Origin of the sequence: Paenibacillus plantiphilus (assembly GCF_927798095.1) — a bacterium.
GTDB lineage: Bacteria > Bacillota > Bacilli > Paenibacillales > Paenibacillaceae > Paenibacillus_Z > Paenibacillus_Z plantiphilus.
This window is the reverse complement of the sequence record NZ_CAKMMF010000039.1, coordinates 1-45,086: the sequence shown is the minus strand read 5'-3', so window position 1 is coordinate 45,086 and position 45,086 is coordinate 1. Positions and strand designations below refer to the sequence as shown.

The following is a 45,086-nucleotide window of genomic DNA, read 5'->3' as shown; positions in this document are numbered from 1 at the left end:
CAAAATCCCCTTCAGCTATTGCCGTAAGACGGAAATATCGTGTTACAGCACGGAAAAGTGCCGCGAGTCGCGCTGGAAGACTGAAAAACCCGCTTACAGCTGACAAGATGTCGCAGAATCCCCTTCAGCTATTGCCGTAAGATGGAAATGTCGTGTTACAGCAAGGAAAAGTGCCGCGAGTCGCGCTGGAAGACTGAAAAACCCGCTTACAGCTGACAAGATGTCGCAAAATCCCCTTCAGCTATTGCCGTAAGACGGAAATATCGTGTTACAGCACGGAAAAGTGCCGCGAGTCGCGCTGGAAGACTGAAAAACCCGCTTACAGCTGACAAGATGTCGCAGAATCCTCTTCAGCTATTGCCGTAAGTCGGAAATATCGTGTTACAGCACTGAAAAGTGCCGCGAGTCGCGCAGGGTATTCGAATATATGCCTATACGACGAAATATCCTGCGCCGTTCTCTGGACGCTTCTTCTCCACAATAGCAGCAGATTTCACTACAGGCATCTTAACAAAGTGACGCGCTACATGGCTTTCTACTACGGAAAATGCTTTTTCATCCGTGTCTGCCAGAATAATAAGGTGCGCAGTTTGCTCTTCCAGCTCGATTTCAATTTTATACAAGAACATGGTTGTTCTCTCCCCTCAGATTCCCGAGTCTTCCAAGATGAAAGCCTTATGCCGATAAGTGCACCTAACTCACACCCGTCAACATAAGGCTCCACATTGCATATTTGTTGAGATTTCTATTGCCTCTTTGTAGATACATGACTGCTTATTCATTGAAATTTCACTGTTGCTTATTCATTTCACTGTTGCTTATTCAACCGCATATTCGCTGTGACCTGCCTCATTACTTATTGCGATATCCGCATATTCGCAGTGACCTGCCTCACTACCTATTGCGATAAGCGCAGCGCCAGGTTATAGAGATCCATATTGAATGGTTTCTTCGTGCTGACGACTTTATCGATATCTGTGGCTACCAGCTCGCCTCGGATAATGCCGCATGATTTGCTGGAGTCGCCCTCCATCAGCTTGTGAACAGCAAAGTCGCCTAATTGGCTGGCAAGAATACGGTCATTATGCGTCGGACAGCCGCCGCGTTGAATATGTCCAAGCACCGTCACTCGCGGCTCAATACCGCTGCGCTCCGTGATGCCCTTCGAAATTTCTTCGCCACTGCCTGCTCCTTCGGCAACGACGATGATACTATGCCGCTTGCCTGATTGGAAGTTCTCCTGCATCCGGCCTGCGACTTGATCCAGATCAAATGGAACCTCAGGTACAAGAATGGTCTCGGCTCCACTTGCCAATCCGGCATACAGAGCGATATCGCCGCAGTGACGGCCCATAACCTCGACAACGGATGAACGCTCGTGAGAGGTCATCGTATCGCGCAGCTTGTTGATCGCATCCACTACGATGCTGACTGCTGTATCGAAGCCAATTGTGAAGTCCGTGAATGGAATATCATTGTCGATCGTGCCCGGCAAGCCCATTGTCTTGATGCCAAGCTTGCTCAGCTTGTTCGCCCCCTGGTAGGAGCCGTCTCCGCCAATAACGACCAAGCCATCAATATTGCGCTCGCGCAGCACCTCGGCGCCTCTCTGCTGGCCTTCAGCCGTCGTGAACTCCTTACAGCGTGCTGTCTGCAGAATCGTGCCTCCACGCTGAATAATATCGCCAACGCTTCTCAGATCCATAGGGCGCAAATCATTATTGAGAAGCCCTTGATAGCCGCGTTGTACGCCGTACACCTCCAGCCCGTTGTAGAGCGCACTGCGCACTACCGCACGAACCGCTGCATTCATGCCTTGTGAATCGCCACCGCTTGTAAGTACGGCAATAGATTTAACCTCTGACATCTCAACCACTCCTTATGTTGACTCTAGCTCATCTATGTGAAGATTGTTGCATCCTTATCCAGACACTATTGCCCCAAAAGAACAATCGCGTCAATGGGCTTCCTCTCATCAGCTTCCGCGAAACGCGCTTTACATCCGGTTGCTCGCGCACCTTCGGGTCTGACAAATACAGGGCAAGCAGTCCCTCGATTATCATCCTGTGAAATCGCCAATGAGGGAGCGTAAGCACATCCTTGCGCGCCCAATGAACGATATCACCGATTCTATCAACAAGCGCCGATTGATCAGCATAGTAATTGCAGAAATTCAAATCTCCGCCTATGCGATCCTCCTCTTGATCAATCAAATAATCCAGCATAATATGAAGCCCGCATACATGTGGAAAATAAGCCCGGTAAATCGCAATCGCTGCTTCCTCTGTCAGCTCCTCATCGCTAGCCGCCACAAAGAGCATAAACATCCCAAGAGTAGAGCCCGTTGCAGCCGCAAATTCATTCCATTGCAGATTAGGGAAGCGGTCGCGATACGGTTTCCACCAGCCGAGCAGCTGCGGCTCGCGCCGTTCGCGGACGATATGCTTATACACTTGCAAATCCCGATAGAGTCCGACCAGCTCTATTACATGTGCTTGTACCTTCTCGTAAGAGGGCAGCGACTTGACGCACTTCTGACAGGTGGATACCAATTCATGCAGATAACCGCCGTCATCGCGTTCTGCGCGCAGCGCATAATAATCACGAGGCCTCGCATCAGGGTCAACCGCATCCAGCATCGATTGATGAAGCAATCGAAAGTCGTCCTCATCAAGAGATGTGCTGCGATCACAAAGGTTATCCAGATAGTCGCTAATCGTCTGCAAAGAAACGATCAGCGGAATGAGCAGATGACGCGCCCCTAGATTAGCCGCCGCATACACCCCGCCGCCCTCGCAGTGAAACTGTTTGCTGTTCATGCTCGCCAGAGCCTGCGTCCTTAATTCCGGGTCAGGGATACGCTCTGCGACCACTCGAAGCCGATCAAGCTCCAACCGCACTTCAGGCAAAATATATTTATAGACGCGGTACATCAGCCTAATAGGGGTCGTAGGTACGAGGTCAGCGCGTTTGGATACTTGCATAGCGAATGCGCCTCCTTGCAACGAATCCATCAGGAATGTCGACGTGTCTCAATCTCTTGATTCATTCGATACCAGATATGCAGATCATTGATACGGCTTGCCAGCTCCGCAATATCCGAGTTTAGAATACAGGATTGTTGAAAATTGTCCTCTTCGAACAATTCCGCCTGCTTCTTGTTAATCTCTCGCTCGAACTGAAATACCCGATCCGGAATCGCTCCCCGAATGATCTCCCATCTCGTGACGATATCCACACGCTCGCTTACGCTGTAATCTTCCCAGTCAAGCGAAAGATTCGGCAGCGGGATACCCAGCCTTTCATCAAATACGAATCGTTGACCCACATCCAAAACCTCCGTCCACTAATGTACCATTTTAGCACGTATAATTCCAGAGCGAAATCTTGTTCGCGCTTGCATTATACATGTTATACTGTTGTACAAGTCAAATGGTCATCAAGGAGATCGCGCAATGATACAACAGTCAGCCACTGTGTCAATGAGGCAGCTATGGAGATTCTTTTTGCCGCTTGGTATTTCGGCCAGTCTTGTTACCATTTCTCATGTTATTATTAACAGCACATTATCTCGTGGAGAGAATCCCGAGCAAATACTTGCATGCTATGCGGTTGCGATGAGCCTGCTGCTGATCACTGAACGCCCTGCGCTTCTTCTGAGGCAGACAAGCTCCGTGCTTGTCCGGGACAAGCGCTCCTTTCGCGCGATGCTTCAGGTCAGCCAGCTCATCTTCTTTGCGATTATGGCGCTTGGGTTTATTATATGCTACACACCGCTGGGGAGCTGGATATTCAGCGGTCCCTTCGGCATGGAGCCGTCCATTGTGCCGGATGTCATCGATGTCTATCAGATCTTAATGTTCGTAAGTCTCTTTTCCGGCATTCGTTGCCTGTATCAGGGCATCATCATCTATAATTTACGGACCAAATGGCTGACGATCGGGATGGTCGTTCGCCTGATCGGCATGTATCTGCTCTCGCTCTACTTTATCCATACAGGAGTGAAAAGCGCTACTGTCGGCGCCATGATCTTCCTCGCCGGAATGATCATTGAAGCGGCTATGAGCTATGGCGAAGGCCGTTTGCTCGTGCGCCGCATGCCAGAGGTCGAGCCAGAGCATACGATTGTAAACCGCAGGCATGTATTCTCATTCTACCGGCCGCTACTGCTGTCCACGTTCATTGCGGTGTGGATCGGTCCTGTCATTAATGCGCTGCTCGGCAAAACAGCCGATATCGCGCTCTCGATCGCATCCTTTGCGCTGGCGGGCAGCATCGTTCAGCTTGTCGTCAGCTTTTTCACCTATTTTCACCAGATCGTGCTCAATTACTATGCAATCGACCGTGAGGCAGTCCGCCGGTTCACGCTTTTGTTCGGCTTCATTCCAGCCCTTCTGGTCAGCTTGCTTGCTTTCACTCCAATTGGCGACTTTTTTGTCGGCGCCATCCTTGGCGTAGAGGGCAGACTGGCAGCTGATACGCTTAAAGCGCTTCAGCCTTTCGTGCTGTTCGCGCTTGTTATGCCATGGTTAGATGTGTTCAACGGGGTTATTATGTTAAGAGGCCATACGAGAGTCATGCTCGGCTCGCAGATGTCCAATCTATCCTTCACGTTAGTAGCCATGCTCCTGCTCGTCATTCTGACTCCGGGCTGGAACGGCACGATCGGCGCTTGGGCACAATCCATTGGACTGGCAGCTGAATGCGCTTTTGTCGCATATGCAATTAGACGAGGAAGCCGGGCGAACCGGATATTAGCAGGTAAAGTAACCGACATGGAGTGAGTGACATCATGAATGCTTCAAAAAAAGATACATCAACGTCAGCAGCCACTCAGCCTGAGACGGCCGGAGCTCCTTCGAGCTCGCCGACAGCTGCAAGAGAAACCAATTTCCTGCGTATGTTCAGCTTCGCGTCGTATATGACTGTAGCTATGATCGTGTCTTACTTCCCGCTTTATTTCCTTGATGAAGGATATTCAGAATCGCAAATCGGCATCCTGTACTCGACCGGTCCGCTTATCTCGATCTTTGCCAATCTGCTGCTTGGCATCATTAGCGACAAATATAGAACGATCAAGAAGCTGCTGACCATACTGCTGTTCGGACAGCTGATAATGGTGTCGCTGCTGCTCACAACCGATTCGTTCATCGTTATTTGTTTTATTATGCTTGCCTTCTATTTCTTTCAGACGCCGGTGAATCCGCTTAGCGACAGCCTTATTCTGCTGTCCAGCCAATATACGGGAACGCCCTATGCGCTTATCCGTATATTCGGCTCGCTCGGCTTTGCCTTCTCGGCGCTGGCCGTAGGCTTTCTGCTGAAGGAGACAGGCTCGTCCGCCACACCTGTAATTAGTCTCATCTTCATCGGAATTACGATCATTCTCTCTTTTACTCTAAAAGACTATCAAGGGTCGCTGCGTAAAATGGACTTCTCAGGGCTCTATAAGCTGCTTCGCAAGCCTGCCATCGTCTCCTTCTTTGCGCTCGTTCTAGTGATCTCCATCGCGCATCGCATGTATGAGAGCTTCCTGGCCATCACCCTGCGGCAAATGGGTGCAAGCGACTCCTTCATCGGGATTACTTGGCTTACATCAGCAGTCAGTGAAATTCCGGTCTTGTATCTGCTGGGCAAATACGGTCACAAATTCAAGGAGCTCCCGCTAATGGCCATCGCCAGCTTTATGTATGCGGTCCGCATGCTGCTCATGAGTCAGATCAGCTCGCCGATCTGGGCCATTCCGATTCAGGCGATGCATAGCGTAACCTTCGGCATCTATTTCATAACGGCGCTCCGTTATATCTCCACGATTATTCCCGATGAGTACAGAGCATCGGGACAAGCCGTCTACGCCGTTGTATTCGTCGGCTTCGCAGGCATTATTAGCGGGCTTGCAGGCGGAAGCATTTTCGAGCATTTCGGCAAGGAAACGTTCTTCCAGCTGGCCATGCTCCTGTCACTTATCGCGTCAGGCGGCTTCCTGGCCAAACATTTCGTCAGCCGTTCAAGCGGTTAATGTTGCAAAAACAGGACGGTTTACTATAATGAGAAAGGGAGTGATTACGGATAATGAACTATGAATCGGTCAAACAACTAATCCATGAACGGCGCAGTGTCCGCAAATTTACGGACAAGCCCGTATCGGTAGAACAAATACGCGAGCTGATTGATTGCGCTAGATATGCGCCAAGCGATACGAACTCACAGACATGGGCTTTTATCGTCATTACGAATAAAGAGAGGATCAAAGCGATCGAGGAGATCACCTGGGCGCAGCTTCATGCCCGTGCAGAGCGCGCAGAAGCCGAGGGACTGACCAAGGAAGCGAAACTGCTCGTGAAGTCATTCGGCCCGTATGCGACAGCATTCTCGAACGCTCCGGCACTCATTGTCTGCCTTGCAACGCCTTATGTTTCCAAATTCCGTGATCGCATATTTGATCCTATCGCTCTTGTCGGTGATGAGGTATGGCGCGAGGAAGGAATTAAGAGCAGCTGTCTTGCATCCCAGAATCTGATGCTGGCTGCCCATGCAATGGGACTCGCTACTTGTCCAATGACTGGTCCCGTCCTGCTGGCGGAGCAGCAGCTCAAGCAGTATCTGGAGATCGAGGAGCATCTGGATGTGAACATGGTTATCGCGCTCGGCACACCTTCGGAAACGCCTGGCAAGCTGCCGCGCAAAGATATCGACGATATATTGACCATTATTGAATAGCAGCAGATTGATTGCCGCTGCAGGCTTATGGCGTCTTCCCGCAGCAACAAGAAAACCATAGTCTTCTCCGTAACGGGAGGACTATGGTTTTCTTTCATACAACGTATAATTACTCGTCTTCGCCTTCTATCTCGAAATTCGCATAAACATCTTGAACGTCATCATTATCCTCGAAGGCATCCATCATCTTGATCAGCTTCTCCGCGTTCTCGCCCTCGGACTTGACTGTATTCTGAGGAAGCCAGCGCACCCCTGCGCTCGTGAACTCATAGCCTTCCTTCTCCAGGTTCGTCTTCACCTGCTCAAACTCATGCGGGTGAGTAATGACTTCAAAGCTCTCTTCATTAACGATGACATCCTCTGCGCCGGCATCCAGCCCTTGCAGCATGATCGTATCCTCATCTGTCTCATATTGTTCGCGATCAATAACGAGCAGACCCTTCTGATCGAACATATAGGATACGCAGCCGCTCTCGCCCATATTGCCGCCCCGTTTATTGAAGATGGAGCGAACATCGGCTGCCGTCCGATTGCGATTGTCTGTCAGACAGCGAACCATAATGGCTACACCGCCAGGACCGTAGCCTTCATACATAATTTCTTCATACTCCACACTGTCCGTGCTTCCGGCTGCTTTCTTGATCGCACGCTCGATATTATCTGCGGGCACCTGCTCAGCGCGGGCTGCTGCTATCGCTGTCTTGAGTGCGAAGTTGGACTCCGGATTCGGTCCGCCCTTGCGCGCGTGGACATAAATCTCACGAGCAAGCTTGACGAATTTATTATTTTTAGCCTGATCGGCCTTGCCTTTCCGGTCTTTAAACAGCTTGAACTTTGGCATAACGATCTCTCCCCCGACGTTTCATTCCATTGTCCAGTTTATCATCTCGAAAGCACTCAGGTCAAAGCCCCTGATCTGCAGTAAGGATGCATGCGAAGTAATATGGATGTACGCAAAGCGGACAATCATGCGGCATGATCCGGAAGCATAAAGAAAAACCCCGACAACTCATTGTCGGGGTTTCGTATAGGTCGAGCATTCATTATTGGATTTGGTGAAATTATGCGAGCCTACAGCTTAACAACGTTAGCTGCTTGCGCTCCACGGTTTCCTTCTGTCACTTCGAACTCAACCTCTTGACCTTCATCCAGAGATTTGAATCCGTCGCCTTGGATTGCCGAGAAATGAACGAATACATCCTCACCATTCTCAACTTGAATAAAACCATAACCCTTCTCTGCGTTAAACCACTTGACTGTCCCTTTCAAATTAACAACCTCCTAGAATATCGCCGTCTACCGGCGAATATTGCCATTATACTCCCAGCCAGCAGGAAATGCAACTTAGACAACAATGCTTAAGCCCACATTGGACCCCGGGATAAAAGGAAGCTTGCTCTCATAGCATTCAACAGCTGCGCCAAGGCTGCGGATGGATTCCATTATACGATCAAGATGCGGATATTGCTCCCACTTCAGTGTCATAATCGGGAATACTTTAATAATCCCTCCTGCCCTGCACACTCGCATCATTTCAAGCAAGGATTGGCAATGAAATTCATAATCGAACTGATCGCCATACAAAAACAGAAAGTGGCTGCATAATACAAGGGAGAATTGTCCATCTTCAAAAGGCAAGTTCGGCAGGCTGCCCTCTCTATAATGAGAACGCCCCCCGGTTGTGCCAATATGCGCTGCGAAACGATCATGCGATGCTTCTCGGCCCGCTTGATGCTGGCGCAGGTCGCCATAATAGCTCCAGTCAAATTGCTCTTTTATATTCTCCAGCTTGGCTGTTGAGGTAATAATTTCGGCTCTCGCCTCTTCGATCCATTGTGATGAATGCTGCGCATATCTGGGATCTACTGCAATCGCGTCATAGCCGCGCGATGTTGCGCTTGCGACGAATGAGGAACCCCCTGCGGCGATATCCAGTATCGCACCCGACTGAAGCTCTCTAGCCGTCAAATCGAACATGCTCACATACTCTTCGAAGCTGCGGCATGTCATTGCCACGCCAATCTGCTCATAACCTTTCATTTTGCGCTCGCCTCCGCTCATCTCTACTCATCTCTTCTCTCTTCTCATCTCAGCTCACAAAAATGCGACTTCTCTCTACGCCCCTCTAACCATGTGCAATTATAAGGAAACAGGGGATAGTTTCCATATCCTATCACACTTTATATTTGATTTCTACCCACTATTATGGCTATGATTAAAGGATACAACTTGAGGATGATGGAGGAATTTGGAATGTTCAAGAAACATCAAATTTACAAAACAGATAAATACAACATGCTGACTGTCGAGGTGCAGGGCAAAACGCTTATCGTGCGGGAGATTAACGAGCAATGGGGAGAGGAATGCCATACATTCGTAAGTCGTCCTGAAATGCTTCATTGGGCAGAGAACCGCTTCCGTCTAGCAGACTATGTCGGCCGCGAAGAAGAACGAAATGCAATTATTGCAAGCTTCAAGGAGATTTAAACGCGAGTTGCAGAAGGAAAATTAATCCTTCTCCTCGAACATATCAGAGAGCATTTCTTCATAGGTTGAGCGGAGAGGAGAGCCCTTCCAGTTGAACATGTCAGCGACTATAATTTTCATCATTGCCTCATTTGCGTTTGGCGTAGTTGCCATTCTGCAGCGGAACAGCATACCCGCCCCATTGCGAAGATGGGTGGCGGCCACCGCCATATTTTTTATCGCATTTGCATTTTTTCTCATCGTGTACAGCATTACAACTATGGGAACATAACTTGATGACTGTAGGGCCACAATAAGGGACAAACTGTGCAATGGAGTGTGATCCTTTTGAAGCGGCTGTCCCTCATATTGTCCCTTGCCCTGCTGCCGTTATCCGGCATACATACTGATAGCTCGTCTGCTCTTGCAGCAGAGATGCCTTCAACCATTTCGAACCAACCGAGGAGGATTCCGATGAATCACGTACCGAAACGTTCCGAAACTGCAGCCGAGCATCGCTGGACGCTCGAAGACTTATTCACAAGCCAAGCCGCCTGGGACAAGGAATATGCACAAGCCAAGGAGCAGATCAAGAGTGTGGCTGTCTTTCAAGGCAAGCTGGCCGATCCTGAGCAATTGAAGGCCTGCTTCGAGCTTGAGGATGATCTCTCGCTGCATGTTGAGCGCTTGTACGTCTATGCGAACATGAAGCATCATGAGGATACCGCAGAACCGACTTATCAGGCATTATCCGACAAATCCAAGAAGCTGAGCGTGGAGACGAGCGAAGCGCTCTCCTTTATTACGCCTGAAGTGCTTAGCCTCACGGATAAAGAGCTTGACGCGCTGGTCAGCAATCCCGCCCTCGCCAAATACCGTCATACGCTGGAAGAAATGCGCCGCCAGAAAGCTCATATTTTGTCCAAAGGAGAGGAAGCGCTGTTAGCCCAGGTCGGCAATGTAAGCCAAGCGCCAGGCACAATATTCAGCATGCTGAACAATGCCGACCTCAAGTTTCCGAAGGTGAAGAACGAGGATGGCGAAGAAGTAGAGCTGACACACGGCCGCTACATTCAGTTTCTGGAAAGCAAGAACCGTGATGTGCGCAGCGCAGGCTTCAAAGCCATGTACGAAACATACGGCAAGCTTAAGAACACGCTCGCTTCCACGCTGAATGCGAATATAACTAAGAACATATTTTATTCCCGTGCCCGCAAATACCCGTCAACCTTGGAAATGTCGCTCTATGGCGACAACATTCCGAAGGAAGTGTATACCAATCTGATTGATACCATCCATAAGCATTTGCCGCTAATGCATCGTTATATGGAGCTTCGCAAGAAGCTGCTTAAAGTCGACGAGCTTCATATGTATGACTTGTTCGCACCGCTTGTTGACGAATTCAAGATGGATATTTCATTCGAGCAGGCCAAAGCAACTGTCAAAGAAAGTCTGAAGCCGCTGGGAGAAGATTACCTGAAGGTGCTTCAGGACGGGTTCGATAATGGCTGGATTGACACCTATGAGAACGAGGGCAAGCGAAGCGGCGCCTATAGCTGGGGCGCATATGGCACACATCCTTACGTGCTGCTGAACCATAAAGATAATTTGAACAGCATGTTTACATTGACGCATGAGATGGGTCACGCCCTTCACTCCTACTACTCTGACGGAAATCAGGACTATCGCGATGCGCAGTATACGATTTTCCTTGCCGAGGTGGCATCAACGCTCAATGAAGCGCTGCTTATGGATTACATGCTCAATAAGTCGACGAATCCGAAGGAAAAGATGTACCTGCTTACCTATTACGCCGATCAGTTCCGTACAACTGTATTCCGGCAGACGATGTTCGCCGAGTTTGAGAAAATTACGCATGAGCGGACTGAAGCAGGAGAATCACTGACTCCACAGGAGCTAAGCCAAATTTACTATGACCTCAATATGAAATATTATGGTCCCGGCATGGTCATCGACAAGGACATCGAGATGGAATGGGCGCGCATTCCGCATTTCTACACCAGCTTCTATGTGTACAAATATGCGACTGGTTTCTCTGCTGCAACAAGCTTCTCGAAGCAAATTCTTGAAGAAGGCGCACCAGCAGTAGAACGATATCTCGGCTTCCTCAAGAGCGGCGGCAGTGATTACTCCATCAACATTCTGAAGAAAGCCGGCGTCGATATGTCAACGCCAGAGCCAATCGAACAAGCGATGAGCGTATTCGAAGAGCTGATAGAGCAAATGGAACAATTGACGAAATAAAGCTGCATGAGCCAAATAACAAAGAACCTCCCGCCACGGATTCCTATCATGTGGCATTGGAGGTTCTTTTCTTTTCTTTTCTCTGTCGGCGTTAGATGCTGTACGTGCCGATGAGCGACTTATCGAGTGCTCGAACGATAGCCTCTGAGTCAAGCTTGGCGTTGACGATCTTCAAATCCTGCAGCTTCTTCACCAAGTTGGAGTCGCTTCGGATCAATTCGGTCAAATCCCTCAGATTCTGCCATTGCAGAGAGAACTGATGAAGCAGCTCCATGGCGGCGCTTGTTTCCTCGTCTGTCAGCGTTCTTCCCTCGAAGGATGCTCCATGCTGGAGCAGTGTCTTCAAATCAGTGCTGCTTGATTCCGTTTGGGTCGTGCTCCGTCCAGCAATCTCATCGAGCGATACTTGAAGAACATCGGCTACTGCAATCAGCTGCTTGACTGTCCATTCACTGGCATCCAGCTCCAAGCTTCGATATTTAGTAATAACAAGTGACAGCGCATCTGCCACCTGCTGCTCTGAATAGCCCTTTTGCTCTCGCAGTTGAAATATGTTTTGTCCGATCGCCATTCCGATCCTCCTCCTATAATTGAGATTCCATCGTCATATTAAGACAGCAGCGGCGCGGACTGCCCTTTAAATAGTAGAGTTGCTTCGGCAAACTGGTCGATTGCCGCATCAAGCCGCCTCGTCAGCTCCTCCTCCAGCAGGAATTGGTTATCCTCTGTCCGCTGAACTTGCGAATCCACAGCATACACGCCTTGTGAAATGTGGCGGGCATAGAGTGCGGAGAGAACGGGCTTCAAAGCATAATCAATGGCTAACAGATGAGAGAGCGTACCGCCGATGAACAGCGGCAGAACAATTTTGCCCTCCAACCCTTTTTGCGGCAGCAGGTCCAGATATGTTTTCAGTACGCCGGAGTAGGAAGCCTTATATACCGGACTCGCAATGATGACTGCATCTGCCGCTTCCACAAGTCCATTCGCCTTCGTAATCGCTGGACTATCCCATCGTGTAAGAATAAGATCCTCTGCCGGCAGTGACACGACTGGCAAAACATCAACATGCCAGCCTCTGGATAGCAACGCCTTCTCTACATGCCCTGATATGCCGTTCAAACGTGATCCAGCATTGGGACTTCCTGTTATGACAACTACTTTTGGCATAATTACCACACTCCAATCTCTATTATCGTGTTACTGCTCTACTGCTCAGCGAGCATCCTCTGAATTTCGATAGCGTTCATATCGTACTTGATGAAGTTATCCGTAATTTTATACGCATTATTCCTACCTGTCAACTATGAATTAATGGAGTGGTGCTAGTACTAGTGGGGTTTTGACTCCTTTGCCCATTATCCCTTTCGCTCAGGTCCATACATGAAAGATGAGTTGAGGGCGGTGGACCGTTCTCAGAGTGTTGGATTGGAGGGCGGACTGTGGTTCGTTGTTAGAGCGTTCGATTGGGGGGGACTGTGGTTCGTTGTCAGAGCGTTCGATTAGAGGCGGTGGTGGTTCGTTGCTAGAGCGTTCGATTAGAGGGCGGACTCTGGTTCGCGCGGTGTTTCGCTGCATGACGGCGGTCGGTCGACCACATGAGCAGGCGGTGATGGACCATTGTCAGAACAGTGGATTGAAGGGGCTATGGTTCGATGTCAGATGGGTGGATTTGAGACAGGTTGTGGTTCGATGTCAACGAAGCTATATTGGATGGGTTGTAGGATGGGTTGTAGGTTAGGTTCAGTCATATTGACGGTTTGTCAGCAGTTTTGCACTACTGAGCCAAGGGGATAGTGGGCATAAGGGTGTTGTCCCCCCTCACCCGCCTGGAATAAGAACAATCGCCGCAAGCAATTGGAACATAGGTTCAAATCGCTTGCGGCGCTCAGCAGAGACGATTATTTTATTTGCTTTCTCGCGGCGGCAAGTACGCAAGAAAGCAAGCTTATAGACAAACGCCGGGAAAATCACGCACTACAATTTCATCTTTTCTAATCGATTTATTAGGTAAAAATCATGCCGCCGATTCCCCATGCAAGCAGGCCGGCCGCAGCAGATGAGGTCAGGTTGACGATATCGTTCGTCATCCATGCGCGGCCGCGCGTTGCCTGTGCAGCGGCGCCGCAATGCTCGCCGCGCTCAGTCTCGCTGCCACAGACGCGGCAGCGGTACATCCCTTGCACTGTCGCGCCGAGCAGCGAATCTGCAAAGGCGCCGAATGTGCCGGCCGCTGCCGCGACGGCGATGAGCGCGCCCGGCGAGGCCCCGGCCTCCGCAGTCGTCAGCAGCGCTGCGACTGCGCCAATGAATGCAGCGCCGGCTACGGCGGCGGCGCTGCCAAGCGGCGTCACACCGCCGCTCGTACCTGGCGGCACAGGCTTGCCGCCAAGCACATGTCTCGGCGCGGTCCGGCTTAACGCGCCGATCTCCGTTGCCCACGTATCGGCGTTGACCGCGCCCATCACGCCTACGAAGGCATAGAGCCAGCCGGGATCAGGCCACAGCGCGTTCCCGGCGCATAGCGCAAGACCTAAACCCCCGTTCGCCCATACTTGTCCGGCATCACGGCGGCTGCTCTTCGCATAATTGGCTTCGGCCATTTGCTTCTGCCGATGATGCTTCTTCCATTTGGACCATGCTGAAGAAGAAAGAAAGAATGCCAGTAACAATCCAATCCAGAGCGAACCGCCAAGCGTAACGAAGCCTGCTCCCATAACAGCTGCCGACCACGCGCCCGAGGCGGATAAGGACCGTGCCCGATAAGCGATATATGCTGCGCCTCCACTGCCAAGCATACTTACGGCAAATATGCCGCCCATGTTCCAATCCTGCATCCAGCCCATCATTGATCAAAGCGCCTCCATTCAACTTTTTTGCCATTACATGTTTACATTCTATTTGCACAAGCAGGATTCATAGCTGATTCCGTCGAACATCCTATTTCATAACCGCAATCCAACATCGAGGAGTGTATCTTTTGCACTATAAATCGAATGATGCCGCAGGCTCAGATTCAAGAGGGCAATCTCCTGAACAAATGCTTCGAATTATATTTGACTATACAGCAAAAATCGCTAACGAGCGAAGCCTGATCAGCGTTCTGCTGCACATGGCCAATATGGGCAGAGAAATGATATTGGCCGACCGGTGCACAGTATGGCTAATTGACCATATTCGCGAAGAGCTGTTCACGACGGTCGCACATGGCGTGGATGAAATCCGCATTCCGCTCGGCACTGGCTTCGTCGGCCATTCTGTTACGACTGGAGAGCCTCTCCTCGTCGAGGATGCCTACAGCGATCCCCGGCATAATGCAGAGAATGACCAGCGTACCGGATACAGAACCAAATCGATTATTACTGTGCCTTTCGTCGGCAATGATGGCAGCATTATCGGCGCGTATCAGGCCATTAATAAGATGGATGAACAAGCGATCTTTACTTCAATCGACCTGGAGCATCTGACGCTGGCCGCATCCTATGCAGGCAAATCTCTGGAATCGGTCATGCTTCACGAGGAGATTGCCGCTACGCAGCGGGAAATTATTTTTGCAATGGGAGAGATTGGCGAGAGCCGCTCGAAGGAAACGGGCAATCACGTGAAGCGGGTTGCTGAATATTCCTATATTCTCGCGCTTGGCTATGGACTCAGTGTTGAGGAAGCCGAACAGTTGAAGATGGTGTCGCCTATGCACGATATCGGCAAAGTCGCCATTCCCGATGCCGTTCTGCATAAGCCCGGCAAGCTGACAGAAGAGGAATTCGAGCTTATGAAGCAGCACACCATTACCGGCTACAACTTGCTGAAATCGTCAGGACGCGAGCTGATGAAAATGGCATCGATCGTCGCTTACGAGCATCATGAGAAATGGGACGGCACCGGATATCCGCGCGGCCTGAACGGAGAAGACATCCATCTGTATGGACGCATTACCGCAATTGCTGATGTATTCGATGCGTTGGGCAGCGACCGCGTCTATAAGAAAGCCTGGGAGCTCGACCGCATACTCAAGCTGTTCGAAGAAGAGCGCGGACGCCATTTCGATCCGCATCTGGTGGACATCTTCCTCCAGCAATTTCCCAAGCTGCTGACAATTCGCCAAAACTACAGAGATATAGAGTAATAAGAAACCGGTCAACCCGCAGCAGCACGGGGTGTGACCGGTTTCTTATTGCTGCTTCGCAAGCAGCTGCCCGTATCGGTCGGGGTAATTCGTACAGATGACAATCGTCGGATCGATGGCTGCAAGCCGCTGCATATCCGCTATATCATCCACTGTCCAGGCCATGACAGTTATCCCGGCTTCGCGCATGAGCTCCATAAGCTTCGATGAGACACTCCGGTAGCCAAGCGACAGAAACCCCGCCTCCAGCTGCCGCAGCTCATCCAATGCTTTATGCGGCGACATTTTATCGACGATAAGGCCTGTCTCAATCTCCTCTGACAGCTGTCGGACTCTACGCAGCGCACCTGTATCAAATGAGGTTATGACTGCATCATGCTGCAGTCCATGCTCATATACAAGCTCCACAACGCGCTGTTCCAGCATTGGGTATAGACCGCTGTATGTTTTCAACTCAATGTTGAGCCGGCAGCGGCCTTTGGCAGCCTCTATAACTTGCTCCAATGTCGGCACGCCTTCTCCTGCAAACTGCTTATCAAACCAGCTTCCAGCATCGAACGCATACATTTGCGCAGCTGTATAATCAACCACACGACCAGCCGCATTCGTTGTCCGATTGACCCGATCGTCATGAATGACGACCGGTATGCCATCACTGGACAGCTGGACATCCAGCTCGATCCACTGTACGAATGGAAAAGCCAGCGCCTCGCGAACGGCTGCCAGCGTATTCTCGGGAGCAAGCCCTGAAGCCCCCCGATGGGCTGCACAAGGATTATTCATAGCGGCTCCTTCTACTCTTTCTTCACAATCTACTACTTCGACTTCACATATCCCTCAGCATCGACCACCGCATTAATCGAAAGGCTCGATAATCGTTTAAGCAGCGCTTTCTTCTGCTCGCCTTCCAGCGGAATCGGCTGTGAAGCGACCGCTCTCATAGGGTGGAATTGCAAGCTGCACTCACCTTCCACCGTACAAACGGCATCCAAAACTCCCGTATCCTTCGTCTTCTCCGTCTTCGTCATATTGAATATAAAATTGCCCAGACTGTAGGAAATCCATTTGCCCTTGTACTGCTCCAAGCCTTGCAGCACATGCGGATGACTGCCGATAACAAGATCTGCTCCTGCATCAATGTATTCACGAGCGAGCCGTTTCTGGTCTCCGTTGGGATAATCTTCCCGCTCAATCCCCCAATGAACCATAACGACAACGAGGTCCGCTTGCCCCTTGGCTTCCTTGATCGTCTTAACGGCGCGTGTTGAATCATACGTTTCCGCCAAGCCCGCACGTTTATCAGTCGCCTTCCACTCCCCGACAGGCAATACCCGCGACAGCCCGACATAAGCGACGCTGATCCCGTTCGCCTCCAGCAATACAGGCTTATAGGCTTCCGTTTCATCATTCCCGGCGCCAACATTGGGAATGCCCGCTTTATCGAGATAACCGATCGTATCGAGGAGCCCTTCGACATCTTGATCCAAGGTATGATTGTTCGCCAAATTTACGACGTCGAATCCCGCTTCCTTAAGCGCAGGCAGCGAATCCGGCGTTCCCTTGAATACATATTGCTTATTCTTCGCAGGTATGCCGCGCTCCGTAATTGGATTCTCCAAATTGCCGGCCAACAGATCAGGCTCCAGCAAATATGGCGATGCTTTCGCATAGGGATAATCGAATCCGTTCTTCTTCATAAGCGCTTCTACAGAGGAAGCAAGCAATATGTCTCCAACAAAGGAAAGCTTGATCGTCTTGCCCTCCCCGCCTTCGACATTATCTCCATCATTCCCTGGAGCTGCGCCATTGTCCGGGCTCTGCGAATTGTCGCTCCCCTTGTCAATCTCCTTGTCGCTCTCATCCGGCGGGTCCGTTTCCTCAGAAGGTGTCGCACCCCCATTCGATGGCGTTTCCTCATCATCGGTGCTGTCAGGAGAAGGCTGGGCTGGCTCCTTATCGCCTGTGTTCCCGGGCTGGTCAGAATTCCCCTTATCCGCAAGCTGACCAGGCTGCTCCATCGGAGCTTGATCTGGATTGCTGTCTTTATTGTAAGCTGCGTACAAGACAGCCCCTAGAATACAAATCACCGCAAGCATCGATAAATTAAAAATAATTAGTCTGCGCATTCGTTTGTTTCGGCGATTCTTATCCTGCTGACGTGATTCCGAGCGTGATACGAACATGTAGGTATAAGCTCCTTTTGCGCTATGTAATGGGGTTCGCGAGAATACAATCCCTACCATTATACCAAGTTTTAATGTACTTAAGTAAGCGTTCTATTCCAGCTTCAGTCCCCTGGCATGATAGACGATCACGCCATCCCTTCGGCTGCTGCTGATCGCATTGCTCTTCACAAGATGGAACAGATGCGCCAATGTCTCAGACATCGCGAACCGCAGATTGTGCGTATTGCCGGTAATCCGCGGACCGAACAACCGCTCACACATGGCATAGCCAGTACAGGCTTCCTCCTGCACCAGCTCGTGCATCCTTTCCAATCGGCGCTTATGGTGCTCCTTCAGCTCCTCAATGCGACCCCCGAATTCGGTGAAAGGATCACGATGTCCGGGAAATGCAAGCTCCACCTCATATTTGCTTAACTCAGTCAAGCTATTCAGAAACAAGTCCAGCTCCCCGCCTTCATCGCCCGGCACAACGCTTACATTTGGCGTAATATGAGGCAGCACCTGATCACCGCAAATCATCCACTTCCTCTGAGGCGCATAGAAGCACAGCTGGCCGCGCGCATGCCCCGGAGCATCTAACAGTTGCCATTCGATGCCGCCCATGAGCAGCGTGCCGCCTGCCTCTATAAAGTCAACCTTGGGCTGAGGGGATACGCGCTCGATGAAGCTTTCCAGATGCGGAGTCATCTCCTCCAGCAGTTGCTCCGGCATCCCGTGCTGCCGATACAACGGGACCAGCTCCGCAGCAAACGAACGATCCTCCCCCCACATCTTCACCACATAAGCATAGGATTCAGGCGAGATCAGTACGGGAGCGCCCGTCTGCTGCTGAAACCATCCCGCCAAGCCGTAATGATCCGGATGCTGATGCGTGAGGACGATCGTGTGGATGTCGCGAAAGTTAAGCTGATGCTCCGTTAAAGCTGCTTGCCACTGCTCCACCGCCTCCGGCGTATGCAAGCCCGGATCAATAAGCGTATACCCCTTCTCGTCCTGCAAAAGGTAGCTGTTCACCCATTTCAGCGAGAATGGCAGCGGTATCTTCACCTGTATAAGCCCGTAAGGCCATACTGTCGTGCCTGTCGTTCCTGTCGTTCCTGCCGTTCCTGTCGTTCCTGCCGTTCCTGTCATGCCCGCTTCGCTCAAGACTCGGCCCTCCCTGTTAGAATCATACGCTTTGATGCCAGCTCATCATAGCCGCCACCCTCATAATTACCGTATACATGCTCAAGCTTCAATCCAGCTTCTGCAAGCGCAGCCTCGAACCATGCCAACGGATATAAGCGCACGCGCTCTTCATATTGCCTCACATCGCTGCCATCAGCAGCGCCAATCCGTATTTGCTTAATTACCCATCCGTCCGCAATCGATCTTGTTTCTTCAATGCGAAGACCCGAAGTCTCGTCCACCCGCTCCGAGCGTGGCACCAGTGTCCGCTCTACATTAGCCGGATTGAGAAAATCAATCAGAAATCGCCCGCCTGCCCGCAGCACACGCCGAATCTCTGAAAGGACACGCTTATTGTCACGCTCATCATCGAAATACCCAAACGAAGTAAACAAATTGACGGTAGCATCGAATCGGCCCGCTTCAAAGGGCAGCTCCCGCATATCTCCCTGCAAGAGCGTCTCGATAAGACCCTCTTCATTATGTCTGCGCGCCTCCGTCAGAAGCGCCTCCGACAAATCAATTCCCGTAACCCGATACCCCAGCTCAGCAAGAGCCAGAGAGTGTCTGCCCATTCCGCAGCCTATATCAAGCACCTCGTCATTGTGCTGCAGCTCCAGCCATCCCGACATCCGCTGCACCTCTTGCTGCGCCTGCTCCCAGTTCCGATGCTTGTACACAATCATATAATCAGAGCCAAAGCTTCTCTCATACCATGCTGTCATTGGTAAATGCAATCCTCCTTCTTCAAACGTAAAAGGTCTGCAATAGCAAACTGTCCTATTGTCCTATGTACCGCGCCAAAAGCCTCCAATCCCGCTTCAAGCGCTGCTTATTATTGTACTGCACGAACCGAGCTTCTGGCAAAGCAGCTCTATCGTGGAATATTCTTCATTCCTTCCTGCGCATAATACTCTTGACTGACATTGCTGCACAAGGAGGGAATAGGATGCTGAACCGAATAACGACCCTGTTTGCCGAAGCGAAGGATTTGAACACGTATCGCATGAGCAACAAGGAGATGGTTATAGAAATTGCCTATATTAGCTCGCTATGCGATGAGAGCAAGGTGAGCGACTTTATACTCGTACCTTTTCAGAAAGAGCTTCAGCCCTTCGATGACATTGTGGAACGAAACCCGCAGTTCCAGATTATCCAGGATCCTGCTATGTGGGCCAGCATTATTCTTCGCGGATTCGTGCTCCTATCTGTAAAAGGTCGCATCTATGCCTTGGACACAGCCCGCATTATCCGCAACGAAACCCCTGCAACACAGGTTGAAACCGCTATTCTCGGACCACAGCTTGCCCTGAGCGAGGATATGGTGGATTCCATCAATATTATTCGCAGCCGCTACCCTTCACCTGAGCTGGCTATGGAAGAGAAGACGATAGGCTCCATGTCTCATACCCGGATTATGATTCTCTACGACAACCGCCATGTTGACCCCAATGTGCTGAGCGAGGTCCGATCGAAGCTGCAATCCATCAGAATCGACTTTCTGAATGCAGCGGGCCAGCTTGAGAGGAAGCTGAGCGGGAAGCTGGGCTTGCTGCCCACGATCATCATTACCGAACGGCCGGATCGCGTCGCGAATTCCCTGCAGCGCGGGAAGATTGTGCTGCTGCTTCAAGGCACTATGTTTGCCCTGATCATGCCTGCTACTTTCTATGAATTCATGCATGCAGTGGATGATAATTATGATTCATTCTGGATGACCCGCATGCTCATACTGCTTCGCTACTTTGGTGTCATACTGACCATAACGATGCCTGCTCTCTATATCGCCGTCATCTCCTACAACCCGGAGCTGTTCCGTGTCCAGCTCGCCTTCTCCATTGCCGGCAGCCGCTCTGCTGTGCCATACCCATCCTTTATCGAGGTGTTTATTATGCTGTTCATGATTGAATCCCTTATCGAAGCAAGCTTAAGGCTGCCCAAATATATCGGATCAACGGCTACGACTGTTGGCGGACTTATACTCGGCCAGGCCGCACAGCAAGCCGGCCTTGTCAGCAGCATTATGATCATCGTCACCTCTGTTGTGGCAATATCCAATTTTGTCGTCCCTGTCAACAACATGTCCATTTCAATCCGCTTCATGAAATACCCGCTTATAGTTCCCGCCATATTCTTCGGCCTTACGGGAGTAACGGTGGGCATATTCGCATTGCTCTGCTATATGACCCATTTGCGAAGCTTCGGAAAGCCTTATTTCCGAATATTCGGCCCGATCAAAGCCTATACGAGCGATATCGGGCAGGTGAGTGAGGAATGAACCGCTACTTCTACTATAATGTATTTCTCGGCAGCATGCTTAATTTGATGCTGTATGTTCCCCATATCCTGATCAAATACCGTTACAATGGCGCTATCTCTTCCATGCTCGTTGCCGTTGCAATCGGAACCGGCCTCGCTTACTTGTTTACCACTGTCACGCAGGCATTCCCAGGTAAAGGCTTGCCGGAAATACTGTATATTTTTTTTCCCAGAGCAATCGTTATTCCTATTCTCTTGTTTCTGGCCGCCATGTGGTATGTTGCCTCGGCTATCGCGATCATTGCGTATGCAGTGCTGATCAACCGATTCTTCAATCCCGATACTAGCGCCATCATCGTACTCGGCCTGCTTACTCTCGTCTGCATCTATGGCGCGACCCGATCGACTTTGAGCGTCATGTTTATGATGGAGATGGGGTTGATTATCAACACGCCGCTCATTCTGTTCATATTAATGAAGTCCGTTCGAAGCGAGAATATCAGCTGGGATGCCATTCGAACAATTGCTAACTACTGGAATCAAATGCCGCAGCTGACTCCAATCGCCGCAGCCAGCTATATTTTTACCGGATACATTAATTTTTCCATCTACAATCGGCTGACACCACCTAACTTCCGTCTGAAATTCCGCTGGATGATTCCAGTCTTCTGTACTGTCATTATGCTGATCTCGTTTTTTGTCCCCATCGGTTTCCATGGCACGGAAACTGTCGTCCACTACATTTATCTGTGGAGCGTCACATCTGACTCTCTCATTATGAACTATGGGTTTATAGAGCGTGTCATCTTCGTCTTTCTCATCTTGTATTTGAACCTGACGCTGATCTATACAACCTCGGGCTGGCATCAGGCGATTGAAATGATTAAAAGCTGCTTTCCGAGCAACAAGCCAGATGTTGACCAACGCGAAATTCCCTGGATCAATTGGGCTATCGCAACCTTGTTTGCTATTGTTTCGCTGCTATATCTGCATTTTTTTGACGAGAAAGAAAGCTTCAAGCTTGCATCGGCCTGGCTTGTTTTGCGGCTCTTCGCTGAAGCGGGCACCGTTTTTCTGCTGTTCGGTATGACCTTGAGATATAGGAGAAAATCTTCCCTGTAAGGAGGAACAGGAGTATGAGGCAGAACAAGCTGATCCAACTCGCAATTGTGCTTCCTATTCTGCTTGCAACACTATCGGGATGCGGCTTCAAAGATATTGACAAGCGATTTTTCGTTGTAGCTGCCGGCATTGACCGGCCAGTGAATAATCCCAACCGCTATCTGGTCACACTCAAGCTGGCCGTCCCTTCTCCCAAGATCGAGCCAGGATCTGCAAAAGCACAGGTGGAATCCGTGGAAGCTTCCACAATCGCTGAAGCGGTCAGGTTGATCAAATCCCGTGTCGATAAAGAGCTGGACTTTGGCCATTGCAAGCTTTATCTGCTCGGTGACCGGCTTTCCAGCCAATACTATCCTGACGCCATGGATTGGATATCGCGCCGCCGTGACATCCAGAATGTAGCCTATATCGCAATTGGCAGGCCGGATGCGAAGACGGTAATAGAGATGAATCCCCCAACAGAGCGTTTTCCGGGGAACACCTTATTTCTACAGCTCGGCAAGGATGGAACCGAATCTGCATATATCGTTCCCGTCTTTAGCTTTGATTTCATTCGCAAGGCTCAGGAACGTGGAATAGACCCTGTACTGCCAATCATGAACAAGGAAAAAGAAGAGTATGTCATCTCAAAGCTTGCCTTGCTCAACAAAAATAAAACCGTTGCAACACTGAGCCCGAATGAAACAGAAATTTACAATCAAATCAGTCATCATATGAAAAAATCTACCGTTACGGCCACGATCAACGGTCAATCGCTCGTACTGGCAGTCAACAAAATATCTTCCCGCTATCGGATCGTGAAGGAAGCGAATGGCTCTCACATATTGAAAATGAAAATTTACATTAGCGGCATATTCGAAGAAGCGCCTCTCGGGGTATATTCCAGCAACTGGTCGAAGCTGGAGCAGAAGTTTAACGAGCACTATGAAGCTGAGGCTAATCATCTGCTGACTAAAATCCAGCAAGCAGAGGTTGATCCCTTTGGTTTCGGGCTTCGTTACCGCGCTACTCATGCAGGCAGTGATCAGACCTGGAAAGCTTGGCTCTCCATCTACCCGCAATTAAAGTTCGAAATCAAGGCAAACATAAAGATTGATGGGACCGGAATATCAGACTAGCCCGCCCGCGAATCCCGGTCCGAAGCCGCCAGTGATCGCTGACCGCTATCGCGCAAGCAATCGATCACTGGCACGCAGCTCCGCCAATGTGCCTGCTCCGATACCGAACATCGCTGTACGCAGCTCAAATTCGATCTGCTCCAACTGCGCATGCAGCTCACTGGCATTCGCAGCTCCTGTACCAGCAGCTCCAGCCAGTAATGTTCGGCCGAAGCCTGCAAGATCAGCGCCTAGCGCAATCGCTTTAGCCGCATCTACGCCCGTTCTAAGCCCGCCGCTCGCTATAATGCTCGCATGAGGCAGTTTGCTGCGCACCTCCAGCACACAATCAGCCGTTGGAATGCCCCAATCAGCGAAGGCTGCGGCTGCTGCCTCACGCAGTGAATTTCGCGAACGAAACTTCTCAACCTGACTCCACGAGGTTCCTCCTGCGCCCGCTACATCAATGAAAGCAACGCCAACATCGACAAGCGCGGCAGCCGTATCCGCATCAATACCCCAGCCAACCTCCTTGACGCCAACAGGAACGTCCACCTTGCGGCACACCTCACCGATACGCTTCAGCAAATCGCGGAAATCTGTGTCTCCTTCCGGCTGGAATACCTCCTGCAGGCTGTTAAGATGCAGCACCAGCGCACTTGCTTCCGCTAAATCTACGGCACGCCTGCACTGGTCAACGCCATAGCCGTAATTGAATTGCACAGCGCCAATATTCGCAATAATAGGAATAGTCGGCGCTTCCGCCCTCACTTTGAACGTGGCTGCAAGCTCCTCGTTCTCGATGGCGGCACGCATAGAACCCAGTCCCATCGCCCAGCCGCGCGCTTCTGCTGCTTCAGCAAGGCGCCGGTTAATAAGGGCTGCTTCCTGCGTGCCGCCAGTCATAGAGCTGATTAGAAGCGGAACCTGCATGGGCACAGAATGGAACGCGCAGCTCGTATCAATGTCATTGAACGCAATATTGGGCAACGCGTTATGACGGAATGCATAACGTTCGAAGCCTGTCTCCACACCAACACCTTGCACCTGCTCCTGCAGGCAAATCCGAATATGCTCTCCCTTTCTCTTCGAAGTCAACTGGTATTGCTCTTGATTAGAAAATTGCCCTTCCGCCATACCGTAATCCCCCAACAATAATAGGTTTATCTGAAATCGCAGCCAGCTGCTGCTGTCGCGATCCGTTATTTCCCGATATTCAATCCCTGCACAAAAAATCTCCTGCTTATTATCATATCACATAATGAACAGGACAAGAGAATGTCATACATTTGTCGGAAAATAGCACTGAACAGACAAAGGGACCGTTCCGGCTTTCGCGGGCGGTCCCTGCACAAGAATAAAGAACATTCGTTCTTCCATTTACCTTATGTTGCCGATTGAGTTCTTTGCTGTTTCATGCCTGCTCTTCAATACTTTCTCAGCCCCTGCAACAGCTCCGCTAAAAGCCGTGAACATAATCGCAGCAGCAATGACTGTCAGTGCCATACGTTTCATCCGTAAACACCTCCTTCGCGCTGTGGTATATCCCAAATAATGGTTATCCTATATGTACATGCCCCTCGCTGCTTCATGATTCGGAATACATTTCCATTATAATTCAATTTCATTCATTGGCATACAAAAAGTCCGCACAGAGAAATTCATTCTCAGTGCGGACCAACTGCCGTTCGTTATCCTCTACGCGCCTTTAAAAAACGGATATTGCATCAAATAAATAGTAACCAGATAAAGGACAAGCACAATAATGCTCAGTACACGCGCCTTATTAATATGCGCTGTTGCGCTTTGACCGGATTGGATGGAAGCTACAATCCGTTTAAGCGGCTTCGTTGCGATTCCGCCAAGCGCTGCAATTGCCAGGAACAGCACGGTAACGAGAATCATCCAAAGCACGGTGTAATCATTCTTGGACATCAGGTAGCCGCCAGTCAGCAGCTGTACGATCAGAAAATACTGTGCAATCCGGTTAGCAGAGATTAAGCCTTCTGCCAGTCCAGCTTGTCCAGCTCCGGCAAGCTTGGACGCTTTGCCCACCAACAATGGCATAACGATGTAGAACCCCATGCCTACCGCACCGATCGTATGCAACAACACCATAAACTCGAACATTATGCTTCCTCCTGCACACTCATTATTAAATCCTAATCATTATACTAAAATAATGATTCAAATTCAAAAGACAACGCTTTATTTACGAATATTAAGCCAGACGATGCTTCACAATGACCGCTTTAATTGCAAAATAATCCACATCCGATGGCAGCCCTTCTTTAATCGGCTTCAAACGCTCTGCTCCAACCTGCTCAATGGTTCGTATAATAAGATCCTCATGCTGCTCGGGAATAAAGGCATCCCAGTCAATATCCTCGCCCTCTTCACCACAGCGAAGCAAATGGTTCTCGATGGTGACCCGCGACATCTCCCGCTGTGCAGCAATTTGCTTGATTGAGAGGCCGCTGCGCAGCAATATCAAGGATTGCAGATGACTGGACATATCCGCTTCATCCCCATCCCCAACCAAAGATGCCCCTCTCTCGCCAGTTGCAAGAGAGCGCGCTGTCCGTGATGAGTTGCCGCGCGGCTGAGCTCCGCCATCCGCTTGCAATGCATCACTGCCGCCATCTGTGCGGAACTTCCTTACGATAGCAATAACATCCGTGCCATACTTGCTTGCTTTCGCTGCGCCTATCCCCTTCACAGACAATAGCTGCTCCGTCGTCACAGGCTGACGGTCGGCAATTTCCCGCAAAGCGGCATCGAAGAACAGCATGAAGGGCGGCACATGCTCCCGTGCAGCCGTCTCTCTCCGCCATTCTCTAAGCGCTTCGAATAGCGGCGAGTTGACAGCAGCGGCTGCTCCTTCGCCTGCCCGCCGTTTGGCGGACATGCTGCGGCGTCTGAAGACACTTACAGTGCCCTCCAGCACCGGCAGCGCTTCTGCAGCCAGGGAGACGGTTGGATATTCCCCCTCGCTAATCCGCATATACCCCTCTGCTACAAGCCAGTAGAGCCAATCCGTAATCTCCTTCTCCGGCCAATCCCGGAGCAGCCCATAGGTCGATAATCGGTCAAGTCCGAACTCCAGAATCCGCTTCTCCCGCGAGCCCTTCAGCACCTTGGATGCCATCGATACGCCAAACCGGCCCTTCAGGCGGCCCACACAGGACAGCGCCTTGCGGGCTTCCTCCGTCATATCCAGCTTCTCGCTCTGATCCAGACAATTGCTGCATTTCCCGCATGCAGGAACATCCGCTTCACCGAAATAGCTGACGATGAACTGCAGCAGACAGCGCTCCGTGCGGCTGTAATGCATCATCGTGTACAATTTATTGAGCTGGATGGTCCGCCGCTCCGGATCGGTGGTTCCTCGTTCGATCAAGAACCGCTGCACCTGAACATCCTGCGGCTCGAACATAAGCACGCATTCGCTCTCTTCGCCATCTCGTCCGGCACGTCCCGCTTCCTGATAATACGATTCCACATCGCCAGGCATCTGCCAATGCACGACAAACCGCACATTCGGCTTATCGATCCCCATCCCGAAAGCATTCGTCGCCACCATCACCCGAATATCATCGAAGCGGAACAGCTCCTGCGCCTCTGCTCTTTCTTTGTCGCCGAGTCCTCCATGATACTTTCCCGCGCTAATGCCCAGACGGGTCAAAGTGTCGCAGACCTCCTCCGCCTCCTTGCGGGTGGCTGTATAAATAATGCCGGATTGATCCGCTCTCTGCGCCAAATAATCACGCAAAAATTTACGCTTGTCTGTACCTGTAACGACCGACAGCGATAAATTCGTCCGCGCAAATCCAGTAACGAAGACGTTCGGCTCCCGCAGTCTCAGCATATCGGCTATATCCTGCGTTACCTCCGGCGTCGCTGTTGCTGTGAAAGCCGCAACAGGCGGACGGTTGTCCAGTCTCCCTATCCAATTGGCAAGCTGCCGGTAGCTTGGGCGAAAATCATGCCCCCACTGCGAAACACAGTGCGCCTCGTCGATCGCGATCAACGAGATGTGCATCTGCGCTGTGAATGATTCGAACATCGTGCCATCCAGCCGTTCAGGAGCAACATACAGCAGCTTGTAGACGCCCTGTGCTGTCTGCCTGATAACATCGCGATAGGTCGCCGCATCAAGAGAGCTGTTCAAATACGCAGCGGACACGCCCAAGCGGCCAAGCGCATCAACCTGATCCTTCATAAGCGAGATTAGAGGCGAAACAACAATTGCCGTCCCTGGCAGCAGCATCGCCGGAAGCTGATAGCAGAGGGATTTGCCTCCACCTGTAGGCAGAATTGCAAGTGTATCCGTGCCTTCCAGCAAACCGCTTATAATGTCGCCTTGCCCTTTGCGGAAGGTGTCAAAGCCATAGACCTGCTTTAACATCCGCTGCGCCTGCTCAATCATCGATACACCTCCGTTCTTCCTGACAAAATGAAGACCCTGACGTCATACAGTCAGGGTCTCATGTGCTTCATGAGTAGATAATCGTTCTAACCACTAGCCCGTTACAACTTTAATTACGTTGCGAACCGAGTCTGCGGATTTATCAAGCGCTGCCTTCTCTTCGGCTGTCAGCTCAAGCTCAAATATTCGCTCGATGCCGTCGCCGCCAAGAACGACTGGAACGCCCATGAACAGATCGTTATAGCCATATTCGCCTTGCAGCAAGGCAATAACCGGAAGGATCCGTTTCTTGTCCTTGAGAATCGCTTCCGTCATTTGCACAAGCGATGCAGCAGGCGCATAGTAGGCACTGCCGTTGCCGAGCAGATTAACGATTTCGCCGCCGCCAACACGCGCGCGTTGTACGATTGCTTCGATCCGATCAGCAGGAATCAGCTTCTCGATCGGAATACCGCCAACGTTGGAGTAACGAACGAGCGGCACCATGTCGTCGCCATGACCGCCAAGCACGAAGCCGCGAACATCCTCGACAGAAACGTTCAGCTCTTGCGCGATGAACGTGCAGTAACGAGCTGTATCAAGCACACCGGATTGCCCGATCACACGGTTTTTTGGGAAGCCCAGTGCTTGGAAAGCAGCATAAGTCATTGCATCCACTGGGTTGGAAAGAATGATCACATAGGAATTTGGGCTCGTCGCTTTAATATTCTCACAAACCGATTTCACAATGCCGGCATTCGTGTTCACGAGATCATCGCGGCTCATGCCGGGCTTGCGAGCAATACCTGCTGTGATGATAACAATATCGGAATCAGCTGTATCCGCATAGTCGGAAGTGCCTGTGATGCGGGAATCGATGCCTTGAACAGGAGTGGACTCCATCATATCAAGCGCTTTGCCTTTTGTCGGGTTCTCAAGCTGTGGAATATCAACGAGCACGATATCTCCGAGCTCTTTTTGCGCAAGCATCAATGCAGTAGTAGCGCCTGTAAAGCCAGCGCCTACAACAGTAATTTTATTCCGCTTGATAGCCATTTTCCCAATTGCCTCCCGAAATTATATTGTATGTGCTGCAATTAGCAAACTACAGATTTTTAATAATTTCGTCAGCGAACGCGGAGCATTTCACTTCGGTTGCGCCTTCCATTAGACGAGCGAAGTCGTACGTTACTGTTTTGTTGTTGATCGACGTTTCCAAGCCTTTGTAGATCATGTCAGCCGCTTCCTGCCAGCCCAGGTGCTCAAGCAGCATAACGCCGGATAGGATAACCGAGCCTGGGTTTACAACATCCAGATCCGCATATTTAGGAGCCGTACCGTGCGTAGCTTCGAAGATCGCATGGCCAGTCAGATAGTTGATGTTCGCTCCTGGTGCAATACCGATGCCGCCTACTTGCGCAGCCAATGCGTCAGAGAGGTAGTCGCCGTTCAGGTTCAGCGTAGCGATAACGTCAAAGTCAGTTGGACGTGTCAGAACTTGTTGCAGCGCGATATCAGCAATCGCATCCTTCACAATCAGCTTGCCAGCTGCTTCTGCATCCTTCTGTGCTTTGTTCGCAGCGTCTGTGCCCTCTGCTTCTTTAATGCGATCATATTGACCCCAAGTGAAGGTTTGATCCGCGAACTCTTGCTCAGCCACCTCGTAGCCCCAGTTCTTGAACGCGCCTTCTGTAAATTTCATGATATTGCCTTTGTGTACAAGCGTGAGGGATTTGCGGCCATGCTTCAGCGCATATTCGATAGCGGCGCGAGCAAGACGCTTGGAGCCCTCAGCCGATACAGGCTTAATGCCGATTCCGGAAGTCTCAGGGAAACGGATTTTGTTAACGCCCATTTCGTTTTGCAGGAATTCAATAACCTTTTTCACTTCTGCAGAGCCCTCTTGGTACTCGATGCCTGCATAGATATCCTCTGTATTTTCACGGAAAATAACCATGTTGACAAGCTCAGGGCGCTTCACTGGGGAAGGCACGCCGTCGAAGTAACGAACAGGGCGAAGACATACGTACAGGTCAAGCTCTTGACGAAGCGCTACGTTCAGGGAGCGGATGCCGCCGCCGATTGGCGTTGTCAGTGGACCTTTGATCGCAACAATATATTCACGAATCGCTGTCAGCGTATCAGCAGGCAGCCATTCGCCGTATTGATTGAATGCTTTCTCACCGGCGAAAACTTCGTACCAGGCGATGCTTTTTTCACCGTTATAGGCTTTCTCTACAGCTGCATCCAGAACGCGCTTGGAAGCTTTCCAGATGTCGCGGCCAGTACCGTCACCCTCGATGAAAGGGATGATCGGATTATTAGGAACATTCAGTACACCGTTGTCAATCGTAATTTTTTGACCTTCTGTTGGCAGTGCGAATTTTTCGAATTGCATCGTTTAAATTCCTCCTTGATAGTTGAATTGCAAGTTGCGAATATCGGTTAGTATGTAGAGCTTACTAAACATAACACAACGGGAGCCGGCTTTGCAGCCACTTCGCTGTCAAATGCCAACACCCCGCCACAATATCGGCTGCCGTAAGCTGCCGTATGACTGTTCCCTATTTGCGTTCGCCAATCGGTGTTACCTTTTGGTTTACTGGACCCACATACTCCGCACGCGGACGAATGAGGCGGTTGTTCTCATATTGCTCAAGAATGTGAGCGGTCCATCCGGATACGCGGCTGATCGCGAATATCGGCGTAAACAGGTCACGCGGAATTTTGAGCGTCGTATAGACGGAAGCGGAATAGAAATCCACATTAGGCTTCAGACCCTTTTGTCCGGTAACGAGCTCTTCGATCTTGACTGACATTTCGTACAGCTCCATGTTGCCTGTCAGCTTGCCCAGCTCACGGGACATCTTCTGCAGATGCTTCGCGCGCGGATCGCCGTTCTTGTAAACACGGTGGCCAAAGCCCATAATCTTCTCCCGGTTCGCGAGCTTCCCGTTAATAACAGACTCCACCTTGTCAAAGGTACCGATCTCTTCAAGCATAACCATAACAGCCTCGTTCGCGCCGCCATGCAGAGGACCCTTCAGCGCCCCGATAGCCGATGTTACACCCGAGTAGATATCGGACAGCGTTGCAACCGTTACGCGCGCAGCGAAAGTAGAAGCATTCAGCTCATGATCTGCATGCAGCACAAGCGCTTGATCCAGCGCCTTGACTGCCACTTCCTCCGGCTCTTGTCCATTCAGCATGTAAAGGAAATTGTAAGCAACAGATACGCCTGTCTTAGGCGCTACCGGCTCTAGCCCTTCACGAATGCGGGCAAATGCGGCAATTACTGTCGGAAGCTGTGCTTGCAATTTAATCGCTTTATTAATGTTCGCTTCGGGAGACATGTCATTAGCTGATTCGTCATACAACGCCAGGCTGGAAACTGCGGTGCGCAGTGCCGCCATCGTATTCGCATTCTTGGGATAAAGCTTCAATTGCTCGATAACTTGAGCGGGTATCGCAGCATTCTCGCCCAACTGTTTGATAAGACCTTCGAGCTCCGCCTGTGTTGGCAGCTTGCCGTACCAAAGCAAATATGCAACTTCCTCAAAGGAAGCGTTTTCTGCCAGATCATCGATATCAATGCCGCGGTATGTCAGTACACCATCAATAATCGAGCTGATCGATGACGTCGTAGCGACGATGCCTTCAAGACCTTTGGTTGCTGTCATTGTTCTCGCTCCTTTTATACATGCTTTTCATGCAAGAAATGGTTTCGATTCCGTATCGTCGCTTTAATCATATCGGATTTTGACAAGGAAGTGAACAAAAACGCACATAAAAATGCTTTATCGGCACCATAAATATTTTGTGTTGCAAGTTTCAGCCGCAGGGGCGCATCACTTAAACATCGTTTTACATTTTTCACTTCAAAACCTATATTTATGCAGAATCAGCCTAAACGCCCGAGCGCGCTTCTCTATCGTACCATTAATTTGTGTATAAACCAAAAGCACTCTTTTGGCTCCGCCTCACAAATGATACACTATTCTTTAGTATAAAAGCTTGTCACCATAACCAATATCGGAGGCTCTAGCGAAGATGGAACAACGCATCGGCATTATTGATATCGGCTCGAACTCCATTCGCCTTGTCGTATATGAACGGACGGCGGCAGGCGCTCACCGCGTCATTGACGGCAGCAAGCGGTCAGCGCGGCTCAGCGAGCAAATCGACGATACCGGCAGCCTGCCGGATCATAAAATTAATGAGCTCATCGAAATGATCAATCATTTCCGCCTCATATGCGCGCATCATCGCACAGGGCTAATTCGCGCGGTAGCAACCGCAGCTATACGCAATGCAACCAACCGCCAGCAAATTCTGGAGCGTGTAGAAGCAGAAAGCGGCTTGTCCATTGAGCTGCTGTCCGGCCAGGAGGAGGCCGGGTTCGGGTTTCTCGGGATGATCAATTCCATGGATATTGACAGCGGGTTTCTGATCGACATCGGCGGCGGAAGCACAGAGGTTTCTCTGTTCATGAATCGCAAGCTCATTCAATCCGTCTCTTTCCCCTTCGGCTGTGTCAGCATAACGCGCCAATTCGCGCAGCGGGGAATGCTGGAGAACGGCGGGCTTCAAGCGCTGGAACAAATGATCCATCTGGCAGCTGCGAGCGAACAATGGCTTAAGAACTCCCCGGGGCTTCCCCTTGTCGGTGTCGGGGGCACAGTCCGTTCGCTTGCCAAAATCCATCAAGCCAGCATCAAATATTCCTTCGACAGCTTCCACAACTACCCGATCTCCAGAGCGGCGGTTGACGAGCTGTTCGAGGAGCTGCGCTCGCAGACGCTTGACAAGCGCCGCAAAGTAGCCGGCCTATCGAAGGATCGTCTCGATATTATCGTTCCCGGAATGGCAATCCTGCGGACCTTCTCAACCATTCTGCGCGCTTCGAATTATTTGATCTGCGGCTCCGGCCTCAGGGATGGATTGTTCTTCGCAACACGCTTCCCGGAACGGCCGCAGCTTGATGATCCGCTCATGTTCAGTGTCACTAATCTCGCTGCCCTTCATCCGGAAGCTCCGAAGCAGCATGTATCGCAGGTGAATCGCATCGCGCTCCAGCTGTTTGATGCATTGGAGCCGCAGTATCCATCCCCCGAAAGGGCGCGTTTGCTTATTGATACAGCATCGACGCTCTTCCGGATTGGCGCCAGTATCGACTATTATGATTATTCCAAGCATACCTTTTATCTAATGATCAATTCAAATATTCACGGCCTGTCGCATCGTGAGACGCTGCTCTGCGCTGCGATCGCATCCTACAAGGGCAAGAATCGTGTCAGAGGACAGGTTGCGGCATACAGGCCTATGCTGGACGAGGCCGACCTCCAACTGATCGCCAGGCTCGGCATTCTGCTGCAGCTTGCGATCGCGCTTGATCGGAGCGAGACGCAGGCGATTGGCCGGCTCGCTGCCGAGCCCCTTAACGGCAAACTCCATCTGCACGCTATTCGAGCAGATGGAGTATTGGCAATCGAACGCAAGGAAGTCGATGCGATGGCAGAGGATTTCAAAAAGATTTGGGGACTTGCGCCAGTGCTGACATTGCCTGATTACCGCTAATTTTTCCAATTGGCGATTTTTCTGGCCTCGAACTGACTGCGCATCGGCGGCGAATCATTCGCAACGAACTGATAGCTGCCGCTGGGCAGAAGCTCGCGGGATTTCACATTATCGTCTAAGTTCAACCGCAGCACATTGATCATATACTTGCGAAGACGCGGATCGAATACAGGGCACATCAGCTCAATGCGGCGGGTCAGATTCCTTGTCATCCAGTCCGCGCTTGACAGATATACTTCCTCTTCCCCGCCATTATGAAAGTACATGACGCGTGAATGCTCCAGGAAACGGTCGACGATGCTTATGACGCGAATGTTCTCGCTGCGTCCGGGAACACCTGGTCGCAGGCAGCAGACGCCGCGCACAATAAGCTCGATCTGCACGCCAGCCTGTGAAGCCTCATACAGCTTATCGATCATCTCCTGATTCGATAGGCTGTTCATTTTGGCAATTATGCGTGCCGGCTTTCCTTCAAGCGCATGCTGCTGCTCTCGCTCAATCAAGCCGAACAGCTTCTGCATCAAATCGGACGGCGCTACCCCGAATGCCTTCCATTCATACGGCGACGAGTAGCCCGTCACTTCATTAAACAAAGCGGATGCATCTGCTCCAATGACTGGATGGGAGGTGAAGAGGCCGAAATCGGTGTACAGCTTCGCTGTATTGTCATTGTAGTTGCCTGTTCCGACATGAACGTATCGTCTCAGCACCTGCTGCTCTCTGCGAACGACGAGCGTAATCTTGGCATGTGTTTTGAGTCCTACAAGTCCGTACACGACATGACAGCCCGCCTTCTCCAGCTGACGCGCCCACGCGATATTGCGCTCCTCATCGAATCTTGCCTTCAACTCAACAACGACGGTGACCTGCTTGCCTGATTCAGCCGCTTTCGCCAGCGCTTGAACGAGAGCAGACTGCCCGCTGACACGATACAGCGTCATCTTGATCGCCAATACATCAGGATCATATGCCGCTTCCGTCACAAAATCATTCACAGACTCAAAGGCTTCATAGGGATGGTAGACCAGCACATCCTCCGAACGAAGAATCGTGAACATATCTTCGGCACGATCGAACTCCTGCGGATAGACGGGTTCCATTCGCTCGAAGCGCAGCGAATCATAGCCTGGCAGAGATCCTGCGAAGCGCATAAGAAAGCTTAGATCAAGCGGTCCGTCAATCTCAATAATATTCTCGCCAAGCTCCAGTTCATCCTGAAGCAATTGAAGCGCATATGGATGCATGCCTTTGCCATATTCGAGTCGAACCGGCATGCCCCAGCGGCGGCGGCGAATCTCCTTCTCTATCTCTTCCAGCAAATCCTCCGCGCCTTCTTCATTGAGCGTCAAATCCGCATTCCGCGTCAGTCGGAACGGATGCACATCAATCATCGTATAGCCGTTGAACAACGTATTGATATGGCGTTCAATCAGATCTTCAAGCAGAATGAACTCCGTCTTCTTGCTGTTCAATCTGCCCGGCACCGCCACGAAGCGCTGCAGAATAGACGGCACTTGAACAATCGCAATGTATGGCTCTTCCTCCGGGGGCACATTCTCTCGCCCGAGCAGTACGGATAAATATAATTCCTTTGTATGGAGCAGCGGAAATGGCCTGCTTTGATCGACAGCCATCGGGGTAAGCACAGGAAATACAATTTCGTGAAAATAGTCATCGACAGCTTTCGTCTGAGTTGCATTCAGCTCTTCGATATCACGGAAGCAAATGCCATGCTTCGCCAGATCGCGAAGCACCTCTCGATAAGTCTTGTATTGATCGGCGACCATTAGAGAGGTCCGTTTCATAAGACGCTTCCATAGTCCTGCCGGCGTATAGCCTGTGAAATCCTTTTTCGTATACCCAGCCTTGATTTGATCTTGTATGCCTGCTACTCGAACGCTCATAAATTCATCGAGATTGCTCGACATGATGGCCAGAAATTTCACGCGCTCAAGCAGCGGACTGCCTGCGTCCTGCGCTTCCTCCAATACTCGTCTATTAAATTCGATCCAGCTTAGATCTCGATTGACATAGTGCGGCAATGGTCTGGTCACAATTTAATCCTCCTCAGCTTTGTACAAAGGTGTTGCGGTTGCCATGTCTTTCTTCGCAGTGCGTAAGCGCTATTGTTCAATCGCGGTATCAAGCTCGATTGCGCTGCCGCGACATGATTCTCTTCATTATGCAGGAGTTCTGTTAGTCTCATGTTAATGGATTGTAAATAGAGCGTAAAGCCATATATTTGGTTGTTGTATTTTGGTAAACATGTTCCTCCGTGATACAATAGTTTTCAGGTCGATAAAAAGTCCCATGGAACAATCACAACGGATGGCTTCATTAGCCTGTTGCCGGCTGCCATCTCCTTTACTACGCTACTGCAAAAATACAGCTAATATGGCCAGAAACGACCATTTCAAGCAACTTAGCTGCAAAAGTACATCAAAAAAGCAGGAAAGTACCGTTTATACTGGATTCTGGCGATACTTGATGCATTTTTGCAGTTACTCTGTTTGTATGAGGCTGCATTAGACGAAGGAGATGTACTTTTGCAGTTATGAACGGATGGATAACCGATTTATTTAGCTCATGCTTACGAAGCCAGTTTTGCTTCGCAAAACTTTAGCTCATACTTACGAAGCCAGTTTTGCTTCGCAAAACTTTTAGGAGGAAGCCTATGGATCGTGCGATGTGGCGGCGTGTTAGCCGTGCAGCTCTTGTTGTTGCGGGAATAATCATTCTCATACTGGCTCTACTCTATGTTACACCATTTGTGTATCCGTTTGTTTTGGGCTGGCTGCTTGCTTACGCTCTCAATCCAATCGTCAACCTGATGCAAGTCAAGCTGAAGCTGCCACGCTGGCTGGGCGTAACGATTTCGCTTCTTCTATTCATTATCGCTATGCTTACGATTGTATCCGCATTGATTACGCGAATCGTGGTCGAAATTATTCATCTCTCCAAATCACTGGAAAGTACAGTGGCCTGGTGGAAAACAGAATTTGATCGTCTGCTTGCCCTTCCGGAGATTCAAAGCCTCATTAAGAAGCTCAGCACCTTTTATGAGGAAAATCCTAATTATCAGGAAACGATCAACACGCGCATATCCGACACAGCCAATCTGTTAGCAAAAACAAGCACGGATATCATCAGCTTCTTCATCAATGGCATAGTCAATATCATATCATCTCTGCCGAATGCCGCGACAATCATGATCGTCGTCATTCTCGCCGCTTTTTTTATAAGCAAGGACTGGTCCCGCCATCAAAAGAGAATTCAAGGCTGGTTTCCTGCTGCTATACGGAAATCAACTTCCGCAGTCTGGACCGATCTGCAGAAAGCGCTGTTTGGCTATTTGCGTGCTCAGCTTATTATGATCTCCATTACTGCTGTCGTTGTTATTATCGGCCTGCTAATTCTGGGTGTGGATTATGCCATTACGATTGGCCTTCTTATCGGACTAATCGACCTCCTGCCCTACTTAGGGGTAGGGGCGGCTATGGTTCCATGGATCGCTTACACATTTATTTACGGAGATATTTCCCTCGGCATCGGGCTGTCCGTGTTATACGCAGTCATTCTCGTTGCCCGTCAAATCTTGGAGCCCAAAGTTCTGGCAAGCAGCGTCGGTCTCGATCCACTTTCAACCTTAATCGCCATGTTCGTCGGACTAAAGCTTTTTGGCGTGCTGGGGCTTATAATCGGGCCCGTCTCGCTCGTCATATTGGATGCCTTTAACCGTGCCAATGTGTTCAAAGATCTGTATATGTTTATTATGCGCGGGTATAAATAACCGGAGATCCCTCCTAATCGTCGTGGGAGTCCCCCTAAGTACCTGGGAAGAACACTCTCTTTCGAATGAAATAGGAATGCAATAATAAAGTCACTCTATCAGGTGGCTTTATTTTTATTATTAACTCTGTACATTTATTGTAATGTAATTATATTCCATGCTAATATAATGTAGGTTCATAGAACTATATTATATTTAAGGAATGGGAAGGAAAACACAAATGAAAAACAAGATTGTACTCCTGCTTTGCTTTTTACTTTTGATTTCATTGACAAATGTAGTCAGCGCAAAACCAAACCTTTCAGTATTTGTTGATGGGGAAAAATTGGCTCTGTCACAATCTCCAATCGTAATGAACGGAACAACATTAGTTCCCGCTGCTCCAATCTTTAGCAAGATGGGCTTAACTTTGGAGTTTGACAAAGCAAGCAAACTTATAAAAGGAAAGAAGCAAGGGCTCGTTATAACTTTAAAACTGAATAGCAAAATCGCAAGTATTAACGGAGTAACCGTTATACTGGGTGAACCAGCGAAGATTGTTAATGGTACGACGATGGTGCCACTTCGCCTTATCTCTGAAAGCTTGGGCGCTATGGTTACAATAGAAAGCGATCATTCGATATCCATTTGGAACACGAAGAACAGTACGATGTATGAAAATAGTTTGCCGATATTAATTTCCGGCAACTTTGTTCGCAATTTATCGAAGAGTGATATGCTTCAACTGGAAATTGTAGATTTTTACTATGACACCACTGAAAAAAAAGTACATGAATATAATTTCTTGTCCAACATCATTGGTTTCAAATCGGGGAGTACTCATAAAATTACCAATAGTATTGTTGGCAAAACAACTCGTTTTGACTTTATCTATATCGGAAGTGCAATAAAAAATCTTAAGGATTACCAAGACAACATTACTACAAACATAAATTATGAGAAAGTAAGAAACTATTATCATTCTAAAGAGTATCTGAATAAAATAAATGCACTATTAAAAGCAGAAGAGGACGCGTTAAAAGCAAAAGAAAAAGCAGAAAAAGATGCGGAAGCAGCAGCAAAATTAAAAGCAAAAGCAAAGGAAAAAGCAGATAAAGCCGCTGCAGCAGCAAAGTTGAAAAAAGAGCTGGCAGCAAATAAAAACATGCCGTTAAAGGTGGATGGCGTAACCATTACTTATAATTCTATTGGCATACCCAAGGTCAATCTGACCATCAAAAACTTGGGCACCAAGACCATCATCGCCTATGAGATGTCTGTTAAATGCTATGACGACTTTGATCGACCCGTTAATAGATGGTTAAGCAAAAGCAATTTGTTTGAAGGAATCTCGCAAAACAACAGGATTCTTTCAGGCGAATATCAGACTGACACGTGGACATTAAATCTATATGACCTAGCAACACAGGTTAAGCATGTGAAAATAACAGCTGTCAAATTTTCCGATGGATCATCCTGGAAACGATAATTTGTTCAAAACGATAATATGGGGCTGTCTGGAAAGTCATTACATGATTTCAGAGTCCCTATTCCCTTCCCCCATATAGGAGAAAAAGATGCCTCCATCCCCACTTTAATAGCCTTAATAGTGGTTTTGGAGGCATCTTTTCACTTTTCACAGCATTTGGGACTGACTCATTGGATTGGACTTTTCGGACAGCCCCGTGATGCTGCTATCTTTTGATCATAAATGTGCCGTTGCGAAGCTTCTTCTCTAACCAGCGCAGGATGACCAGGCGGTATAGCGGTCTGGTTATGGGGAGCAGAAGCGTTAGTCCAATGATATCCGTGAAGAAGCCAGGAGCCAGCAGCAGCAAGCCGCCGATCAGGATGCATAGTCCGTTAAGCATTGCATGTCCGGGAGGCTGCCCCTGCTGCAGCTGCTTCTGAACGTCTATAAGCGCTTTGCGGCCTTCTACTCTCGCAGCATTCGCGCCGGCGAAGCCAGTCAGCAGGATCAGACCGAATGTCGCCCAGCCCCCGATAAGCTGACTCATCTGTATGATCCCCCATATTTCGATAGCGGGTATAATGATAATAGCTGCAATAACCCACTTTAGCATATTATGAGCCTCCTTTCTCGTTACCGCCTGCTACCAATTGAATGATGTCATACAGCTCCGGCAGCACTTTGTCCAGCCGCTGGGGCCTCCAGTTGGCATCGACCCACACATGCTGCGTCCCACCCTTCACCAGAAGCTCGCCTGGCGGTTCATCGCCCTTCCATTCCACAGGAACGGTTTCATCATCAGCAACACGTCTGACCTCTGAACGAAACGCAATACGTACGGTCGAATACTTCTCAACTGACGTACACACGATGATTCGGTCATCATAACGGGCAGGCAATATGTATTTGCAAGCCAAATCTACTACCGGCAGCAGCAAGCCACGCTTCTCAATCTCTCCATATGGCATGCCTAAATGCCTGACAAGCTCCGTTCGGCCGATCTCAAACCAGTTCACATAGTTAGCATGAAAAACAACGGCCATCTGATCCGTTTCCTGATATCGTACTCTTAACGGATGCAAGTGCCAATAGGTCTCCTCCGTTGCTCTTCCCGATTCTGTCACCTGACACGTCCTCCTGCTCCATTGTCATCCTGTTCACATTCCTCATATCGATGTAGAACAAGAGCGACGGTGCCGCGCACCATCGCTCTTGTTGTGTTTGTTCGCTATGAAAGCCCTCGAATGAGCAGTTTCTACAGTACTTTTGCTTGTCCGGAGTAGATAATGCCTACTTCAGCATATACCGTTACTTCCATGCCATCACGCAAAACCTGTGAAGCATCCTTGACGCCTAGAATAACTGGAATACCCAGGTTCAGCGCAACGATTGCCGCATGGCTTGTAACGCCGCCTTGCTCTGTAATAACTGCTGCCGCTTTGTTAATCGCAGGCATATATTCTTTGTCGGTCGATACTGTAACGAGGATCGAGCCTTCCGTTGTTTTGGCGATCGCTTCCTCAGGCGTGCGGGCGATGACGATTTTGCCTGTTGCGCTTTGTCCGCCAATGCCTTGTCCTTTGGCAAGCAGCTCGCCAACGGTATGGATTTTGATCAAATTCGTCGAGCCCGAACGACCTACTGGTACGCCGGCAGTAATGATAACGGTATCGCCAAGCTTGACTAGACCGGAATCGATGCCGCCGCGAACTGCGATGTCGAACATTTCGTCAGTCGTGTTAGCTGGTGTTCCTTTAACAGGAATAACGCCCCAGATCAGAGCCATGCGGCGCATCACTTGCTCAACAGGCGTTACAGCTACGATCGGTGACTTCGGACGGTACTTGGAGATCATCCGTGCCGTATAACCGCTCTCAGTGGACGTAATAATCGCCTTCGCACTCAGATCAAGCGCAGAATTAGCAACAGCTTGGCTGATTGCTTCTGTAACTGTCGTTTGCTGTGCATTGGCTTGTCTTGTAAAAATCTCACGATATTCTAAAGCCGACTCCGCACGTACCGCGATACGGGACATCGTTTGAACCGATTCTACCGGATATTTGCCCGCAGCCGTTTCGCCCGACAGCATGATCGCATCCGTTCCGTCAAAAATCGCGTTCGCAACGTCGCTCGCCTCAGCACGAGTCGGACGCGGATTGCGCTGCATGGAATCCAGCATTTGTGTCGCCGTAATGACAGGTTTGCCGGCACGGTTGCACTTCTGAATCATTTGCTTCTGTACGAGAGGAACCTCTTCAGCGGGAATTTCCACGCCGAGATCACCACGCGCAACCATCAAGCCATCGGAAACCTCTAGAATTTCATCCAGGTTGTCGACGCCCTGCTGGTTCTCGATTTTGGAAATGATTTGGATATGGCTGCCGTTATGGCGCTCCAGCAGCTCACGAATTTCAAGCACGTCGCTCGCTTTGCGGACGAACGATGCAGCGATGAAATCAACGCCTTGCTCGATACCAAAAATAATATCGTTGGCATCCTTCTCTGTAATGCCTGGAAGCGAAATATTAACGCCTGGCGCGTTAACGCCCTTCTTGCTCTTAATAGGACCCGAGTTCACGATACGGCAAAGGATTTCCGTACCCTTCACTTCTTCAACCGTCAGACCGATCAAGCCATCATCGATCAGAATCGTGGAGCCAACGCTGACATCGGCCGGCAAATTGGCATAGGTAACCGGAATACGATTGCGGTCGCCAAGAATTTCTTCCGTAGTCAGTGTAATCGTATCGCCTTGGTTCAGCTCAATCGGCTCTTCCTTCAATTTGCCCAGACGAATTTCCGGACCTTTCGTATCCAGCAGAATCGCTACTGTCGTGCCGAGCTCCTGACAAGCTTGCCGGATGTTGATAATGCGATTGCCGTGCTCCTCAAAATCACCGTGGGAGAAGTTGAGCCGTGCTACGTTCATACCTGCGTTAATCAATTTCTTCGTGTTTTCCAGTGACTCACTGGAAGGACCAATTGTACATACAATCTTTGTTTTGCGCATGGGTAGTTTCCATCCTCCGTTAGATGCATAGCATGTCTGAATTAGAATTACATGATTCAATGAAGCTTGTACAGTATATACCAGATTGCTTACACTTGGGCCGATTCAGCAGGCTCCGCAACTACTGCCTGTTCCTCGACCTTAGGCTCTGGTTCACGAAACTTCCCAATACGGCGGAACTTATCGTAACGATCCGTAATGAGCTGCTCCGGTGTAAAAGTGGATAATTCCTGCAAATGACGCCATATCGCTTCCTTGATCGTCTCCGATTGCTCCGCCAGATCACGATGCGCGCCGCCCTGCGGCTCACTAATGATCTCTTCGACGATGCCGAAATCAACCATGTCATGCGCGGTAATTCTCATTACAGCAGCCGCTTCATCTGCCCGTGATGCATCCTTCCAAAGAATCGATGCCGCGCCATTGGGCGAAATAACGGAATAGATCGCATTCTCAAGCATGAGAACACGGTTGCCTACGCCAAGCGCCAACGCCCCGCCGCTGCCGCCTTCGCCAATAACGACGCAGATGATAGGCACTCCAAAAACGGCCATTTCGCGCAGATTGCGGGCAATCGCCTCGGACTGGCCCCGTTCCTCGGCCGTATTGCCGGGATATGCGCCCTTCGTGTCGATGAACGTCACGATTGGACGGCCGAATTTATGCGCTTGCTGCATAAGCCGCAGCGCCTTGCGGAATCCTTCGGGATGCGGGCTTCCGAAGAAGCGGGCAATGTTGTCCTTCGTATCCTTGCCGCGCTGATGACCGATAACGGTTACCGGCACGCCATTCAGCTTGGCCAAACCGCCAACAATCGCAAGATCGTCTGCAAACAGACGATCTCCATGTAGCTCAATAAAATCTGTAAATATCGCCCCTATGTAATCCAGCGAAGTAGGCCTTCCATGATGGCGGGCCAGATGCATCTTCTGGGCAGGCGACAATTCATTGTACAGCTCTTCCTGCAGCTGATTGCATCTTTGCTCAAGACGAGATATTTCATCCGTGAAATCTATGCCTGACTCCTGGCCAAGCTTCTTCAACTCATCAATCTTTAAACGTAGGTCGCTAAGCGGCTTCTCGAACGGCAGCTCACCCGCCATGGGCGATGTCCCCCTTTACCGAATGCATATCAAGCAGCTTGGTAAGCAAGGATTTCAAATCCTTGCGATGTACGACTTTATCCAGCTGTCCATGCTGAAGATTAAATTCTGCAGTCTGAAAATTATCGGGCAGCTTCTGACGAATCGTCTGCTCGATAACGACACGGCCTGCGAAGCCGATCAGCGCGCCAGGCTCGGCCAGATTGAAATCGCCAAGCGTGGCAAAGCTGGCCGTCACTCCGCCTGTAGTAGGATCAGTCAGAACCGAAATGTACAGTCCGCCATCACCCTGAAACTTCGCCAGCGCAGCGCTGGTCTTCGCCATCTGCATCAGGCTGAGGATGCTCTCCTGCATACGCGCCCCGCCTGAGGTGGAGAAAATAATAATCGGCAGCCCCTTCTCATGGGCTTGTTCGATTGCGCGCGTTATTTTCTCGCCCACAACCGAACCCATGCTCCCCGCAAAAAAGTCGAAGCTCATAACAGCAACGACCACAGGGAAGCCGCCAATAAGTCCTTCACCAGTCACCACGGAATCGCGCAAGCCGGAGCTTTCCTTCTGCGCATCCAGCTTTTTGGCATAGCCGGGAAAACCGAGCGGATCTTCCGATTCCAGCTCAGCATCATATTCGACCATCGTTCCTTCATCCAGCACCATGTTGATCCGTTCCCAGGCATTCAGCCGGAAATGATGACCACAGCCAAGGCATACCTTGAGATTCTTCTCAACTTCCTTGCTGAATTGAATGTTCCCGCATTTGGGACATTTGGACATCAGACCTTCCGGGATATCCGGCTTTGTTCGTGCTTGACCGGAACCGGAAGGTATGGTTGCATATTTTCTTTTATGAAATAAGTCCTTGAACACAAGAGACACCTCTTTAGCAGCGCAGTAGTTAAAAACGCTACCTCTGCGAATTCAAAATGTTGTTCAGCACTTCCTGCACTTCATCCAGCTCGCCGGAAGGGACCAATATTTCGTATTGTTGCTTGGAAACATTTATCGGTCTGATCTTAACGAGAAACCCTTCCTGCGTCAGTCGGTTTTTGATGCTCTCCGCAATTTTTTCTGTCGGCGCGATATAGATAACCGTCCACATGAAAGGAACCTCCTGAGCATATTGAAACTTTATCCGTGCGTAATAGCGTGAAGGCCCCCCACTTCATGAATCCAAGCTTTCAGGGCATATAATGTCATAATGATAGCATAAATCATCTTTTCACCGCAACGGCGCATGAGCGAAAATAGCGTCCGGCACTCGCTATTCATTTTTTATTTTATGGTATTTCAGGAATAAAATATACAGTAGCTTTCGGATCTTGATGGGCAATCCGCGCCGAAGCAGCAGCAGCAACGCCCGCTACGAGGTCATCCAGAAAGACATGAATATGCTTTCCCTTCTCGTTGAGCCTGCGAATGATGCCTGGTTTCATTTTATCCAGATATCCAAAACTTGTAAGACCGATCATCCCGTATACATTCGTAATTCCAAGCGCAAGCGTCTCATCAACGCCATACAGCGATTCGTCCGCCTCCATAATCGATTGCAGCGGCTCTGGAAGCAGCTTCTGCTCCGCAAGCTCATCCAGCGCAATCCCTGTGAAAAGCGCATACTGAACCTCACGTTTAGACAGCACGGTATGCACGCTGTCCTCGCACTCTTGAAGCGTCAAGCTCGAATTGTAAGGACTTTGCAGCGAATAGACAATATCCGCAATATTAGCAATCGAAACTCCGCGTCGTTGCAGCCAGTTTACCATTTCGAACGACACTCATTCATCTCCCCGCCGCAGCTTGTACGTAACGAGATGGACTTCACGACATCGGATTGATGCCGACCGCTTCCCGTCGTTCCGCTAACCACATAGTATGGAGCCAACCGCTGGATCGCTCGAACAAAGCGAGCATACCATCGAGCTCCGTGTCTCATAATGTATGCTGGCGGGATGGAACAAGTGCATCGGTTTTCCATTTTTTATCGGGAAGAAGCTGGCTTGTGAAAAAATTCTATTCGCAGCTCCCCGAAGACAGTCGAAAATTGGCGAACAAACCTGCAAAACACGCAAACCAGCTCGCTCCACACAACCCTCGGCTTACAGCGACAGTCCAAGTGGTTTTTCGGCGCTTCGTCATCTGTTAGAAGGTTTTTCAGGCTTACAGCGCATCTCGCCCCTTCTTTCCGTGTTGTAACGCGGAAATTCCTGCTTACAGCGATAGCTCCAAGTGGTTTTTCGGCGCTTCGTCATCTGTTAGAAGGTTTTTCAGGCTTACAGCGCATCTCGCCCCTTCTTTCTGTGTTGTAACGCGGAAATTCCTGCTTACAGCGACAGCTCCAAGTG

43 protein-coding genes are annotated in these 45,086 nt (G+C 50.1%); 13 read left to right on the top strand and 30 right to left on the bottom strand.

From position 1 onward, the window contains the following. Positions 1-431: 431 nt before the first annotated feature. From L6H65_RS24020 to L6H65_RS24005, 4 genes are all read right to left on the bottom strand, one after another. Positions 432-629 (bottom strand): DUF3906 family protein, encoded by a 198-nt coding sequence (locus L6H65_RS24020; protein ID WP_236346463.1) that lies wholly within the window; start codon positions 627-629, stop codon positions 432-434. Positions 630-898: 269 nt separating this feature from the next. Then, positions 899-1,867, bottom strand: coding sequence for a 6-phosphofructokinase (gene pfkA, locus L6H65_RS24015; protein WP_236346460.1), 969 nt, complete (start codon positions 1,865-1,867; stop codon positions 899-901). Between the two features lie 28 nt (positions 1,868-1,895). After that, positions 1,896-2,984, bottom strand: a complete 1,089-nt coding sequence (locus L6H65_RS24010; RefSeq protein WP_236346457.1) for a tetraprenyl-beta-curcumene synthase family protein — start codon at positions 2,982-2,984, stop codon at positions 1,896-1,898. Positions 2,985-3,013: 29 nt separating this feature from the next. Beyond that, positions 3,014-3,328, bottom strand: coding sequence for a hypothetical protein (locus L6H65_RS24005; protein WP_236346455.1), 315 nt, complete (start codon positions 3,326-3,328; stop codon positions 3,014-3,016). Between the two features lie 127 nt (positions 3,329-3,455). On the opposite strand from L6H65_RS24005, the gene L6H65_RS24000 reads away from it, so the two are divergent. From L6H65_RS24000 to L6H65_RS23990, 3 genes are read left to right on the top strand one after another with little or no spacing between them, the layout of a single operon-like run. Then, positions 3,456-4,784, top strand: a complete 1,329-nt coding sequence (locus L6H65_RS24000; protein ID WP_236346452.1) for a multi antimicrobial extrusion protein MatE — start codon at positions 3,456-3,458, stop codon at positions 4,782-4,784. A gap of 8 nt (positions 4,785-4,792) precedes the next feature. Then, positions 4,793-6,019: an MFS transporter gene (locus L6H65_RS23995; RefSeq protein WP_236346449.1), complete on the top strand. Its 1,227-nt coding sequence runs from the start codon at positions 4,793-4,795 to the stop codon at positions 6,017-6,019. 53 nt (positions 6,020-6,072) lie between these two features. Continuing rightward, positions 6,073-6,720 carry a nitroreductase family protein gene (locus tag L6H65_RS23990; RefSeq protein ID WP_236346447.1) on the top strand — a complete coding sequence of 216 codons (648 nt, stop codon included), beginning with the start codon at positions 6,073-6,075 and terminating at the stop codon, positions 6,718-6,720. A 109-nt stretch (positions 6,721-6,829) separates the two neighbouring features. Here the strand turns inward: L6H65_RS23990 and L6H65_RS23985 are convergent, their stop codons facing one another. The 3 genes from L6H65_RS23985 to L6H65_RS23975 all read right to left on the bottom strand — a co-directional run bounded on the left by L6H65_RS23985 (position 6,830) and on the right by L6H65_RS23975 (position 8,781). Next, positions 6,830-7,561: a YebC/PmpR family DNA-binding transcriptional regulator gene (locus L6H65_RS23985; protein ID WP_236346444.1), complete on the bottom strand. Its 732-nt coding sequence runs from the start codon at positions 7,559-7,561 to the stop codon at positions 6,830-6,832. A 230-nt stretch (positions 7,562-7,791) separates the two neighbouring features. Beyond that, on the bottom strand, positions 7,792-7,989 hold the full coding sequence (locus L6H65_RS23980) for a cold shock domain-containing protein (protein WP_236346440.1): 198 nt from the start codon (positions 7,987-7,989) through the stop codon (positions 7,792-7,794). A gap of 75 nt (positions 7,990-8,064) precedes the next feature. Then, positions 8,065-8,781, bottom strand: a complete 717-nt coding sequence (locus L6H65_RS23975; RefSeq protein ID WP_236346437.1) for a class I SAM-dependent methyltransferase — start codon at positions 8,779-8,781, stop codon at positions 8,065-8,067. Positions 8,782-8,973: 192 nt separating this feature from the next. Here L6H65_RS23975 and L6H65_RS23970 point away from each other — a divergent pair, with 192 nt between their 5' ends. Continuing rightward, on the top strand, positions 8,974-9,207 hold the full coding sequence (locus tag L6H65_RS23970; protein ID WP_236346434.1) for a hypothetical protein: 234 nt from the start codon (positions 8,974-8,976) through the stop codon (positions 9,205-9,207). Positions 9,208-9,228: 21 nt separating this feature from the next. On the opposite strand, the gene L6H65_RS26730 is transcribed toward L6H65_RS23970, so the two are convergent. After that, positions 9,229-9,447: a hypothetical protein gene (locus tag L6H65_RS26730; RefSeq protein ID WP_307728392.1), complete on the bottom strand. Its 219-nt coding sequence runs from the start codon at positions 9,445-9,447 to the stop codon at positions 9,229-9,231. 213 nt (positions 9,448-9,660) lie between these two features. On the opposite strand from L6H65_RS26730, the gene pepF reads away from it, so the two are divergent. Next, positions 9,661-11,451, top strand: coding sequence for an oligoendopeptidase F (pepF, locus tag L6H65_RS23960; protein WP_236346427.1), 1,791 nt, complete (start codon positions 9,661-9,663; stop codon positions 11,449-11,451). Positions 11,452-11,542: 91 nt separating this feature from the next. Here the strand turns inward: pepF and L6H65_RS23955 are convergent, their stop codons facing one another. Together L6H65_RS23955 and ssuE are read right to left on the bottom strand one after the other, a co-directional pair. After that, positions 11,543-12,022, bottom strand: a complete 480-nt coding sequence (locus L6H65_RS23955; protein WP_236346425.1) for a helix-turn-helix domain-containing protein — start codon at positions 12,020-12,022, stop codon at positions 11,543-11,545. Positions 12,023-12,060: 38 nt separating this feature from the next. Beyond that, a complete protein-coding gene (ssuE, locus tag L6H65_RS23950; protein WP_236346422.1) occupies positions 12,061-12,621 on the bottom strand; it encodes an NADPH-dependent FMN reductase in 561 nt (186 codons plus the stop codon). A 316-nt stretch (positions 12,622-12,937) separates the two neighbouring features. Here ssuE and L6H65_RS23945 point away from each other — a divergent pair, with 316 nt between their 5' ends. Beyond that, entirely contained in the window at positions 12,938-13,192 is a 255-nt protein-coding gene (locus tag L6H65_RS23945; protein ID WP_236346419.1) for a hypothetical protein, read from the top strand. Positions 13,193-13,457: 265 nt separating this feature from the next. Here L6H65_RS23945 and L6H65_RS23940 read toward each other — a convergent pair whose 3' ends face one another. After that, entirely contained in the window at positions 13,458-14,300 is an 843-nt protein-coding gene (locus L6H65_RS23940) for a DUF92 domain-containing protein (protein WP_236346416.1), read from the bottom strand. 122 nt (positions 14,301-14,422) lie between these two features. Here L6H65_RS23940 and L6H65_RS23935 point away from each other — a divergent pair, with 122 nt between their 5' ends. Continuing rightward, positions 14,423-15,577 carry an HD domain-containing phosphohydrolase gene (locus L6H65_RS23935; protein WP_371877761.1) on the top strand — a complete coding sequence of 385 codons (1,155 nt, stop codon included), beginning with the start codon at positions 14,423-14,425 and terminating at the stop codon, positions 15,575-15,577. Positions 15,578-15,622: 45 nt separating this feature from the next. On the opposite strand, the gene L6H65_RS23930 is transcribed toward L6H65_RS23935, so the two are convergent. The 4 genes from L6H65_RS23930 to L6H65_RS23915 form a co-directional block, all read right to left on the bottom strand. Then, positions 15,623-16,360 (bottom strand): glycerophosphodiester phosphodiesterase, encoded by a 738-nt coding sequence (locus L6H65_RS23930; protein WP_236346410.1) that lies wholly within the window; start codon positions 16,358-16,360, stop codon positions 15,623-15,625. 32 nt (positions 16,361-16,392) lie between these two features. Continuing rightward, complete coding sequence (locus L6H65_RS23925; protein ID WP_236346407.1) at positions 16,393-17,760, bottom strand: CapA family protein; 1,368 nt, start codon at positions 17,758-17,760, stop codon at positions 16,393-16,395. 93 nt (positions 17,761-17,853) lie between these two features. Further along, positions 17,854-18,909 (bottom strand): MBL fold metallo-hydrolase, encoded by a 1,056-nt coding sequence (locus L6H65_RS23920; protein ID WP_236346404.1) that lies wholly within the window; start codon positions 18,907-18,909, stop codon positions 17,854-17,856. Next, positions 18,906-19,655 (bottom strand): class I SAM-dependent methyltransferase, encoded by a 750-nt coding sequence (locus L6H65_RS23915; RefSeq protein WP_236346401.1) that lies wholly within the window; start codon positions 19,653-19,655, stop codon positions 18,906-18,908. Before L6H65_RS23915 ends, L6H65_RS23920 begins: the two co-directional genes overlap by 4 nt. 224 nt (positions 19,656-19,879) lie before the next feature. Here L6H65_RS23915 and L6H65_RS23910 point away from each other — a divergent pair, with 224 nt between their 5' ends. Genes L6H65_RS23910 through L6H65_RS23900 form a run of 3 tightly spaced genes read left to right on the top strand, consistent with a single transcriptional unit; the run spans position 19,880 to position 23,429 of the window. Further along, positions 19,880-21,208 (top strand): spore germination protein, encoded by a 1,329-nt coding sequence (locus L6H65_RS23910; protein WP_236346399.1) that lies wholly within the window; start codon positions 19,880-19,882, stop codon positions 21,206-21,208. Further along, positions 21,205-22,311, top strand: a complete 1,107-nt coding sequence (locus L6H65_RS23905) for a hypothetical protein (protein ID WP_236346396.1) — start codon at positions 21,205-21,207, stop codon at positions 22,309-22,311. Before L6H65_RS23910 ends, L6H65_RS23905 begins: the two co-directional genes overlap by 4 nt. A 14-nt stretch (positions 22,312-22,325) precedes the next feature. After that, positions 22,326-23,429 (top strand): Ger(x)C family spore germination protein, encoded by a 1,104-nt coding sequence (locus L6H65_RS23900; protein WP_236346395.1) that lies wholly within the window; start codon positions 22,326-22,328, stop codon positions 23,427-23,429. A gap of 45 nt (positions 23,430-23,474) precedes the next feature. On the opposite strand, the gene fni is transcribed toward L6H65_RS23900, so the two are convergent. The 7 genes from fni to citZ all read right to left on the bottom strand — a co-directional run bounded on the left by fni (position 23,475) and on the right by citZ (position 31,496). Then, positions 23,475-24,545 carry a type 2 isopentenyl-diphosphate Delta-isomerase gene (gene fni / locus L6H65_RS23895; RefSeq protein ID WP_236346394.1) on the bottom strand — a complete coding sequence of 357 codons (1,071 nt, stop codon included), beginning with the start codon at positions 24,543-24,545 and terminating at the stop codon, positions 23,475-23,477. Positions 24,546-24,788: 243 nt separating this feature from the next. Next, the gene (locus L6H65_RS26645; RefSeq protein WP_290370470.1) at positions 24,789-24,923 is read right to left on the bottom strand and encodes a hypothetical protein; all 135 of its coding nucleotides are present in this window, start codon (positions 24,921-24,923) and stop codon (positions 24,789-24,791) included. Between the two features lie 183 nt (positions 24,924-25,106). Further along, positions 25,107-25,538, bottom strand: a complete 432-nt coding sequence (locus L6H65_RS23890) for a hypothetical protein (RefSeq protein WP_236346393.1) — start codon at positions 25,536-25,538, stop codon at positions 25,107-25,109. Between the two features lie 91 nt (positions 25,539-25,629). After that, positions 25,630-27,837 (bottom strand): DNA helicase RecQ, encoded by a 2,208-nt coding sequence (recQ, locus tag L6H65_RS23885; RefSeq protein WP_236346390.1) that lies wholly within the window; start codon positions 27,835-27,837, stop codon positions 25,630-25,632. Between the two features lie 93 nt (positions 27,838-27,930). Then, complete coding sequence (gene mdh, locus L6H65_RS23880; protein WP_236346389.1) at positions 27,931-28,872, bottom strand: malate dehydrogenase; 942 nt, start codon at positions 28,870-28,872, stop codon at positions 27,931-27,933. 49 nt (positions 28,873-28,921) lie between these two features. Beyond that, the gene (icd, locus tag L6H65_RS23875; RefSeq protein WP_236346386.1) at positions 28,922-30,214 is read right to left on the bottom strand and encodes an NADP-dependent isocitrate dehydrogenase; all 1,293 of its coding nucleotides are present in this window, start codon (positions 30,212-30,214) and stop codon (positions 28,922-28,924) included. A gap of 166 nt (positions 30,215-30,380) precedes the next feature. After that, positions 30,381-31,496, bottom strand: coding sequence for a citrate synthase (gene citZ, locus L6H65_RS23870; protein ID WP_236346383.1), 1,116 nt, complete (start codon positions 31,494-31,496; stop codon positions 30,381-30,383). Between the two features lie 370 nt (positions 31,497-31,866). Between citZ and L6H65_RS23865 the strand changes: the two genes are divergently transcribed. Then, complete coding sequence (locus L6H65_RS23865; RefSeq protein WP_236346380.1) at positions 31,867-33,393, top strand: Ppx/GppA family phosphatase; 1,527 nt, start codon at positions 31,867-31,869, stop codon at positions 33,391-33,393. Here L6H65_RS23865 and ppk1 read toward each other — a convergent pair. Beyond that, positions 33,390-35,447, bottom strand: coding sequence for a polyphosphate kinase 1 (gene ppk1 / locus L6H65_RS23860; protein WP_236346377.1), 2,058 nt, complete (start codon positions 35,445-35,447; stop codon positions 33,390-33,392). The two genes, L6H65_RS23865 and ppk1, sit on opposite strands and share 4 nt — an antisense overlap. A 620-nt stretch (positions 35,448-36,067) precedes the next feature. On the opposite strand from ppk1, the gene ytvI reads away from it, so the two are divergent. Then, positions 36,068-37,183: a sporulation integral membrane protein YtvI gene (gene ytvI, locus L6H65_RS23855; RefSeq protein ID WP_236346374.1), complete on the top strand. Its 1,116-nt coding sequence runs from the start codon at positions 36,068-36,070 to the stop codon at positions 37,181-37,183. Between the two features lie 220 nt (positions 37,184-37,403). Then, positions 37,404-38,651 carry a copper amine oxidase N-terminal domain-containing protein gene (locus L6H65_RS23850; RefSeq protein ID WP_236346371.1) on the top strand — a complete coding sequence of 416 codons (1,248 nt, stop codon included), beginning with the start codon at positions 37,404-37,406 and terminating at the stop codon, positions 38,649-38,651. Between the two features lie 205 nt (positions 38,652-38,856). Here the strand turns inward: L6H65_RS23850 and L6H65_RS23845 are convergent, their stop codons facing one another. The 7 genes from L6H65_RS23845 to L6H65_RS23815 all read right to left on the bottom strand — a co-directional run bounded on the left by L6H65_RS23845 (position 38,857) and on the right by L6H65_RS23815 (position 44,507). Next, entirely contained in the window at positions 38,857-39,246 is a 390-nt protein-coding gene (locus L6H65_RS23845) for an FxsA family protein (RefSeq protein ID WP_236346368.1), read from the bottom strand. A 1-nt stretch (position 39,247) separates the two neighbouring features. Then, positions 39,248-39,757: an acyl-CoA thioesterase gene (locus L6H65_RS23840; protein WP_236346366.1), complete on the bottom strand. Its 510-nt coding sequence runs from the start codon at positions 39,755-39,757 to the stop codon at positions 39,248-39,250. A gap of 131 nt (positions 39,758-39,888) precedes the next feature. Continuing rightward, positions 39,889-41,643: a pyruvate kinase gene (pyk, locus tag L6H65_RS23835; protein ID WP_236346312.1), complete on the bottom strand. Its 1,755-nt coding sequence runs from the start codon at positions 41,641-41,643 to the stop codon at positions 39,889-39,891. Between the two features lie 89 nt (positions 41,644-41,732). Beyond that, positions 41,733-42,746, bottom strand: coding sequence for an acetyl-CoA carboxylase carboxyltransferase subunit alpha (locus L6H65_RS23830; RefSeq protein ID WP_236346309.1), 1,014 nt, complete (start codon positions 42,744-42,746; stop codon positions 41,733-41,735). Next, positions 42,736-43,614, bottom strand: coding sequence for an acetyl-CoA carboxylase, carboxyltransferase subunit beta (gene accD / locus L6H65_RS23825; protein WP_236346295.1), 879 nt, complete (start codon positions 43,612-43,614; stop codon positions 42,736-42,738). Before accD ends, L6H65_RS23830 begins: the two co-directional genes overlap by 11 nt. Before the next feature lie 37 nt (positions 43,615-43,651). Continuing rightward, positions 43,652-43,846 carry a glutamate decarboxylase gene (locus L6H65_RS23820; RefSeq protein ID WP_236346279.1) on the bottom strand — a complete coding sequence of 65 codons (195 nt, stop codon included), beginning with the start codon at positions 43,844-43,846 and terminating at the stop codon, positions 43,652-43,654. Positions 43,847-44,024: 178 nt separating this feature from the next. Next, entirely contained in the window at positions 44,025-44,507 is a 483-nt protein-coding gene (locus tag L6H65_RS23815; protein WP_236346466.1) for a phosphatidylglycerophosphatase A family protein, read from the bottom strand. Between the last annotated feature and the right edge of the window lie 579 nt (positions 44,508-45,086).

Bases quoted from the DNA above. Each gene is read 5' to 3' on its own strand.
- L6H65_RS23850 (WP_236346371.1), top strand. From the start codon at position 37,404: ATGAAAAACAAGATTGTACTCCTGCTTTGCTTTTTACTTTTGATTTCA.
- ssuE (WP_236346422.1), bottom strand. From the start codon at position 12,621: ATGCCAAAAGTAGTTGTCATAACAGGAAGTCCCAATGCTGGATCACGT.
- fni (WP_236346394.1), bottom strand. From the start codon at position 24,545: ATGGCGGAAGGGCAATTTTCTAATCAAGAGCAATACCAGTTGACTTCG.
- L6H65_RS23930 (WP_236346410.1), bottom strand. From the start codon at position 16,360: ATGAATAATCCTTGTGCAGCCCATCGGGGGGCTTCAGGGCTTGCTCCC.
- mdh (WP_236346389.1), bottom strand. From the start codon at position 28,872: ATGGCTATCAAGCGGAATAAAATTACTGTTGTAGGCGCTGGCTTTACA.
- L6H65_RS23995 (WP_236346449.1), top strand. From the start codon at position 4,793: ATGAATGCTTCAAAAAAAGATACATCAACGTCAGCAGCCACTCAGCCT.
- L6H65_RS23955 (WP_236346425.1), bottom strand. From the start codon at position 12,022: ATGGCGATCGGACAAAACATATTTCAACTGCGAGAGCAAAAGGGCTAT.
- pyk (WP_236346312.1), bottom strand. From the start codon at position 41,643: ATGCGCAAAACAAAGATTGTATGTACAATTGGTCCTTCCAGTGAGTCA.
- L6H65_RS23970 (WP_236346434.1), top strand. From the start codon at position 8,974: ATGTTCAAGAAACATCAAATTTACAAAACAGATAAATACAACATGCTG.
- L6H65_RS26645 (WP_290370470.1), bottom strand. From the start codon at position 24,923: ATGAAACGTATGGCACTGACAGTCATTGCTGCTGCGATTATGTTCACG.
- pfkA (WP_236346460.1), bottom strand. From the start codon at position 1,867: ATGTCAGAGGTTAAATCTATTGCCGTACTTACAAGCGGTGGCGATTCA.
- L6H65_RS23985 (WP_236346444.1), bottom strand. From the start codon at position 7,561: ATGCCAAAGTTCAAGCTGTTTAAAGACCGGAAAGGCAAGGCCGATCAG.
- L6H65_RS26730 (WP_307728392.1), bottom strand. From the start codon at position 9,447: ATGAGAAAAAATGCAAATGCGATAAAAAATATGGCGGTGGCCGCCACC.
- L6H65_RS23925 (WP_236346407.1), bottom strand. From the start codon at position 17,760: ATGTTCGTATCACGCTCGGAATCACGTCAGCAGGATAAGAATCGCCGA.
- ytvI (WP_236346374.1), top strand. From the start codon at position 36,068: ATGGATCGTGCGATGTGGCGGCGTGTTAGCCGTGCAGCTCTTGTTGTT.
- L6H65_RS24020 (WP_236346463.1), bottom strand. From the start codon at position 629: ATGTTCTTGTATAAAATTGAAATCGAGCTGGAAGAGCAAACTGCGCAC.
- L6H65_RS23890 (WP_236346393.1), bottom strand. From the start codon at position 25,538: ATGTTCGAGTTTATGGTGTTGTTGCATACGATCGGTGCGGTAGGCATG.
- L6H65_RS23915 (WP_236346401.1), bottom strand. From the start codon at position 19,655: ATGACAGCATGGTATGAGAGAAGCTTTGGCTCTGATTATATGATTGTG.
- L6H65_RS23815 (WP_236346466.1), bottom strand. From the start codon at position 44,507: ATGGTAAACTGGCTGCAACGACGCGGAGTTTCGATTGCTAATATTGCG.
- recQ (WP_236346390.1), bottom strand. From the start codon at position 27,837: ATGATTGAGCAGGCGCAGCGGATGTTAAAGCAGGTCTATGGCTTTGAC.
- L6H65_RS23820 (WP_236346279.1), bottom strand. From the start codon at position 43,846: ATGTGGACGGTTATCTATATCGCGCCGACAGAAAAAATTGCGGAGAGC.
- L6H65_RS23940 (WP_236346416.1), bottom strand. From the start codon at position 14,300: ATGATGGGCTGGATGCAGGATTGGAACATGGGCGGCATATTTGCCGTA.
- L6H65_RS23975 (WP_236346437.1), bottom strand. From the start codon at position 8,781: ATGAGCGGAGGCGAGCGCAAAATGAAAGGTTATGAGCAGATTGGCGTG.
- L6H65_RS23865 (WP_236346380.1), top strand. From the start codon at position 31,867: ATGGAACAACGCATCGGCATTATTGATATCGGCTCGAACTCCATTCGC.
- L6H65_RS23830 (WP_236346309.1), bottom strand. From the start codon at position 42,746: ATGGCGGGTGAGCTGCCGTTCGAGAAGCCGCTTAGCGACCTACGTTTA.
- icd (WP_236346386.1), bottom strand. From the start codon at position 30,214: ATGCAATTCGAAAAATTCGCACTGCCAACAGAAGGTCAAAAAATTACG.
- L6H65_RS23910 (WP_236346399.1), top strand. From the start codon at position 19,880: ATGCTGAACCGAATAACGACCCTGTTTGCCGAAGCGAAGGATTTGAAC.
- L6H65_RS24010 (WP_236346457.1), bottom strand. From the start codon at position 2,984: ATGCAAGTATCCAAACGCGCTGACCTCGTACCTACGACCCCTATTAGG.
- citZ (WP_236346383.1), bottom strand. From the start codon at position 31,496: ATGACAGCAACCAAAGGTCTTGAAGGCATCGTCGCTACGACGTCATCG.
- L6H65_RS23905 (WP_236346396.1), top strand. From the start codon at position 21,205: ATGAACCGCTACTTCTACTATAATGTATTTCTCGGCAGCATGCTTAAT.
- L6H65_RS23845 (WP_236346368.1), bottom strand. From the start codon at position 39,246: ATGCTAAAGTGGGTTATTGCAGCTATTATCATTATACCCGCTATCGAA.
- L6H65_RS23990 (WP_236346447.1), top strand. From the start codon at position 6,073: ATGAACTATGAATCGGTCAAACAACTAATCCATGAACGGCGCAGTGTC.
- pepF (WP_236346427.1), top strand. From the start codon at position 9,661: ATGAATCACGTACCGAAACGTTCCGAAACTGCAGCCGAGCATCGCTGG.
- L6H65_RS24000 (WP_236346452.1), top strand. From the start codon at position 3,456: ATGATACAACAGTCAGCCACTGTGTCAATGAGGCAGCTATGGAGATTC.
- L6H65_RS23900 (WP_236346395.1), top strand. From the start codon at position 22,326: ATGAGGCAGAACAAGCTGATCCAACTCGCAATTGTGCTTCCTATTCTG.